The sequence below is a fragment of the Halomonas qinghailakensis genome (genome assembly GCF_025820815.1).
Taxonomy (GTDB): domain Bacteria; phylum Pseudomonadota; class Gammaproteobacteria; order Pseudomonadales; family Halomonadaceae; genus Vreelandella; species Vreelandella qaidamensis.
This window is the reverse complement of sequence record NZ_CP096973.1, coordinates 1,896,003-1,953,673: the sequence shown is the minus strand read 5'-3', so window position 1 is coordinate 1,953,673 and position 57,671 is coordinate 1,896,003. Positions and strand designations below refer to the sequence as shown.

General features: G+C 53.0%; 58 protein-coding genes (2 of these 58 cut by a window edge). 26 read left to right on the top strand and 32 right to left on the bottom strand.

The features are described 5' to 3' along the window. Positions 1–13, bottom strand: the start of a protein-coding gene (locus M0220_RS09240; protein WP_030071071.1) for an ATP-binding protein. The gene continues 1,673 nt to the left of window position 1, outside the view; only the first 13 of its 1,686 coding nucleotides appear in the window; it begins with the start codon at positions 11–13; the stop codon falls past the left edge of the window. 208 nt (positions 14–221) lie between these two features. On the opposite strand from M0220_RS09240, the gene M0220_RS09235 reads away from it, so the two are divergent. Continuing rightward, a complete protein-coding gene (locus M0220_RS09235; protein WP_084180392.1) occupies positions 222–962 on the top strand; it encodes a DUF481 domain-containing protein in 741 nt (246 codons plus the stop codon). Positions 963–1,299: 337 nt separating this feature from the next. Next, the gene (locus tag M0220_RS09230) at positions 1,300–2,853 is read left to right on the top strand and encodes a BCCT family transporter (protein WP_264017443.1); all 1,554 of its coding nucleotides are present in this window, start codon (positions 1,300–1,302) and stop codon (positions 2,851–2,853) included. A gap of 18 nt (positions 2,854–2,871) precedes the next feature. Here M0220_RS09230 and M0220_RS09225 read toward each other — a convergent pair whose 3' ends face one another. Together M0220_RS09225 and folK are read right to left on the bottom strand one after the other, a co-directional pair. After that, positions 2,872–3,693 carry a flagellin N-terminal helical domain-containing protein gene (locus M0220_RS09225; protein ID WP_318784681.1) on the bottom strand — a complete coding sequence of 274 codons (822 nt, stop codon included), beginning with the start codon at positions 3,691–3,693 and terminating at the stop codon, positions 2,872–2,874. A 78-nt stretch (positions 3,694–3,771) separates the two neighbouring features. Continuing rightward, a complete protein-coding gene (folK, locus tag M0220_RS09220) occupies positions 3,772–4,218 on the bottom strand; it encodes a 2-amino-4-hydroxy-6-hydroxymethyldihydropteridine diphosphokinase (protein WP_264017441.1) in 447 nt (148 codons plus the stop codon). 203 nt (positions 4,219–4,421) lie between these two features. Between folK and M0220_RS09215 the strand changes: the two genes are divergently transcribed. Continuing rightward, complete coding sequence (locus M0220_RS09215; protein ID WP_030071081.1) at positions 4,422–5,168, top strand: SDR family oxidoreductase; 747 nt, start codon at positions 4,422–4,424, stop codon at positions 5,166–5,168. Between the two features lie 91 nt (positions 5,169–5,259). On the opposite strand, the gene ybiO is transcribed toward M0220_RS09215, so the two are convergent. The 5 genes from ybiO to trhO form a co-directional block, all read right to left on the bottom strand. Then, positions 5,260–7,650, bottom strand: coding sequence for a mechanosensitive channel protein (ybiO, locus tag M0220_RS09210; RefSeq protein ID WP_264017439.1), 2,391 nt, complete (start codon positions 7,648–7,650; stop codon positions 5,260–5,262). A gap of 248 nt (positions 7,651–7,898) precedes the next feature. Next, positions 7,899–8,330 (bottom strand): YqaA family protein, encoded by a 432-nt coding sequence (locus tag M0220_RS09205; protein WP_264017438.1) that lies wholly within the window; start codon positions 8,328–8,330, stop codon positions 7,899–7,901. Between the two features lie 46 nt (positions 8,331–8,376). Next, positions 8,377–9,198 (bottom strand): IclR family transcriptional regulator, encoded by an 822-nt coding sequence (locus tag M0220_RS09200; RefSeq protein WP_264017437.1) that lies wholly within the window; start codon positions 9,196–9,198, stop codon positions 8,377–8,379. A 117-nt stretch (positions 9,199–9,315) separates the two neighbouring features. Continuing rightward, complete coding sequence (locus M0220_RS09195; RefSeq protein ID WP_264017436.1) at positions 9,316–10,122, bottom strand: enoyl-CoA hydratase; 807 nt, start codon at positions 10,120–10,122, stop codon at positions 9,316–9,318. Positions 10,123–10,228: 106 nt separating this feature from the next. Then, positions 10,229–11,188 (bottom strand): oxygen-dependent tRNA uridine(34) hydroxylase TrhO, encoded by a 960-nt coding sequence (gene trhO, locus M0220_RS09190; protein ID WP_030071091.1) that lies wholly within the window; start codon positions 11,186–11,188, stop codon positions 10,229–10,231. A gap of 224 nt (positions 11,189–11,412) precedes the next feature. On the opposite strand from trhO, the gene M0220_RS09185 reads away from it, so the two are divergent. After that, positions 11,413–12,102 carry a pirin family protein gene (locus M0220_RS09185; RefSeq protein WP_264017435.1) on the top strand — a complete coding sequence of 230 codons (690 nt, stop codon included), beginning with the start codon at positions 11,413–11,415 and terminating at the stop codon, positions 12,100–12,102. 87 nt (positions 12,103–12,189) lie between these two features. On the opposite strand, the gene serA is transcribed toward M0220_RS09185, so the two are convergent. Beyond that, entirely contained in the window at positions 12,190–13,434 is a 1,245-nt protein-coding gene (gene serA / locus M0220_RS09180; protein ID WP_264017434.1) for a phosphoglycerate dehydrogenase, read from the bottom strand. 283 nt (positions 13,435–13,717) lie between these two features. On the opposite strand from serA, the gene M0220_RS09175 reads away from it, so the two are divergent. Genes M0220_RS09175 through M0220_RS09155 form a run of 5 tightly spaced genes read left to right on the top strand, consistent with a single transcriptional unit; the run spans position 13,718 to position 18,361 of the window. Further along, positions 13,718–14,014, top strand: coding sequence for an exodeoxyribonuclease VII small subunit (locus M0220_RS09175; RefSeq protein WP_264017433.1), 297 nt, complete (start codon positions 13,718–13,720; stop codon positions 14,012–14,014). Then, complete coding sequence (gene ispA / locus M0220_RS09170) at positions 14,008–14,904, top strand: (2E,6E)-farnesyl diphosphate synthase (protein WP_264017432.1); 897 nt, start codon at positions 14,008–14,010, stop codon at positions 14,902–14,904. The genes M0220_RS09175 and ispA overlap by 7 nt, the downstream gene beginning before the upstream one ends. Positions 14,905–14,939: 35 nt before the next feature. Beyond that, the gene (gene dxs / locus M0220_RS09165) at positions 14,940–16,865 is read left to right on the top strand and encodes a 1-deoxy-D-xylulose-5-phosphate synthase (RefSeq protein WP_264017431.1); all 1,926 of its coding nucleotides are present in this window, start codon (positions 14,940–14,942) and stop codon (positions 16,863–16,865) included. Positions 16,866–16,914: 49 nt separating this feature from the next. Further along, the gene (djlA, locus tag M0220_RS09160) at positions 16,915–17,676 is read left to right on the top strand and encodes a co-chaperone DjlA (protein ID WP_030071103.1); all 762 of its coding nucleotides are present in this window, start codon (positions 16,915–16,917) and stop codon (positions 17,674–17,676) included. Positions 17,677–17,734: 58 nt separating this feature from the next. Continuing rightward, the gene (locus M0220_RS09155) at positions 17,735–18,361 is read left to right on the top strand and encodes a glutathione S-transferase family protein (protein ID WP_264017430.1); all 627 of its coding nucleotides are present in this window, start codon (positions 17,735–17,737) and stop codon (positions 18,359–18,361) included. Here M0220_RS09155 and trhA read toward each other — a convergent pair. Both trhA and ribA read right to left on the bottom strand, forming a co-directional pair. Beyond that, positions 18,358–19,056, bottom strand: coding sequence for a PAQR family membrane homeostasis protein TrhA (gene trhA / locus M0220_RS09150; protein ID WP_264017429.1), 699 nt, complete (start codon positions 19,054–19,056; stop codon positions 18,358–18,360). The two genes, M0220_RS09155 and trhA, sit on opposite strands and share 4 nt — an antisense overlap. A 35-nt stretch (positions 19,057–19,091) precedes the next feature. Next, entirely contained in the window at positions 19,092–19,727 is a 636-nt protein-coding gene (gene ribA / locus M0220_RS09145) for a GTP cyclohydrolase II (protein ID WP_030071109.1), read from the bottom strand. Positions 19,728–19,961: 234 nt separating this feature from the next. Between ribA and hemE the strand changes: the two genes are divergently transcribed. The 8 genes from hemE to M0220_RS09105 all read left to right on the top strand — a co-directional run bounded on the left by hemE (position 19,962) and on the right by M0220_RS09105 (position 28,087). Next, complete coding sequence (hemE, locus tag M0220_RS09140; RefSeq protein WP_264017427.1) at positions 19,962–21,074, top strand: uroporphyrinogen decarboxylase; 1,113 nt, start codon at positions 19,962–19,964, stop codon at positions 21,072–21,074. Next, entirely contained in the window at positions 21,074–21,934 is an 861-nt protein-coding gene (gene speE, locus M0220_RS09135; RefSeq protein WP_009723178.1) for a polyamine aminopropyltransferase, read from the top strand. The genes hemE and speE overlap by 1 nt, the downstream gene beginning before the upstream one ends. Positions 21,935–22,041: 107 nt before the next feature. Continuing rightward, a complete protein-coding gene (locus tag M0220_RS09130) occupies positions 22,042–23,052 on the top strand; it encodes an amino acid ABC transporter substrate-binding protein (RefSeq protein WP_030071112.1) in 1,011 nt (336 codons plus the stop codon). Positions 23,053–23,345: 293 nt separating this feature from the next. Then, the gene (locus M0220_RS09125) at positions 23,346–24,371 is read left to right on the top strand and encodes an amino acid ABC transporter substrate-binding protein (protein ID WP_264017426.1); all 1,026 of its coding nucleotides are present in this window, start codon (positions 23,346–23,348) and stop codon (positions 24,369–24,371) included. A 91-nt stretch (positions 24,372–24,462) separates the two neighbouring features. Then, positions 24,463–25,653 (top strand): amino acid ABC transporter permease, encoded by a 1,191-nt coding sequence (locus M0220_RS09120; RefSeq protein WP_030071114.1) that lies wholly within the window; start codon positions 24,463–24,465, stop codon positions 25,651–25,653. Positions 25,654–25,674: 21 nt separating this feature from the next. Next, complete coding sequence (locus M0220_RS09115; RefSeq protein ID WP_264017424.1) at positions 25,675–26,775, top strand: amino acid ABC transporter permease; 1,101 nt, start codon at positions 25,675–25,677, stop codon at positions 26,773–26,775. An 85-nt stretch (positions 26,776–26,860) separates the two neighbouring features. After that, complete coding sequence (locus M0220_RS09110; protein ID WP_009723183.1) at positions 26,861–27,589, top strand: amino acid ABC transporter ATP-binding protein; 729 nt, start codon at positions 26,861–26,863, stop codon at positions 27,587–27,589. 102 nt (positions 27,590–27,691) lie between these two features. After that, complete coding sequence (locus M0220_RS09105; protein ID WP_264017423.1) at positions 27,692–28,087, top strand: RidA family protein; 396 nt, start codon at positions 27,692–27,694, stop codon at positions 28,085–28,087. Here M0220_RS09105 and M0220_RS09100 read toward each other — a convergent pair. After that, complete coding sequence (locus M0220_RS09100; RefSeq protein ID WP_264017422.1) at positions 28,084–28,677, bottom strand: histidine phosphatase family protein; 594 nt, start codon at positions 28,675–28,677, stop codon at positions 28,084–28,086. The genes M0220_RS09105 and M0220_RS09100 overlap by 4 nt on opposite strands. Positions 28,678–28,779: 102 nt before the next feature. Between M0220_RS09100 and M0220_RS09095 the strand changes: the two genes are divergently transcribed. The 3 genes from M0220_RS09095 to M0220_RS09085 all read left to right on the top strand — a co-directional run bounded on the left by M0220_RS09095 (position 28,780) and on the right by M0220_RS09085 (position 33,326). After that, positions 28,780–29,211 (top strand): host attachment protein, encoded by a 432-nt coding sequence (locus tag M0220_RS09095; protein ID WP_030071122.1) that lies wholly within the window; start codon positions 28,780–28,782, stop codon positions 29,209–29,211. 118 nt (positions 29,212–29,329) lie between these two features. Continuing rightward, positions 29,330–31,201: a methyl-accepting chemotaxis protein gene (locus tag M0220_RS09090; RefSeq protein WP_030071125.1), complete on the top strand. Its 1,872-nt coding sequence runs from the start codon at positions 29,330–29,332 to the stop codon at positions 31,199–31,201. A 10-nt stretch (positions 31,202–31,211) separates the two neighbouring features. Beyond that, the gene (locus M0220_RS09085; RefSeq protein ID WP_264017420.1) at positions 31,212–33,326 is read left to right on the top strand and encodes a methyl-accepting chemotaxis protein; all 2,115 of its coding nucleotides are present in this window, start codon (positions 31,212–31,214) and stop codon (positions 33,324–33,326) included. Positions 33,327–33,396: 70 nt separating this feature from the next. On the opposite strand, the gene M0220_RS09080 is transcribed toward M0220_RS09085, so the two are convergent. Then, positions 33,397–34,323 carry a LysR family transcriptional regulator gene (locus tag M0220_RS09080; protein ID WP_030071129.1) on the bottom strand — a complete coding sequence of 309 codons (927 nt, stop codon included), beginning with the start codon at positions 34,321–34,323 and terminating at the stop codon, positions 33,397–33,399. Between the two features lie 184 nt (positions 34,324–34,507). Between M0220_RS09080 and M0220_RS09075 the strand changes: the two genes are divergently transcribed. Beyond that, entirely contained in the window at positions 34,508–35,284 is a 777-nt protein-coding gene (locus M0220_RS09075) for a ferredoxin--NADP reductase (RefSeq protein WP_030071131.1), read from the top strand. A 120-nt stretch (positions 35,285–35,404) separates the two neighbouring features. On the opposite strand, the gene glnK is transcribed toward M0220_RS09075, so the two are convergent. From glnK to M0220_RS09055, 4 genes are all read right to left on the bottom strand, one after another. Then, complete coding sequence (gene glnK, locus M0220_RS09070; RefSeq protein WP_009098335.1) at positions 35,405–35,743, bottom strand: P-II family nitrogen regulator; 339 nt, start codon at positions 35,741–35,743, stop codon at positions 35,405–35,407. A 327-nt stretch (positions 35,744–36,070) separates the two neighbouring features. Further along, positions 36,071–36,895, bottom strand: coding sequence for a DUF3800 domain-containing protein (locus M0220_RS09065; protein ID WP_264017419.1), 825 nt, complete (start codon positions 36,893–36,895; stop codon positions 36,071–36,073). Positions 36,896–37,159: 264 nt separating this feature from the next. Next, entirely contained in the window at positions 37,160–38,407 is a 1,248-nt protein-coding gene (locus M0220_RS09060; protein WP_030071135.1) for an ammonium transporter, read from the bottom strand. Positions 38,408–38,466: 59 nt separating this feature from the next. Beyond that, positions 38,467–38,805: a P-II family nitrogen regulator gene (locus M0220_RS09055; protein ID WP_007112359.1), complete on the bottom strand. Its 339-nt coding sequence runs from the start codon at positions 38,803–38,805 to the stop codon at positions 38,467–38,469. A 347-nt stretch (positions 38,806–39,152) separates the two neighbouring features. Between M0220_RS09055 and M0220_RS09050 the strand changes: the two genes are divergently transcribed. Beyond that, positions 39,153–39,509, top strand: coding sequence for an accessory factor UbiK family protein (locus M0220_RS09050; RefSeq protein ID WP_030071140.1), 357 nt, complete (start codon positions 39,153–39,155; stop codon positions 39,507–39,509). Positions 39,510–39,739: 230 nt separating this feature from the next. Here the strand turns inward: M0220_RS09050 and M0220_RS09045 are convergent, their stop codons facing one another. Further along, on the bottom strand, positions 39,740–42,778 hold the full coding sequence (locus M0220_RS09045) for an efflux RND transporter permease subunit (protein ID WP_030071142.1): 3,039 nt from the start codon (positions 42,776–42,778) through the stop codon (positions 39,740–39,742). Position 42,779: 1 nt separating this feature from the next. Beyond that, a complete protein-coding gene (locus M0220_RS09040) occupies positions 42,780–43,877 on the bottom strand; it encodes an efflux RND transporter periplasmic adaptor subunit (protein ID WP_264017416.1) in 1,098 nt (365 codons plus the stop codon). A gap of 150 nt (positions 43,878–44,027) precedes the next feature. Between M0220_RS09040 and M0220_RS09035 the strand changes: the two genes are divergently transcribed. Next, positions 44,028–44,660 (top strand): TetR family transcriptional regulator, encoded by a 633-nt coding sequence (locus M0220_RS09035; RefSeq protein WP_264017414.1) that lies wholly within the window; start codon positions 44,028–44,030, stop codon positions 44,658–44,660. Positions 44,661–44,732: 72 nt separating this feature from the next. Here the strand turns inward: M0220_RS09035 and M0220_RS09030 are convergent, their stop codons facing one another. Then, complete coding sequence (locus M0220_RS09030) at positions 44,733–45,182, bottom strand: GNAT family N-acetyltransferase (RefSeq protein ID WP_030071148.1); 450 nt, start codon at positions 45,180–45,182, stop codon at positions 44,733–44,735. 456 nt (positions 45,183–45,638) lie between these two features. On the opposite strand from M0220_RS09030, the gene pcsA reads away from it, so the two are divergent. Further along, complete coding sequence (gene pcsA, locus M0220_RS09025; RefSeq protein WP_030071149.1) at positions 45,639–46,301, top strand: phosphatidylcholine synthase; 663 nt, start codon at positions 45,639–45,641, stop codon at positions 46,299–46,301. A gap of 21 nt (positions 46,302–46,322) precedes the next feature. On the opposite strand, the gene M0220_RS09020 is transcribed toward pcsA, so the two are convergent. Further along, positions 46,323–47,765, bottom strand: coding sequence for an aminotransferase-like domain-containing protein (locus tag M0220_RS09020; RefSeq protein WP_264017413.1), 1,443 nt, complete (start codon positions 47,763–47,765; stop codon positions 46,323–46,325). Positions 47,766–47,967: 202 nt separating this feature from the next. Between M0220_RS09020 and M0220_RS09015 the strand changes: the two genes are divergently transcribed. After that, positions 47,968–48,168, top strand: a complete 201-nt coding sequence (locus M0220_RS09015; RefSeq protein ID WP_264017412.1) for a DUF1127 domain-containing protein — start codon at positions 47,968–47,970, stop codon at positions 48,166–48,168. Positions 48,169–48,198: 30 nt separating this feature from the next. Here M0220_RS09015 and M0220_RS09010 read toward each other — a convergent pair whose 3' ends face one another. Both M0220_RS09010 and M0220_RS09005 read right to left on the bottom strand, forming a co-directional pair. Continuing rightward, positions 48,199–49,566 (bottom strand): aspartate aminotransferase family protein, encoded by a 1,368-nt coding sequence (locus M0220_RS09010; RefSeq protein ID WP_318784680.1) that lies wholly within the window; start codon positions 49,564–49,566, stop codon positions 48,199–48,201. Between the two features lie 148 nt (positions 49,567–49,714). After that, positions 49,715–50,017 carry an antibiotic biosynthesis monooxygenase family protein gene (locus tag M0220_RS09005; protein ID WP_030071158.1) on the bottom strand — a complete coding sequence of 101 codons (303 nt, stop codon included), beginning with the start codon at positions 50,015–50,017 and terminating at the stop codon, positions 49,715–49,717. Between the two features lie 112 nt (positions 50,018–50,129). On the opposite strand from M0220_RS09005, the gene M0220_RS09000 reads away from it, so the two are divergent. After that, positions 50,130–51,788 carry an FAD-binding domain-containing protein gene (locus tag M0220_RS09000; RefSeq protein WP_264017411.1) on the top strand — a complete coding sequence of 553 codons (1,659 nt, stop codon included), beginning with the start codon at positions 50,130–50,132 and terminating at the stop codon, positions 51,786–51,788. Between the two features lie 59 nt (positions 51,789–51,847). On the opposite strand, the gene M0220_RS08995 is transcribed toward M0220_RS09000, so the two are convergent. The 9 genes from M0220_RS08995 to ileS form a co-directional block, all read right to left on the bottom strand. After that, positions 51,848–52,870, bottom strand: coding sequence for a tryptophan--tRNA ligase (locus M0220_RS08995; protein WP_030071162.1), 1,023 nt, complete (start codon positions 52,868–52,870; stop codon positions 51,848–51,850). Positions 52,871–52,919: 49 nt separating this feature from the next. After that, positions 52,920–53,438, bottom strand: coding sequence for a pilus assembly PilX family protein (locus M0220_RS08990; RefSeq protein WP_264017410.1), 519 nt, complete (start codon positions 53,436–53,438; stop codon positions 52,920–52,922). A 31-nt stretch (positions 53,439–53,469) separates the two neighbouring features. Next, entirely contained in the window at positions 53,470–53,946 is a 477-nt protein-coding gene (locus M0220_RS08985) for a PilW family protein (protein WP_030071166.1), read from the bottom strand. Positions 53,947–53,959: 13 nt separating this feature from the next. Next, a complete protein-coding gene (locus M0220_RS08980; protein ID WP_030071167.1) occupies positions 53,960–54,367 on the bottom strand; it encodes a type IV pilus modification PilV family protein in 408 nt (135 codons plus the stop codon). Continuing rightward, positions 54,368–54,784, bottom strand: coding sequence for a type IV pilin protein (locus M0220_RS08975; protein WP_269556844.1), 417 nt, complete (start codon positions 54,782–54,784; stop codon positions 54,368–54,370). Between the two features lie 63 nt (positions 54,785–54,847). Continuing rightward, a complete protein-coding gene (gene ispH / locus M0220_RS08970; protein WP_030071170.1) occupies positions 54,848–55,837 on the bottom strand; it encodes a 4-hydroxy-3-methylbut-2-enyl diphosphate reductase in 990 nt (329 codons plus the stop codon). Between the two features lie 54 nt (positions 55,838–55,891). Then, complete coding sequence (gene fkpB / locus M0220_RS08965; protein WP_009097963.1) at positions 55,892–56,335, bottom strand: FKBP-type peptidyl-prolyl cis-trans isomerase; 444 nt, start codon at positions 56,333–56,335, stop codon at positions 55,892–55,894. A gap of 69 nt (positions 56,336–56,404) precedes the next feature. Further along, complete coding sequence (gene lspA / locus M0220_RS08960) at positions 56,405–56,938, bottom strand: signal peptidase II (RefSeq protein WP_030071174.1); 534 nt, start codon at positions 56,936–56,938, stop codon at positions 56,405–56,407. Continuing rightward, on the bottom strand, positions 56,931–57,671 hold the 3' end of the coding sequence (ileS, locus tag M0220_RS08955) for an isoleucine--tRNA ligase (RefSeq protein ID WP_264019187.1). Its footprint extends 2,091 nt past the window's final position; the window shows 741 of its 2,832 coding nt (coding positions 2,092–2,832); the start codon falls outside the window, past its right edge; its stop codon occupies positions 56,931–56,933. Before ileS ends, lspA begins: the two co-directional genes overlap by 8 nt.

The window sequence follows — 57,671 nt, the reverse complement described above, 5'->3', positions numbered from 1 at the left end:
GTGGGGCGGTCATAAAGGAACTCACTAGGCGCGACAGCGTCATTATGGCATGCAGCGCCAAGTGGCGTTAGCCACTGTACTTTTTCGCCTGCTTACTTATTTAGCAGTCACTGAATTTATTTTTATCGATATACTCTCAACGTTTAAAGCGTGCATGACGAACTATCATCCTGCAACATCCTGCCTCTCACAATGACCAATACTCACGGAGGAGTTACGTGTTGAGTTTACTACGGCTTGTCTTGGCTAGCTTGTCGCTGTGGGCAACGTCCGCCACCGCTTATCCATTTTACGCTCCGCCACCGCCACAAGATGATACGCCTGTATTCAGTGGTGATGCCGAGCTTGGCTTTACCCATCTTTCAGGCAATACCAATAGCCAAACGCTAATTGGCAAAACGCGGCTGACGTGGCTAACGGGAGATTTCACCCATTCGTTGCGCGGTGAAGTTCGCAATGTAAGCAAAAATGGAGAAACCAGTGCAGAACAATATTTGGTGGCAGGCCGAGAGCGTTTTGACTTTAGTGGGCCTCACTACTTGTTTGGCTTTGCCCGCTGGGAAAAAGACCGTTTTGCTGGCTACGATCAGCAGCTTTCCGCCATTGGTGGTTATGGCCGCCAGTTGCTAACCGGTGAACGGCATTCGCTGTCGTTGGAAGCGGGGCCTGGGTACCGAAATGATCGGCTACGCGATGCCGATAATGAACGACTGGCCGTTGCATATACGGCTTTTGACTATCGATTTGGGTTTTCAGATTATGCTGATATTGCTCAGGAAATGTCGCTGGAATATACCCGCAAGAATACCACTGCACGTTCATTGACATCACTAACGGCTAGGCTTAACTCACGGCTTTCGTTGCGCCTTTCCCATGAAATCAAACATAACTCGCAGCCGCCTGAAGATGCCAGCGAACGCACCGACAACACCACCAGCGCCTCATTGCTCTACCACTGGTGACACGCCATTACTTCCTCAGCAAAACTCTAATTTATTATCAATAAAAATCAAATAGTTAGCATATTTTTTTTAACTAATTAAGGCAATTACTCACCTGTTCACAATGGTGCATCACTAACGCTTTTCGCACCATTTCCATGCATTTTTCTTTTTATCATTAGACCTTGGTCTAAATTGACGCTATACTATGGCCAGTTTCCTGTCCTCGCGCCATTCATTGAATGGCGCTTTTTTTTGTTTCAAAAATGCGCGTGGTGAGGCGTTTAGCCTGCTCACGCACGGTTTTGTTAAGCTCTTTGCTCCGCCTCCTTACTACCCATCAAAATAGGTGTTCTTAATGAACCAACCTGCCCACAATAGCGAGGGTCCTTCACGGTTTTCCCTTGGTGACCCCATCGTGCTGGTGCTCAGCATCGGCTTCATCGTTGCGTTTCTCGCGCTCTCCTTATACGACGTCGACCTAGTCGCAGACTCAATTAGTACGGGCTTTGCCTGGACGGCCCTAGTCCTTGGCAGCTACTTTCAACTACTACTTTTATTAACTTTTTTCATTGCTATTGGAGTGGCCATTTCGCCCGCGTCAAAGGCTAAAATCGGCAATCTCGACGCACCAGAAATGAGCACATTTAAGTGGCTTTCGATCATTCTTTGTACATTATTAGCAGGTGGTGGCGTATTTTTTGCCGCCGGAGAGCCGGTCTATCATTTTGTGGTAACGCCTCCCGCCTTTGATACTGAACCGGGCACTGCTGATGCTGTTTCAAGCGCCCTTGCCCAATCGTTCATGCACTGGGGCTTTTTAGCCTGGGCTGTACTGGGCTCGCTAACGGCGGTGGTGCTTGCTCATGCCCACTATGTAAAAGGCCAGCCTCTGCAGCCACGCACGCTGCTCTACCCCGTATTTGGCGAGCGCCTCATGCGCGGCCCGCTTGGTGGCGTGGTAGATGCCTGCTGCGTGATTGCGTTGGTAGCCGGTACGGTCGGCCCCATCGGGTTTCTGGCCACCCAGGTCAGCTTTGGCTTACACGAACTGTTCGGCTTACCCGAAGGCTATCCAGGACAGCTAATTATTCTTGCGGTATTGGGTTGTATTTACGTGCTCTCCTCCATGAGTGGTGTACATAAAGGCATCCAGTTGCTCAGCCGTTTTAATGTGCTACTGGCCCTCGCTATCGGCGCGGTGATTATTGTATTTGGCCCTACGCTGTTTTTGGTTAACACCTATGTGTCTAGCATGGGCGCTTACGTGAGCGAGTTCTTCACCATGGCCACCATGACTGCGGATACCGCACCCGATTGGTGGATGCAGTGGTGGACAGTGTTTTTCTTTGCTTGGTTTATTGGCTATGCACCGCTGATGGCGATTTTCGTGGCGCGTATTTCACGCGGGCGTAGTATTCGCGAAATGATTCTTGCCGTGGCGATACTCGCCCCTATTGCGACTACAATATGGTTTACCCTGCTGGGCGGATCGGGCATTTATTATCAGCTCACGGGCGTAATTGATCTGACCGAGGCGCTGAATAACTTCCAGTTTGATGTAGCGACGCTCACCGTGGCCCAAGCCCTGCCCGGCGGCACATGGATGGCGCTGGCGATTCTATTACTAACCACCATTTTTGTCGCCACTACCGGCGATTCTATGAGCTACGCCATTGCCGTTGTGGGTGCCGGCCATGATGATCCTAACCCTTACGTGCGTGCCTTTTGGGGGATTGCCATGGCGCTAATGGCGGCGATGCTGCTGTATATGGGGGCCGGTCAAATTGGCGCGTTGCAGCAGTTTATTGTAATTACGGCGATTCCTGTTTCACTCATCTTGCTACCATCACTGTGGAATGGCCCACAAGCGGCCTACGCCATGGCGCGTGAACAAGGCATTATCGAATAACCGTCGATAGCTCTTTTATCATAACCCTTCCAGCAGTCGTAGAAGCATCTGCGGCTGCTGGTTAGCCTGTGCCAAAATAGCGATACCGGCCTGTTGCAGAATTTGCGCGCGAATTAGGTTAGAGACTTCTTTGGCATAGTCAGCATCTTGAATGCGTGACTGAGCGGCAGACGTATTAATAATGTTGGTATTGAGTCCATCAATCACACTCTCGAAGCGATTTTGCACCGCGCCTAAATAACTCCGCTGGCGATCCACCTGTTTGATCGCGTCATCCATTGCCTTTAGCGGGCCGTCGGTTGCGCTGCCACCGTCTAACACGCTAAACCCTTCCAGCCCCAGTGCCTGTCTATTCATGGCTGCAAAGCGCACCGCAATGCTATCGCCATCGTTAGCACCCACCTGAATATTGACCGCCTTGGTACTATCAAAAAAACCAATGCCGTTGAAGTTGCTCTGCTCGGCAATACGATCAATCTCTTCTAAACGCTGATCAATTTCGTCTTGAATGGAAACAAGATCCTCGGAAGCATTAGTACCATTAGCTGCTTGTACACTCAGTTCACGGATACGCTGTAAATTATCGTTGATTTGGTTGAGCGAGCCTTCCGCTGTTTGCACCATGGAAATACCATCATTGGTATTGCGAATGGCTTGGTTCATACCACGAATTTGCGCCCCCATGCGGTTGGCAATCGCCAGGCCAGCAGGGTCATCTTTGGCACTATTGATACGCAGCCCAGAAGAGAGACGCTCCATGGCAGTGAGCATGGCCTGCTGGCTGCCACGCAGATTGTTCTGCACGACAAGAGACATCAAATTCGTATTTAGGCTGAGCAACACGCGTCTCCGAAGAAGGCTAGCCTCGCCATGTCAACAGTGGCGGCTATAGACCTATTATCGGCAGCTAGACGAAAATCATGAATGTGCTCGTTGCTTTAGGCTGCGACCACTAGCAGCAAGAACGTCATCTACCGGACGACGCACATAGCTGTGTTGATAGTAACCGTCATCGATGACCTCCCCATCCCATGCCACGATATCTAAATCCATCGTTCTCGGCCCTGATTTGATGGGGCCACGCACCCGTCCCAGTCGGTTTTCTACCTCTTTTAAGTAAGCGCGAAAGGCATCGTGGTCCAGAGAAGTACGCACAAGTAGCGCCGAGTTCAGGAAGTCCGGCTGATGCTGGTAACCCACTGGCGCCGTGCGGATCGCCTCTGAACGTGCGATAAGCTCGCATTCACTGCTCAAGATGGACAACGCTTCATTAAAGTGGCGCTCTGGTTCAATGTTAGTGCCCAGAGAGATTAAGCATTCATGGTGGGCCGTATTGGTGGGCGTGTGTAACGGCATTCGTGGCATAGCTGCATCCTAATCTAGGGGGCATAGCGCAAAGCGCATAAGGCAATAACTGACTCTGAATCATTTAAGGTGACTGATAAGATTAGCTGGCCTGCTAATTTGTTCAAGCCCTGTACAAGTTATTGACAAACGCTACGCTCACGCAGAAAGTTCTACTTAACGCGCGATACGATGAACCATGACTCCACCTTGGGGAACTTTGAATGAGCACACCTGCAGCACTCGTTACTGGCGGCGCAACGCGCCTAGGCCGCTATTTCGCTGAAGCCCTTGCAGATAAAGGCTATGATATTGCCTTACACGTCAACAGCTCACGTGATGAAGCCGAAGTCGTTGCCAAGACGATTCGCGCCAAGGGTCAGCGCTGTGAAATAGTCCCATGCAATTTCTTGAGCGATTCGCCTCAAGCACTTATTACCACTGCCAAACAGCACTTCCCGAACCTTAGTGTGCTGCTTAATAGCGCCTCTGCCTATGAACCTTCGCCCATAGCAGAGACCGATATAGCCATGCTGGAAACCCAATTTAGGGTCAACATGTTTACGCCTTTGTTACTGACGCGGTACTTTTCAGAAGCCGTAGAAAATGGGCAAGTCATCAACATTATTGATAATAAAGTGGCTTATCACCAATACCCCTATGCGGCGTATTTACTGTCCAAAAAGAGTCTTGCCGAGATGACACGCATGGCGGCATTAGAATTTGCACCTCGTCTGCGTATTAACGGTATTGCCCCCGGCGTGGTGCTGCCCGCCTCTCAACGCACCAGCGACTATATTCAATGGCGTATTGAAGGTATTCCGGTTAAGCACCAGGGCAACCCAGCCCACCTTGTACAAGCCTTGCACTATTTATTAGACAATGATTTTGTTGCTGGACAAATTCTGTTTGTTGACGGCGGCGAATCAATCAACCTTGAAGGGCGTCATTCCGAAAATTATCTAGGTTGATAGCCACACGCCCAAAAAATTAGGGCTGCCCGCAGGCAGCCCTAGTATCAACGCTCTCATCGCGTCTTCAGTGATGACACGCCGTTACGACTTAAACATCGTCAACGTCATCATGATCAGGCTTCAGATGGTCAGGCTCACTGGTAGCCTGAGTTGACTGACCTGACTGTCCTGTTGACGGTTCGCTTCCCTCACGGATTGGCGATGTTTCTACCTTTTTCCGTTCAGCGGTGGAATCCAACACGCGCACATTAGCGGGTGGTGTTTTCCCCCCTTTCGTTTCACCGAAATAGAGCGTGGTATGCGGGAACGGTATCTCGATACCGGCCGCATCAAAACGCAGTTTCACTAAACGATTGTAGGCACGGCCTACTCCCCACTGATCGCCCGGCGTGGTTTTGATCACCACACGAATATTGACAGAACTATCAGCCAGTGCGGTAACGCCTGCAACGGTCAGATCGGCCAACAGCTTATGGCCATGCTCTTCGCTGGCTTGCAGATCTTCAAACGCCAGCTGCAGCTGCTCAATTGCTTCGTCAATGCTTTCGTTATAGCCAATACCGTATTCACCAACGTGATTACCGTACTCACGCATATAGTTAGACACAGTATCAACACTGGAGAACGGCACGATATGGTAAGTGCCCGACAGATCGCGAATACCCACTGAGCGAATACTGAGTCGCTCAGCGGTACCTGTGACACCGCCAACGGTCACTACATCGCCAGTATTCATGGCGTTTTCTACCTGAATGAAAACACCGGTAATAACGTCCTGCACTAGTTTTTGGGCACCAAAACCAATGGCAAGGCCTAGCACACCTGCACCGGCAATCAATGGCCCGATATTAATACCGATTTCCGATAGCACGATCATGCCGGTAATCGTCACCATGGCAATAGCCAAGGCATTACGGAACAAACTTAGCAGTGTTTTAGCACGCGCTGAGGGTTCGCCGTGGCCGGTTTCGGGGTTGAGTTTGTGCTCAATCAAACTTGCCAAGCCTAACCAGATACCTAGCGAAACAATTAAGATAACCGCCACGCTGATCAATTTACCAACGAGGTTAGCGCCACGTTCTGAGGCGTACCAAGAGGCTAGGTCGAACGCTCCCCAGGCATCTAGCACCACCATAATAACGGCCACCACAATGACCGTACGCAGCACACGCAGCGCATTCGGTACATAACTATTTAAGCGCACTTCTAACAGGGGCAACTTGCGGCGCAGGTCATCGGATAGCTGAATACGACGGCCAATCGTTTGCGTAAGAAACGCCGAGACTAAAAGACCGATAACCACGGCAGCAAGTGTTTTCAAGGTGGCAAACAGGACAAACGGCAGTGCATCGCCAGGGCGTATCAGTGTCAGTACGAACACCATCAAGAAGTAGAACAGCGCAAACAAATGCCAAGTGCGAGCAAATAACTGTAGTGAGACCCGGCTAGCAGTTAATGTGGAGCGCCCAGCCATTAGGTTCAGGTTGTCACGCAGGCGCAACCGATTTTTAAGCACGACCACCACGGCATAAATGAACGCCAACAGCATGATAAAGGTGCCAACTGCTTGGCCGAGGGTGGCTGCGATATAGAAATTAACTAGCGGTACAACCACCATTAAACCATAACCAACCATGCCAATTAAGCGCGCCAGCCAGCGGTTCCAGTAGGAGGCTTCTTGCGCTGAAATTGGTAGCAGCCGCAGCCCTTCATAGCGTGAAGAGAACAGCATACGCACACCGGCCTTCAGCAGCTCAATAACCAAGAAGGCATTGAGGAATAACGAAGCGCGGGTGGAAAGCTCACCGGTTTCACCCACCGCAAACGCTGCTACTAAGTTACCGCCAACGTAGGCGAAAGCTACTAGTAAAACGTCGACTACCGCGGCAATGGCAACACACAGCACTAACCGCAGCACAGGTGTTAAGCCACTGCCTTGCTGAGACCAACCACTTATCTTAGTAAATAATGATTTCGCCAAACGACGGAAAAGTATAAATATTGCGAAGGTCGCAACGATCACAATACCTAAGTTAATCGCAGCACTAACGAACGCGGCCATGTCGAACGTGCTAGTACCTTGACCAGTAAACAGGCCACCGATAACGGCCACTGCCTGCTCTATCTGCCCGCCAACATCACCGACCACGCGGCTGGTCAGCTCAGCAAGCTGGCGAGGCAGCGATACATCTTCAGGGGCAATATCGCTCCCCTGTGCAGCAGCTTGAGGTGACAGCTCGCTGGTCAACTCATTGGGTAACCCGGATGCTTGATTTCGCAACAGCTCAATCAGCTCTTGGCGCGCCTGATCATCCTCTAGCAGATCGGCCAGTGCCGAATAAGAGGGCTTTTCTTCTGCGTTAGCGGTGTCTTCGCTTCCTGCACTTAGCGTAGTTTGAGCCAACGCAGGCGTTGTCAGAAAGGCAAATAGCATCACTAACCAGACGCCTAGCCAGGGGAATAAACGTAATGGCGTCACACCTAAACCTCCCTTTGGGTGAGTCTTTTACTCAATATCATTACTAACTCGTCTTATGCGCATCATCGTTTTATGCACATCATTCGTTTATGCACATCATAGTGCACCCTATTCACATTGCACTCCACGTGGGTGCAAGAGTTGTATAAAGATAAACAGGGTAACATGAGAAAAAGAGCGTGGCTCGCCACTCGCTTTGTCAACACCAGTAACATTAATGTTACTTAAGCTTGCCTTTTCATTTAGACCTAACCACAAAGCGGCGCCAGCCATTGGTGGGCTAACGCCAACAGCAGCCCATAGCGTGCCCCCTTGGCGACCACAATCCAAAGTAACGCACGCCACCAGGGCAATCTAAAAACGCCTGCGAGCACAGTGAGGGGGTCACCAAGAACGGGTGCCCAGGAAAGCAGTAAGCTGACTTCGCCGAAACGTTTGTACCAATGCTCTGCCCGCGCTAAGCCAGCCGGCGACGCTGGGAACCAGCGGCGATGTTGAAACTGGCGAGCATAACGCCCCAGCGTCACATTGATCATACTGCCTAGTGTGTTACCAGCGGTGGCGACAAGCCAAAGTCCGAGCGCTGGCTCACCTAAGCACCACAACCGAGCCAGCCACACTTCTGAGCCACCCGGTAGCAGGGTGGCGCTAGCCAGCGCCACCCAGAACAGGCTAAACATAATAAGAGCCGCCTTTATCAGTCATCACTGATGAGCAAAGCACTGCTTATTGGGGCAGTTGGCCACCTAGTTGTAAGGTGATTTCGTTAGCGATTGTGCGCACTAATGCACCCAGCGCTAGCAAGCGCTCTTCAGGAATGCGTGCCATGGGGCCAGACACGGAAATGGCCGCTAGCGGCGTACCGTGTTCATCGTGAATACAGGCAGCAACGCAGTGTAAGCCCACCGCATGCTCCTCACGGTCACAGGCAAACCCCTGAGTGCGAATAGCCGCCATTTCGGCCAATAGTTCATCGGATTGATGCAGGGTATTTTCAGTCACCCGGGCAAGGTCATAACCTTTAAGTAGACGGGCACGCTCGTCTTCGCTCATCCAGGCCAGTAAGGCTTTACCCACCCCGGAGGCATGCAGCGGCGCCCGAGAGCCTAAACGAGTAATCATACGCATCATCTGCGGCGACTCATGCTGGGCAAGAAATACCGCCGTCGCACCATCCCGAATGCCCAAGTTTGCCGTTTCGCCCGTTTCTGCGGTTAAACGGCGCAAAAAAGGCCTGCTTTGGGTGACGACATCGCGTGCTTCTAAAAAGCTGTTACCAATACGGAAGGTTTTAACATCAATACGCCAAAGCCCCTGCTCACTCTCTTGAGTTACAAACCCCTGGCTCTGTAGCGCCTGCAACAAGCGGTGAGTGGTGGAGGGTGCCAAATCAGCCATTTCCGCTAACTCTGACAGGGCTAACCCTAATGGGCTGGCCGACAAATACTCTAACAGCGTGAGGCCTCGCACTAATGATTGGCTGTGCCCACCACTCGCCTTGGTGGCCCCTGCCGGACGTCCGACTGACCTGCGCTTAACATCACTCACCTTACTTTCTCCTGAAGGCGCCTCTCCTGAAGGCATAAAGTGAGTGAGGATAACGCGCCAGCGGGGCCGCTGTCGCGTTTACGGAAACAAATTCCACCAATGATAGCGCAGAGCTTATTAGCGATGACGCCACTGGGGTGGGCGCTTTTCGATAAAGGCATAGATTCCTTCGGCCACATCGTCTGCCAGCATATTGCACGCCATGGTTTCGCCAGCAAAAGCGTAGGCTTCCTCTAACGGCATAGCTAGCTGACGGGCGAACATCGCCTTCCCAGTGCGTACCGCCACTGCGCTTTTGGCACAAATACTCGCAGTAAGCGCTTCCACGGTACGATCAAGCTCGCCCTCTTCGGCAACGCGATTTATAAGTCCCCAGTCCGCGGCCTGGGAGGCACTGATAAACTCCCCAGTCAGGAGCATTTCCATGGCTCGCTTTCGCGATACATTGCGCGACAGCGCTACTGCAGGTGTCGAACAGAAAAGCCCCACATTAATCCCTGACACGGCAAATCGGGCACTGCTAGCCGCTACAGCCAAATCGCAGCTAGCGACGAGCTGGCAGCCAGCGGCTGTCGCAATGCCCTGAACTTTAGCAATCACAGGAACAGGCAAGTTAACAATGGCCTGCATCACCGCGCCGCAGCGAGCAAACAGCGCCTGGTAGTAGGCTTTTTCAGGGTTTGCACGCATCTGCTTTAAATCATGCCCTGCGCAAAATGCCTTGCCGTTCGCGGCCAACACCACGCAGCGCACCTGCTCATCCTGGGCAATGTCATCTAACGCACCTTGCAGCGCCGCCAACATCTCCTCAGAAAGTGCATTAAAGCGTTCAGGCTGGTTTAACGTAAGGGTCGTTACCCCTTGATAGTCAGTGCGTTGCAGCAGATCTGAAGACGCCAGTGGCGTATCTGAAGAGGCAGACATAGAAAGCTCCTAGACAGTCGAGTGTTGCTCAGTCTAGCGCGTACAAAAGCTAATGTTGGCGAGATACGACCAAAGAGGCCTCCTGAAAAGCAGGAGGCCTTGTGAGTTACGTGTTTGCGCGGCTGCCTTTGCGATGGTTATAGCCTAGAGGATGAGGTTCGCCACGGGCCTTAGCCAGTTCGATTTGGCGTTGACGCTCGCGGGCGGCAGCACGGGTTTTCTCGGGGAGGGTGTCGATGCAGTGAGGGCAGCTGATGCCCGGCTCGTAGGCCGACGACTGCATATCATCAAGCGAGATGGGCATACGGCAAGCGTGGCACTGCTCATGTTCACCTTCGCTGAGGTCGTGGCGCACGGTGACCCGGTTATCAAACACGAAACACTCACCGCGCCATAGCGACTGCTCTTCCGGCACTTTTTCGAGGTAGTTCAGCACGCCACCTTTTAGGTGATAGACCTCTTCAAAGCCCTCTTTCAGCATAAAGCTGGAAGCCTTTTCACAGCGGATACCGCCGGTGCAGAACATGGCGACTTTCTTGTGCTGTTCCGGGTTGTAGTGCTCGCGCACGTATTCAGGAAACTCACGGAAGGTAGTCGTTTTCGGGTCAATTGCCCGCTCAAAGCTACCAATCGCCACCTCGTAATCGTTACGAGTGTCAATGACCAGCACCTCCGGGTCAGAGATCACGGCGTTCCAATCTTCTGGTTCAACGTAGGTACCCACGGTATCGTTGGGGTCAATATCTGGCACGCCCAGGGTGACGATCTCTTTCTTCAACTTCACCTTCGTGCGGTAGAACGGCGTTTCGTCGCAGTAGGACTCTTTGTGGTCGATATCGCTTAAGCGAGGATCGGCGGTCAGCCAGGCCAGCAGGGCGTCAATGCCATCGCGGGTGCCGGCTACGGTACCGTTTATGCCTTCTTTAGCCAGCAGCAGTGTGCCCTTAACATCGTTATCGACCATCACTTGACGCAGCGGCTCACGCAGCGCTTCGAAGTCGTTCAGCGTAACAAATTTATACAGCGCCGCGACCACAATGGGCGGCATTTGGGTGGTTTCCGTCATGGAATACTCCTGGTAGTCGCCCTCGCAAAGGGCGGACCGGGTAAATAAACGCGCATAGTTTAGCAAACAATTTAGGCAACGTGCTGCTCTGCTTGCTGATAGCTAGGGGCTTGATGGTCATTCATCGATTTATTCGATCTGACCGTCTAAAAAGCTTCACCCCACGCGCTAAGCAAGCGGGCGTATATTGAGACCATTCCTTTATAATATTTTCGGAGTACATCATGCACATCCGCCGTTCTAACGAGCGCGGTTATGCCGACCACGGCTGGCTGCGTTCATACCATACTTTCTCGTTCGCCAATTATAGGGACCCTAACTATATGGGGTTCCGAGCGCTGCGGGTGATCAACGAAGACCGGGTAACGCCGGGTAACGGTTTTGGCGCCCATCCTCACCGGGATATGGAAATTATCTCCTATGTGCTGGAAGGGGAAATGGAGCATCGCGACAATATGGGTAACGGCGAAGTCATGCGGCCAGGCGATGTACAGCGCATGTCCGCAGGTACTGGCGTGCTGCATAGCGAGTTTAACCACTCAAAAGAGAACGGCCTGCACTTCCTGCAAATCTGGATTGAGCCTGCCAAGCGCGGCATTGCCCCTAGTTATGAGCAGAAAGCCTTTCCAGCCACTGAACGCCAAGGACAGTGGCGCCTAGTGGTTTCTCAACAGGGTCGCGAAGGGTCGGTAAGCGTTAACCAGGACGTTAACCTTTACGCGGGGTTGTTCGACGCGGGCGAACAAGTGGATGCCCCCGCTACGCGCTATGCGTGGTTGCATGTGGTGAAAGGCACGGTAGATATTAACGGTGAAACGCTAAGCACTGGTGACGCTGCTGCGTTTCAACCGGGTGAAACGTTCAGCGTGACCGGCAAGCAGCCCGCCGAAGTGCTGCTGTTTGACTTAGCTTAAGCCAGCCACTGAAGCGCAAAACGCCCTAAGTAAAGTAAAACGGCCCCAAGAAGGGGCCGCTTTAGACGGTTACGCTGACAGCAGCATCTAGCTGTTATGCGCCGAGTACAGCACGCGAATTTTTAGCGTGTGATCTACTTGTTTCAACGCTTCTAGGGCTTGAGGGCCATAGGCCTTATCAACATCAATGACCACGTAGCCCACTTTATCGTTGGTTTGCAGGTACTGGCCTGAAATATTGATGCCATTTTCAGACAATACGCGGTTAATCTGCGATAGCACGCCGGGCACGTTGTCATGAATATGCAGCAAGCGATGCTTATCCGGGTGAGCAGGCAGCGCAACTTCTGGGAAGTTAACAGAAGTAACCGTGGTGCCGTTGTCTGAATAGGTGATGAGCTTTTCAGCCACTTCAATACCGATGTTCTCCTGAGCTTCCAGGGTAGAACCACCGATATGCGGTGTCAGAATCACATTTTCCAGGCCGCGCAGCGGGCTCTGGAACTCTTCATCATTGCCTTTCGGCTCTACTGGGAAAACATCAATCGCAGCGCCATTCAGCTTGCCTGCTTTAATCGCGTCTGCCAGTGGCTCAATCTCAACAACGCTACCACGTGCGGCATTAATCAAGATCGCGCCCTGCTTCATCGCCGCAATCTCTTTCTCGCCAATCATCCAGCGGGTGGACTGCAAGTCAGGCACATGCAAGCTGACCACGTCTGAGCGCTGTAGCAGCTGTTCAAGACTCGCTACCTGACTGGCATTACCCATGCCAAGCTTAGTGATCACATCATAGAAAATGACATTAAAGCCGAGCGATTCAGCCAATACTGAGAGCTGCGCGCCAATGCTACCGTAGCCTACGATCCCCAGGGTTTTGCCCCGCGCCTCGTGAGAGTTTTTCGCCGATTTCAGCCAGCCGCCTTGATGGGCGCGAGCGTTCTTTTCGGGAATACCCCGCAGCAACATAATGGCTTCTGCCAGCACCAGCTCTGCAACCGAACGAGTATTCGAGTACGGCGCGTTAAATACCGCGATGCCACGCTTAAGGGCTGCCGTCAAATCAACCTGGTTTGTTCCGATACAGAAACAGCCAACGCCCACCAGCTTTTCTGCCGCTTCAAATACGCGCTCATTGAGCTGCGTACGTGAGCGAATGCCGATAAAGTGAACATCGCGAATCTTTTCGATCAGCGACGCCTCATCTAGCGAGGTCGGCAGGTGCTCGATGTTTTCGTAACCTGCGTTGTGAAAATTGTCCACCGCGCTTTGGTGGACGCCCTCGAGCAGCAGGATCTTGATCTTGCTCTTGTCCAGGGACGTTTTGGCCATGGCTGAATCAACCTCTATGGTCGGCGGCATGCGCCGTGTATCGGTTCACGGAAGGCCCATATAGTAGCACAGCCACGACCGCTCTCGGCGTCTTGAGATGATGAAAAGTGTGCGTTTACAAGATGAACTAGCCGCAAGTAGAAGAATTGACCAAGGTTGAGGGCAGACGCCACCCCCTTAGCTCGGTGTATACTGGGCGTTTATTTTTTGATAACCCGGCTATAGCCACGTTCGCCGCCCTTAATCAGCATCAGGGCACCAGCAAAATAGTAGGCCTTACCCAATGAGCGATAACACTCTACCTGCGCAAGATTTCGCTGCAACGGTTTCACAACTTGAAACCATTGTGGAACGCCTTGAGTCCGGCGAACTCTCATTGGAGGACGCACTGACCGCCTTTGAACGGGGTGTGCGTCTCACTCGTGACGCTCAACAGCGTCTCGATAACGCCGAACTAAAAGTACGCGCATTAAGTGAAGACCGCGAGGGTAAGCTTGACGTTACCGCTTTTGCGGCAGGACCAGAGACGGACGACGCCACTGATCTTGGCAACGACAGCGAGGAAACGCCGCCATGGTAACGACTGCTAATGCTTCTCAACTGGCGGCGCTGCGCCACACGAGTAACGCACGGGTTGACGCCACACTCTCAGCATTGTTTGACACCCACCCAGCCGTTGCGCCGCGCCTTGAAGCCGCGATGCGTCACGGCCTACTGGTAGGTGGCAAACGTTTGCGGCCACTGCTGGTTTACCTAGCTGGTAACGCACTAGGGGCGCGTGAAGATGCCTTGGACGCCCCCGCCGCTGCAATTGAGCTGATCCATGCGTACTCATTGATTCATGATGACCTACCCGCCATGGACGATGATGACCTGCGGCGCGGCCAGCCTACGGTGCATAAAGCCTTTGATGAGGCCACCGCGATTTTAGCGGGAGACGCGCTACAGGCACTGGCCTTTGAAGTGCTCGCCAGCCAACCCTATCCACGGCTTGGCAGCATGGTAACCACGCTGGCCGTGGCCTCAGGCCGGGCAGGGATGGTCGCAGGCCAAGCGCTAGACTTAGCCGCCGTAGGCGGCCACCCGGATGTGGACGCACTGGCCCATATGCATGCCCATAAGACCGGCGCGCTGATTGTGGCCGCAGTGCGTTTAGGCGGGTTGGTGGCGGTGGATGAAAATGACCCGCGGCTTGCTGCGCTAATTCGCTACGGCCGCGCCATTGGTCTAGCCTTCCAGATTCATGATGATGTCCTGGACGTGACGGGAGATACCGTCACGCTGGGCAAAATCTCTGGTGCTGATGCTGCACGTGCCAAGCCGACTTACCCCAGCTTACTGGGACTTGCCGGCGCACAGCACAAAGCAACTACGCTGATTGAAGAGGCCATTGCCGCCCTCGCCCCGCTTGGCGAGCAAGCCGCACCGCTGGCCGACCTTGCCCACTATATGATCGAGCGCGACCACTGAACAATGTCCATGAAACAAGCAACGTCCATGAAAACATGCCTATGAAGCTGTTCGACGAGATTCCCCGCGAGCGCCCCACGACACCGCTGCTCGACTCTTTTGACCACCCTGCTGCGCTGCGGGCCATGAATGCTAAGCAGCTTGCCCAGTTGGCTGATGAACTACGCGCCTATTTGCTCTATAGCGTGGGAGTGACTGGCGGTCATTTCGGTGCAGGCCTGGGCGTTGTGGAGCTCACCGTAGCGCTTCATCACGCCTTTCATACGCCCAAAGACCGCTTGGTATGGGATGTGGGCCACCAGGCTTACCCACATAAGATTTTGACCGGACGGCGTGACGCAATGCTTAGCATTCGCCAACATAGTGGCTTAGCAGCCTTTCCACGCCGCGCAGAATCCGAGTACGACACCTTTGGTGTCGGCCACTCTAGCACGTCGATTTCAGCGGCTCTGGGGATGGCGCTCGCCGCCCAGGCACAAAACGACCCGCGTCGCGTGTGTGCGATTATCGGAGACGGTGCACTCACCGCGGGCATGGCCTTTGAAGCGCTGGCCCACGCAGGCCACGTTAACGCCAATATGCTAGTGGTGCTGAACGACAACGAGATGTCGATTTCGGAAAACGTTGGCGGCATCGCCACCTATCTAGCCCGTGTGCTGTCTAGCAAGCCTTTCCTTAAAATGCGCGAAGAAGGCAAAAAAGTGCTTTCTCATCTGCCTGGCGCACTCGAACTTGCCAAGCGCACCGAAGAGCACATGAAGGGTATGGTGAGCCCTGCCACGCTGTTTGAAGAGATGGGCTTCAACTATATCGGCCCCATTGATGGCCACGACCTAGAAGCGTTGACTGAAACGCTGTGCAATCTGCGCGACCAAGATGGCCCACAGTTTCTGCATATCAAAACGGTCAAAGGCAAAGGCTTTCTGCCCGCCGAGGCCGACCAGATTGGCTATCACGCTATTACCAAACTGGAAAAGCCAAGCGCCACAGCCAATGCGCCACTGATGAAGCCAGCGGCTGCGCCGAAAGCGGCGGCTAAGAAAAAGTACTGCAACGTGTTCGGCGACTGGCTGTGCGATATGGCAGCCACCGATTCACGGCTGATGGGAATTACCCCCGCCATGGGAGAAGGCTCGGATTTAATTCGCTTCTCCCAGCAGTATCCTGAGCGCTATTTTGATGTCGCCATTGCTGAGCAACATGCCGTAACGCTTGCTGCAGGTATGGCTTGTGAAAATATGAAGCCTGTCGTGGCGATTTACTCAACGTTTTTACAGCGCGGCTACGACCAACTTATTCACGATGTAGCCGTCCAGAACCTTGACGTAACATTTGCGATTGACCGCGCTGGCCTTGTGGGTGAAGACGGGCCAACCCACCACGGCAGTATGGATTTATCGTTTTTACGCTGCATCCCCGGCATGGTGATTTTAGCCCCTGCGGATGAAGCAGAATGCCGTGCCATGCTGAGCGCTGCCTACCATCATCCTGGTCCTGCTGCAGTTCGCTACCCACGCGGCACAGGCCCCGGCGTAGCTATTCCTGACCACTTAGAGTCGCTGCCCATTGGCCAGGCACAGGTGCGCCGCGATGCGGGCAATGACGGTGTACGCATTGCCTTGCTGGCATTTGGTAGCGTCAACAGCGCTGCTGCAGAAGTCGCTGAAAAGCTCGACGCCACACATATCAATATGCGCTCTATCAAGCCACTGGATCGAGACACCGTGCTCCATGCCGCCGATGAACATGAGCTGCTGGTCACTCTAGAAGAGAATGTGATCGCCGGGGGGGCAGGTAGCGCCGTAAACGAGCTGCTGCACGCAGAAGGCGTACAAATCGAAGTGCTAAATTTAGGCCTGCCTGACACCTTTGTTGAACACGGCACCCCCACAGAGTTGCTACGCGACTGCGGCCTAGATGCCGACGGTATCGAGCGTGCCATTCGTGCCCGTCTTCCGTAACGTTTAACGCTTTGACAGTACTTTTAACTTTTTAACAGTTGAGAACACTATGCTATTTCTGATTATCGTGTTTGGCCTGATTGGCCTTGCTGTCGGAGGTCCCATTGGCCTGCTGATTGGCGGTGGATTGGGCTGGTGGTTAGCACGGCGGATTAGCCGCCGACTGAATGCGGCGCGCATGCAGATTCAAGAGGGTTTTTTAGAATCGATCTTCTCGGTAATGGGTTGCTTATGCCAAGCCGATGGCAAAGTCACTGATGGCGAGCTGGGCGTGGCTGAAAAGCTATTCGACCAAATGCACCTTCAAGGCGAGCAGCGTGCCAGGGCACGGGCAGCCTTTGAGCGCGGGCGGGCCGATGATTTCAATCTTGAAGCAGAATTGGCCAGCGTCAATCGCCTAACCCAGCGCCAGCCGATTTTACGGCAGGTGTTTTTGCAGGTTCAGTTAACCGCCATCGCGGCTGACGGCGTGCTTCACCCTGCAGAGCACGAGATGATTCTACGTGTAGCCCGCGGGGTTGGTTGTAGCGACGCTGAAGTACAGCAAATCGAAGCCATGCTTCACGGTGCCGCCGCGAATTCGCAAGGTTCCAGTGAAGAGGCATTGAAAGACGCCTACCGTGTACTTGGGGTGAATGAAGACGCCAGCGACGCAGAAATCAAAAAAGCGTACCGTCGTCTGATGAGCCAAAATCACCCCGACAAATTGGCTGGCAAAGGGCTGCCTGAAAGCATGCGTGAAGTGGCACAGGCGCGCACCAGCGAAATTGGCAACGCTTACGAACGTATCCGTAGCGCCCGTGGCCAATAGACAGGTTTCTAAGCACTCGCTACAGTAAAACCCCACCGCGCTGCTTAGGAGCCGCCGTATGATAATCCACTACAGTTTTCCAAATTCCCGCTCGGTGCGGGTTGCATGGACACTTGAAGAGCTTGGCCTGGACTACCACTGCCAGCACGTAGCACTAGATAAAGGCGAGGGGCAAACCGCTGAGCACCTAGCTCGCCATCCAGATGGTAAGGTGCCAGTGATGGAAGATGGCGCGCTAACGCTGTTTGAGTCGGTGCCTATCTGTCGTTATCTTGCCGAGCAATACGGTGATGGCAGCCTTCTGCCAGAAAGCGCCGCTGAGCGAGCGCAGGTCGATCAGTGGCTAAGCTTTATCGTCACTGAAGTCGAGCAGCCGCTATGGCTACAGGCCAAGCATAAATTCGCTTTACCCCAAGATAAGCGCGTACCTTCAGTATTGCCTACCGCCGCTTGGGAATTTCAGCGGGCACTGCTAGCGCTGGAGCGCCGTTATCAGGGCCAGGAAACGTTAGTCGGCGAGACGTTCACCTTGGCAGACATCTTCCTTACCCATACGTTAACGTGGGCAGCCAGCATGAAACACCGCCTGCCTGAACCTCTGGCTGCCTACCGCGCACGCCACGCTGACCGTCCTGCGCTAGCCCGTGCCATGGCTAAAGAGCAAGCAGCCGCTGAAGAGCGTTAAGTAACCGCCTGGTGGGGCAGCACAGCGCTATAAACGGCGATGTAGTGGCAGACACTTCCAGCCATTACAAATAGATGCCAAATAGCGTGGTTGTAGGGAATGGCACGCACAGCGTAGAAGATAACCCCCAGCGTGTAGATGATCCCCCCTGTAGCAAGTAGAGCGATGCCGGTCACCGATAAGCTGGCCGCCATCTCTCTTGAGGCCAACACAATCATCCAGCCCATGAGGAGATAGATCGCCACGCGTAGCACCGAAAAACGCTGTGGCCATAGCAATAGGAAGCCAATCCCTACTAGCGCTAGCGACCACACGGCGATAAATAAGACCCAGCCCGTGGTGCCGCGCATATTAACGAGCAGAAAAGGCGTATAAGTGCCCGCGATAAGTAAATAAATCGCACAGTGGTCAAGCAACTGAAAGCGTCGCTTCCAGCGCCGATGGGAAATACCGTGATAGAAGGTCGACGCGGTATAAAGCAGCACTAGCGTGGTGCCATAGAGGCTCAGACTGGCAATTTTCCATGGGTCGACATGGGCCGCTAAACTCGCCACCACCAGCAACACCACCATGCCCACTAGGCTGAGCACAGCACCCACGCCATGGGTAACACTGTGCCACCACTCTTCGATACTGCTGAATTCGCCCTGCTTGCCGGGCAGTGCATCAGGTTGTTGTTGATCGACAGCTTTCATTTTGGGGAACCCCTAAAAACCTCTTCCCCTCACTATCACCCTTTACGTTCAATATCGACATCGCTGGCCTGGGTAAAATCGTCCAACGCCATCATATGGCCAAGCTTGCCAGCTTTTGTCGAAAGGTAATGTTCATTATGAGGGTTTAGGCCAGTGGTGATCGGCAGGCGCTCAACCACATTCACGCCGTCGCGGGTTAAGGCATCTACCTTACGCGGGTTATTGGTCATTAGCTTTAATGCCGTGATACCCAAGTGGTTGAGCATCGGCACACACAGGTCATAGCGTCGCATGTCAGCCCCGAAACCAAGTTGCTCGTTGGCCTCGACCGTATCGGCACCTTGGTCTTGCAGGTGATAAGCGCGAATTTTATTTAGCAGCCCGATACCTCGCCCTTCCTGACGCAGGTAAAACAGCACGCCACGCCCCTCTTCGGCAATACGCTTAAGTGCTTCTTGCAACTGATAACCACAGTCGCAGCGCATCGAGAACAGCGCATCGCCCGTTAAGCACTCGGAATGTACGCGCCCCAACACTGGCTCGCCGCCGCTCACATCGCCTAGTGTTAAGGCGATATGGTCTTTACCCGTGGCTTCGTCTTCGAAACCATGCATGGTGAATGTGGCCCAAGGCGTGGGCAGCCGGGAAGCGGCAATGAAGCGAATGGTCACAGGTTACCTCGTTGATTAACCAAACCAGCTAACCACACCGGTGTTGGCAAAATAAGAAAACAGTTTACCAGGAAGCAGCGACGGCCTCACGGTATCAACAGGGTGCGTCGATTTTTCTTAGCGGGAGAGCCGCTATGCGCCCTCTCTTTAAGTACTAGTCTTTAAGTACTAGTCCTATCTTCAAGTACAATGACTCCCTTACAATGCGGGCAAATTTCTCAAGAGCAAGTATTTATGACCACCACACCATTGCAAAATGATCGTTTTCTTCGCGCATTAGCCCGTCAGCCCGTTGACCGCACACCGGTATGGATGATGCGCCAAGCGGGTCGTTACCTGCCAGAGTATCGCGCTAGCCGTGCCGATGCTGGCAGTTTTATGGACCTGTGCCGTAATCATGACCTGGCTTGTGAAGTTACCCTGCAGCCGCTGGAGCGCTACCCGCTCGACGCCGCAATTCTCTTTTCGGATATTCTAACAATCCCTGACGCTATGGGCTTGGGGCTCTACTTCGAAACCGGTGAAGGCCCTAAATTCAGAAAAACTGTGCGCACCCCAGAAGAGGTAGCGGCGTTAACCGTTCCCAACGCCGAGCGCGACTTGGATTACGTGATGCGCGCAGTATCAACTATCCGCCGCGAGCTGAACGGCCGCATGCCACTGATTGGTTTTTCGGGCAGTCCCTGGACGCTTGCCACTTATATGGTAGAAGGCGGTTCCAGCAAAGATTTCCGCCATCTAAAAACCATGCTTTACGACACGCCAGACACCATGCACCAACTGTTGGACACTCTGGCTCAGTCGGTCACGGACTACCTTAATGCGCAAATTCGCGCTGGCGCTCAAGCGGTACAGATTTTTGATACCTGGGGTGGCGCGCTCTCAACTCCCGCCTACCTAGAATTTTCGCTGCGCTACATGGAGCAAATTGTCTCTGGCCTGATCCGTGAACATGAGGGACGCCGCGTGCCGGTTATTCTGTTCACCAAAAACGGCGGCCAGTGGCTGGAGCATATTGCCTGCGCCGGTGCCGATGCGCTGGGTATTGATTGGTCTACAGAGCTTTCCGACGCTCGTGCGCGGGTGGGCCATAAAGTGGCATTGCAAGGCAACCTTGATCCGAATGTGCTGTTCGCCCGGCCTTCTGCTATTCGCGCAGAAGTCGCCCGCGTGCTGGAAAGCTACGGCCACGGCCCCGGCCACGTGTTTAACCTAGGCCATGGTATCAGCCAGTTTACTAACCCTGATCACGTCACCGCCTTTATGGAGGCGCTGCATGATTTAAGCCCGCAGTATCATCAAAGCATTCCGACCCAGACAGATAACACGCGCCCAGGAGCAAAGTAATGAGCGATTTACGCGACGATCAGTGGTTTACCGAAGTCTTTGATAGCCACGGCAGCGCTTTCTCGCTGAAAGTCACTGAGAAGTTGTTAGATGTTCAAAGCCCTTATCAGCATTTGGAAGTGTATACCACAGAGACCTACGGCAACCTGATGGTGCTTGATGGCTGCGTGATGCTGACCGATCGCGACAACTTCCTCTATCACGAGATGATCGCCCACCCGGCACTGTTCACCCATCAAGACCCCAAGCGCGTGGTGATTATTGGCGGCGGCGACTGCGGCACGTTGAAAGAAGTGTTACGTCACCCTGGCGTTGAAAAAGTGACCCAAATCGATATCGATGAAGAAGTCACTAAAGCTGCCGAGCGCTTTTTCCCAGCGCTGGTAGAAGCTAACGGTGACCCGCGTGCCGAGCTGCTGTTTGCTGATGGTGTGAAGTGGGTAGACGACGCTGCCGATGAGAGCATCGACGTGCTGATTATCGACTCTACCGACCCCGTCGGCCCCGCCGAAGGGCTGTTTAAAACCGACTTTCTAAAGCGCTGCCACCGTATTTTAAAAAATGGCGGTGTCATGGTGCAGCAGAGCGAATCGCCGCTTTACCATAGCGGCTCTATCATCCGTGAACTGCGTAACGATATGCGTGAAGCGGGCTTTGATAGCGTGGCAACGCTGCCCTTCCCACAGCCAGTGTATCCGTCTGGCTGGTGGAGCGTCACGCTGGCCGGTAAAGCTACCAGCGTTGAAAGCTTCCGCGAACAGGCTGCCGCTGAACACGAAATGCCGCTACAGTACTACACAGGTGATGCTCACCGTGGTGCACTATCGCTACCGCCTTTTATGCGTAAAGCCTTCGCATAACGCTGCGTCTGCGAATAGCCAAAAGGCCGAGCATTGCTCGGCCTTTTTTTATGGGCTTACGTTTTTGAGCTTACGTTTACTTGCCCTTTCACGTTAAGGAATAACAAATGAAAACCGTTCGTTGGTTGGGAGTAGGAATTGGTGCTTTAGTACCTGCGCTGGCTATGGCCAGCACGCTGGAAACTGTCCAAGAGCGCGATAGCGTGCGCTGTGGCGTTAACGCTGCCCAGCCAGGCTTTTCGTCATTAGATGACAATGACCAGTACCGAGGCCTGGATACCGATGTGTGCCGTGCCATTGCTGCTGCTGCGCTTGGCGACGCGTCAAAAGTAGATTTCGTGCCACTCGACTCAGTAGAGCGTTTCACCGCACTGCAGTCTGGCGAAGTCGATGTCCTATCACGCACCACTACCTGGACATCAAGCCGTGACACGACGATGGGTATGAACTTTACCGGCGTGAGTTACTACGACGGCCAGGCCTTTATGGTCGCCAGCGATCTTGGCGTGCAAAGCGCTAAAGAACTCGATGGCGCGGCAGTTTGCACCCAGTCCGGCACCACTAGCGAACTCAATCTTTCTGACTACTTCCGCGTCAACGACATGACCTATGATACCGTCGTATTTGATGCACCAGAGCAGTCGATTGCAGGCTTTGAAGCAGGCCGTTGCGATGTTTTAAGCTCTGATGCCTCCCAGCTTTATGCTCAGCGGATGCAGCTTGCTGACCCCGACATGGCGGTAGTACTCCCTGAAATCATCTCGAAAGAACCACTCGGCCCAGCCGTCCGTCAAAATGACGACCAATGGTTCAATCTTGTGAAGTGGTCACTGTTTGCCATGCTAAACGCGGAAGAGCTTGGCGTCACGCAAGCTAATGTGGATGAGCAACTCACCTCGGAAAATCCTGATGTCATGCGCCTGCTTGGTCAAGATGGTGACTTTGGTGAATCAATGGGCGTCAACACCGATTGGGCCTACCAAATCATCAAGCAGGTGGGTAACTACGCTGATATCTATGACCGCAATGTCGGTGCCAACTCAGACTTCAAGATTGCCAGAGGCTTAAATGCTTTGTGGAAAGAGGGTGGGATTCAGTATGCACCGCCGATTCGTTAAGCCTGCGTGTCCTTCAAGCCTATGAATCTGCCGCACTGTATTCTTAGCATTGAGTTCTTAACAGTAAAACACACGAATTCAAGTTAACTGCAGCCTTAGCGACTACGCACCAAAATGAAGCAATCGCTAGTCGCTAAGGTCTCTTTTTGCACCAATACTTTCGTATACAGCGCGTATTTTGCGTTGAAAAGCGCTGAATTTGACGACATATCCTTTCTGGCACCTTCCTTGCTAGCTTTTAGTGTCATGCATCTGCATGCATAACGACATTAAAACGAGTAAGGGAAACGACCATGATGAATAAGAAGCACTTGGTACTGCTGGCTTCCGCTGGCGCAATTACGTTAGCCGGTGTTGCAACCGCCCACGCTGATACACTGGAAGATACACTTGAGCGCGGCGCTGTACAGTGTGGCGTCAGCGACGGCCTGCCAGGTTTCTCCGCCCCAGACGATGAAGGTAATTGGCAAGGGCTTGACGTTGACGTATGCCGTGCCGTTGCAGCAGCCGTTCTTGGCGACGCAGATGCAGTTAACTATATTTCCCTAAACGCCGTAGAGCGCTTTACGGCTCTGCAGTCTGGCGAAGTCGATGTACTGTCACGCAACACCACCTGGACCACCACCCGTGACACCACGCTAGGCCTCAACTTCACTGGCGTTAACTTCTATGATGGCCAAGGCTTTATGGTCTCCCGCGACTTGGGTATTTCCAGCGCGTCTGAACTGGACGGTGCCGCTATTTGTATTCAGTCTGGCACCACGACTGAGTTGAACCTAGCAGACTACTTCCGTGCCAACGGCATGGAATTTGACCCCATCGTTTTCGATACCTCTGAACAAACCGTTGGCGGCTTCCAGGCTGGCCGCTGCGACGTTCTCACCTCCGATACTTCCCAGCTAGCCGCACTGCGTATTCAGCTAGATGACCCGTCTGGCGCGATGATTCTGCCAGACGTTATCTCCAAAGAGCCGCTAGGCCCTGTGGTGCGTCAAGGCGACGATGTATGGTTTAACATCGTGAAGTGGTCGTTATTCGCCATGCTTAACGGCGAAGAGTATGGCGTCACCAGCGAAAATGCCGAAGAGATGCTCAGCTCTGAGAATCCTGATGTTGCCCGCCTGCTTGGCCAAGATGGCAACTACGGAGAAGGTATGGGCTTAGAAGCCGATTGGGCTTACAACATCCTGAGCCAAGTTGGTAACTACGGCGAAAGCTTTGAGCGCAATGTAGGTATGGGCTCTCCGCTTGAGATTGAACGTGGTGTTAACGCACTGTGGAACCAAGGTGGCTTCCAGTACGCACCGCCGATTCGCTAAGCGTCTCGTTTGACCCCGGCCCGCCACCCCATTCTTCCAAGGGCATCGGCGGGCCATTTGATTGACCGTCCGTATCGCGGAGACGCCTTCCATGTCCGTAAGTCCTAACACTCGTCCCGCTGGCCACAAGCCGCCGTTTTGGCGAGATCGCGCCAAACGTGCGCTTATTTTCCAGCTACTCCTCGTCGCCGCTGTGGCAGCCTTTCTGCTCTACATTGTCGGTAATGTCCAAGACAACTTATCCGCACGTGGCATCACCACCGGGTTTGGTTTCTTAGGCAACACCGCAGGCTTTGGGATTGTACAGAGTCTGATCGACTACTCCTCTCAGAGCACTTATGGCCGCACTTTCCTAGTTGGCTTGCTGAATACACTGTTAGTCGGTGGACTAGGGGTACTAGCCGCTACGATCATCGGCTTTATTGTGGGTATTGCTCGCCTGTCACCTAACTGGCTGCTGGCGCGTTTAGCCACCGCCTATATCGAAACCTTCCGTAATATTCCGCTGCTACTGCAAATCTTCTTCTGGTACTTTGCCGTGCTACGCACGTTGCCGAGCGCCAGAGATAGCATGGCATTCGGCGAAGCAATTTTTCTTAACGTGCGCGGGCTGTATTTACCCCAACCCTTGTTTGAATCTGGCTTTGGCTTAATTCCTCTGACCTTCCTCGTCGCCATCATTGCCAGTATTGCGCTGGTGGTATGGAATAAACGCCGCCATGAAGCCACAGGTAAACGTCTGCCGGCTTACTGGATCTCGTTTGTACTTATTTTTGGTTTACCGCTGTTAGTACTCGTCGCTACCGGTGTGCCGGTGACCTGGGAAATGCCGGAACTACGCGGCTTTAATTTCCGGGGCGGTATTACCGTTATTCCTGAGTTCCTCGCGCTTTGGCTGGCACTGTCGATTTATACCGCCTCATTTATTGCTGAAATTGTTCGCTCAGGTATTCAGGCAATCTCGCACGGACAAACGGAAGCTGCCCAGGCGCTCAGCCTGCCACGTAACCTAGTACTCCGTTTGGTGGTGATCCCGCAGGCGCTGCGCGTCATTATTCCGCCGTTGACCAGCCAGTACCTGAACTTGATCAAGAACTCGTCGCTGGCCACCGCCATCGGTTATCCAGACCTTGTCTCGGTGTTTGCAGGCACCACGCTGAACCAGACCGGCCAAGCTATTGAAGTCATTGCAATGACCATGGCGGTCTACCTAACCATCAGCCTGCTGGTGTCCATGTTTATGAACTGGTTCAACGCCCGAGTGGCACTGGTTGAACGCTAGGCCGACGGTGAGGATGTTTACATGATCCATAATCAAACAATCATTAAAGAGCGGCCAGCCCCCAGTAGCTCTGTAGGGGCGGTTGCCTGGCTACGTGCCAATCTGTTCAATGGCCCGATCAATACCATCTTTACCCTAATCGGGCTTTACATACTGTATTTGCTGGTAGTTCCCACCGTTCAATGGGCGTTTATCAATGCTGACTGGATAGGCACTACCCGGGATGACTGCTCTAGAGAAGGAGCGTGCTGGGTCTTCATTAACGCCCGCTTTACCCAGTTCATTTATGGTTTGTATCCCCGTGAGGAAATTTGGCGCGCCAACATTGTCTTTGCGGGTTTCTTTACGCTAATAGCATGGCTTGCAATACCTCGCCTGCCTTTCAAGCGCTGGGTGGCGGTATTCGCTCTTGTCGGTTTCCCCATTGTTGCTTATGTGCTGCTACACGGCGGCTACTTTGACATGCCGCGCGTGCCTACGCATCGCTGGGGCGGCTTAATGCTGACCCTGCTGCTAGCGACGGTCGGCATGGTGGGCGCGCTGCCAATCGGTATTGTACTGGCGCTGGGACGACGCTCTAACATGCCCATTGTCAAAAGCTTCTGCGTCGTATTTATCGAGTTCTGGCGCGGTGTGCCACTGATTACCGTACTGTTCATGGCCTCGGTAATGTTGCCGCTTTTCCTACCCTCTGATATGAGCGTCGACCGACTGGTACGGGCGCTGATTGGCTTAACACTGTTCCAAAGCGCTTACATGGCCGAGGTTATTCGTGGGGGGTTGCAGGCCATCCCAAAAGGCCAGGAAGAAGCGGCGGCTGCGCTAGGCATGACCTACTGGAAGCGGATGGGACTGATTGTGCTTCCTCAGGCGCTGAAAATGATGATTCCCGGCATCGTGAACACCTTCATTTCGCTGTTTAAAGACACCACCCTGGTCATGATCATCGGGCTATTTGACCTATTGGGGATCGTGCAAGCGGCGCTGGCCGACTCACGCTGGCTTGGCTTCTCGCTGGAAGGCTATGTGTTTGCCGCATTCATGTTCTGGATCTTCTGTTTCAGCATGTCGCGCTATAGCCAGTATTTAGAACGCAAGCTGCACACCGGCCATAAGCGCTAACGCCGCTTTTATTAACGATTTTTAGCAGGATAAAGACATGACTCAAGCAGCCACCAACATCTCTGGTACTCGTACTTCTGACCTGATGGTTGAAATGCGCGGCGTTAACAAATGGTACGGCGATTTCCACGTGCTGCGCGATATCGATCTGGAAGTAAAGCGCGGTGAGCGTATTGTTATTTGCGGGCCCTCAGGCTCGGGCAAATCTACGTTGATTCGCTGTATCAACCACCTAGAAGAGCATCAGCAAGGCGATATCGTGGTAGGCGGTGTACCGCTTACCCAAGACGTTAAGCGTATTGAGCAAATCCGCCGTAGCGTGGGCATGGTATTCCAGCACTTTAATCTCTTCCCCCACTTAACGGTGCTGGAAAACTGCTGTATTGCACCCATGTGGGTGCAAAAAAAGCCGCGCCGCGAGGCAGAAGAAATGGCCATGCAGTACTTAGAGCGGGTACGTATTGCCGAGCAGGCACTTAAGTACCCAGGTCAGCTTTCCGGCGGCCAGCAGCAGCGGGTAGCCATAGCCCGTTCGCTGTGCATGCACCCTGATGTCATGCTGTTCGATGAACCCACCTCGGCCCTTGACCCAGAAATGATCAAGGAAGTACTCGACGTTATGGTTGAACTGGCCAATGAAGGCATGACCATGCTGTGTGTGACCCATGAAATGGGCTTTGCCAAAACCGTCGCTGACCGGGTGATTTTTATGGACCAAGGGCAAATCATCGAAGAAAACGCCCCTGAGCCGTTCTTCAATAACCCGCAGTCAGAACGTACCCAGCTCTTCTTAAGCCAGATTCTAGGGCACTAAGTAAAGCGACTGATAAGACGATGGGCCTCAGCGTAGGCCCATTTTTATCTTTAGTTTATCGCTAGCGACGCCGACTCACCGGCACAAGAGAGACCTTTCAAAATGGAAAAGTTATTTATTGATCGTGCGCCACAGCCGATTGCCCCCTTTTCGCACGCTTGCCGAGTGGGCGATTTAGTATTTATTACCGGCCAAATGCCCACCGTACCTGAAACCAACGAAATGCTGCTGGGGACATTTACCGAACAAACCCACCGCGTGATGCAAAACCTAGCGATCGTGTTAGAAGAAGTGGGCAGCGACTTTGAATATGTCGTGCAGTCACGGGTCTTTATTACCAACATGGGCCATTTTGACGAGGTTAATCGCGTGTACGCCAGCTACTTCAAGCAACCTCTGCCAACCCGCACCTGTATTGGGGTGACAGGCCTTGCCGGTGGTGCCGATGTCGAAGTAGATATGATTGCTTGGATCCCTCCCGCGCCAAAAACCGACTAATCACCCAGCAGGGTAATACTGGCAGGCTGCAGGGCTAACTGTTCACGGTGTTGCGCCAGCGGCCTATCGGCGAGCGCCGTGAGTAGTATTTGTAACGGGTCGCCATGACTAACCACTAGCACTGTTTCGCCTTCACAGCGGCATTCTAGCTCATTAATCACTGCGCACATCCTCGCAGCCACCTTGCTAACTGGCTCCACCTGGTGCTGTTGATGCTCAGCATCCTCGGCGTCTAGCGCCCATACATCAGGATAATAGCGATCCGCTTGGCCATCGAATTCACCGAAGTAGCGTTCACGCAGACGCTCCTCTTTTTCCAGCGTTAAATCAAACACACTGGCGACTCTTTCAGCAGTTTGTGTGGTCCGCAGAAAGTCCGAGTGCACCACCTTGGTAGGCGTCGGCCACCGCCACTGCTGAGCAACAGCCAATAGTTGCTTTTCCCCCAAAGGTGACAAGCCAAAATCGTATAGACCACGCTCAGGTGAACTAATAATGAGCCCCCGTTCATTCGCTTGGCTGTGACCATGACGCATCAAAAGATAACGGTTTCGCCAAAAGCAAAGTGGCTTAGAAGATTCTGCCGACATTTTTTCCCTTATTAATTTTTTCCCTGAATCATGGATGTTTGACCAAATGCCAAACGCTTGCCATGGTTAGAGAGTAACTAACGACAAGGAGGACGTACGACGATGACCACCTATATTGTGGTAGCTGACGCCGCTCGTGCACGCATTTTTACTCGTGATGCATTACAACTTGCTGAACATGAAAGCCTTGTACACGCAGCAGGCAGGCTGCATGAAGGCGACTTAATTACTGACCGCCGCGGTGCCGATGTCCATGAATCCACGTCAACGTCGTCGCGCTCATCAGGAGAGGAAGGCGCTGCCTCACACCATGAAAATGAGCTGTTTGCCAAGGAAGTTGCCAAGCGCTTATATGGGGCACGGGTCGATAACAGCATGGAAAAACTCATCATGGTTGCGCCGCCTAAATTTCTTGGTTTGCTGCGTGAAAAACTCGACAACACCACCCAAAAGCTGGTCATTCATACGCTTTCAAAGGATTTGAGCAAAGCCTCTCTTGCCGATATTCAACATGCCGTAAGCGACTTACGCTAACGTTTTCACCGTCACTCGTTCTTTTTCTGAATAGGATGCTTTTCAACTAAATTTCAGCTAAAGAAGTTGTCGCTCTCGCCGATAGTCGTCTGATCCCCTGACGAAGTTGAGAGCGACCATGTTTTCCTCCCTACGCGCACGCATTTTATTAGCCGCCCTGACCGCTATTGTGTTAGCTCTGATTATTAACGGCATCGCTAGCTACACCACTGTAAAATTCCATAACACTCAGCAAGTAAGCAGAAACCTCAATGCTGTTGTCGATGGTAACACCCAAGCAATTAATGAGTGGTTTAACGCCCGTTATACAATGCTGGCTAGCATGGAAGATGCGGCAAGCAGTAGCGACCCTCTTGTCGCTCTGCGCCAGCTGGCTAACTCTGGCAACTTTTTAACCTCTTATCTGGCCTATCCTTCCACATCTGACGCGGTTTTCTCTGACGGCTGGCAACCACCTAGTGATTACGACCCACGCCAACGGCCGTGGTACGAGGCTGCTGCAAAAGCACAAGACACCATTATCACAGCCCCTTATGTGGACGCTCAAACCGGTGGATTAGTCGTTACCTTTGCTCGCCCTTTTTATCGTAATGGTCAGCTCGCTGCTGTCATTGGTGCTGATATTACAATAGAAGACGTTATTGAAATTGTCGCCAGCATTGCCCCGACACCTTCAAGCTTTGGCTTTTTGACGACGGAAGATGGCACGCTTGTAGCGCATCCTGACGCTCAACTAACGCTTGAGCCCTCTTCAGTATTGAGCAGCGATCTTACCAACGACAGTCTGGCTCAGATTATCCAAGCCGAAGAGCCCCAAGCGCTTGAACTACAAGACAGTGCCAAGCTGCTAATGGGAAGTACCGTTGGCGGCAGCAGTGGCTGGCAGCTGGTGGTAGCGCTTGATGAATACGAAGCGACCGCTGGTCTGCGTGCCATCGCGACAACCTCGATCATTACCCTGCTCGTCGTCGCCGCCATTACCGCAGTGGTATTTAGCCTACTACTTTCCCTACTGCTTCGCCGCTTGCTAGGCGTGCGTAATGCAATGGATAACATTGCTTCCGGAGAAGGTGATTTAACCCAGCGCCTGCCGGAAGAAGGCAACGATGAAGTGACCCAAATTGCCAGCGCTTTCAACAGCTTTGTTGGCAAAATGGAAGCCGTATTGATTGATGTACGCACAAGCAGTGAAGCTGTTCACCATGCGGCTAATGAAATTGCCATGGGCGGTCAGGATTTATCGCGCCGCACCGATAACGCTGCGTCTAGCCTGCAGCAAACGTCTGCATCGGTTGAGCAAATCACCAGCACGGTTCAGCACACCGCTGCCTCTGCGCAGGAAGCCAACCAACTTTCCAATGAGGCGTCAAACGTCGCGAAAGAAGGTGGTCAAGTGGTGGCAAATGTCGTTACCACGATGGAAGACATTACCCATGCTTCCGATAAAATTGGCGACATTGTCACATTAATGAACAGCATTTCGTTTCAAACCAACCTGTTGGCACTTAACGCTTCGGTAGAAGCTGCCCGAGCAGGTGAACATGGCCGAGGTTTTGCAGTCGTTGCTGATGAAGTACGTAAGCTAGCAGGGCGCAGTAGCGAAGCAGCCAATGATATCCAAAAACTGATTGAGGATTCGCAAACCAAAGTCAATAAAGGCACCTCGCTGGTGCGCAACGCAGGTGCAACGATGCAGGATATCGTGGCCCATATTACCCGCGTGACGGAGGTACTTGCCGAAATTAACGCGGCCACCAGCGAGCAAAGCGATGGCATTAACCAAGTCAACATTGCGGTTGCCGAGCTTGATCGTATGACCCAAGAAAACGCTGCAATGGTGGAAGAGTCCACGACCGCTGCCGAACAGCTAAAAGAGCAAGCTGAGCATCTCTCGGGGACGATCAGCAGCTTTAAGCTGTCGCATGCCACTACACCGGCTCTCCAGGTGCCCTATCAAGCGTCTGCCAGCCAACATCGCCATATTGCCTAAGGAATATGCTATGCATTTTCGCTCGTTACGCTCTTTTGTCGTGGCACTGGCAGGCCCCTGCCTGCTAGCCATTGTGGCTGCACTGGTGGTGTATAACCTGATCGCCGCCACTCATACCCAGCAAACCGTGGATGAGCATACCAGTGAACTCATGAACAGCGCGCTGGATGCCCGCTTAAATGCGATTGCCGATGCCGAGGGACGACGCATTCAACGCGAGCTGGATAAAGCGATGACGCTAGCCAAGCAGCTCGCCACGACCAACGCGTTAATGGGCGTAGAAGACGCAGAAGGCCAGCGTGCGCTGTACTTAAGCCGCCGACAGCTCTCCAACTTAGTACGGCAAACAGTTGCTGATAACCCTGAACTTTTGGATGCCTATATTGGCTGGGAACCCAATGCCTTTGGAGACGACGCACGCTACGCGGGTGACGAGCGCTACGGTCATGACGGCAGCGGCCGCTTTATGCCCTGGTGGTACCGCACGGAAGAGGGTGAGTTAGCCATACTCCCGTTAGGTGACGACATGGAAAGCGAGACGCGTCTGGCCAGCGGCGTGCGTGAAGGAGAGTACTACCTGTGTCCGCGTGAAACCTTGACCGCCTGTATTATTGACCCGGCAGCGTACGACTTTGGCGGCGAGACCCAGCTAGTCACCTCGTTCAACGCACCGATCTTGGTGGATGGCGAATTTCGCGGAATCGCAGGGGTTGATTTAGCGCTTAACTTTATTCAAACCCTGTTAAGCGATGCTAATCAAGCGCTTTACAATGGCGCAGGACGGATGACACTAGTGGCAGGGCGTGGCGGTTTAGTTGCCGATACCGCTAACCAGGACTCCCTGGGGGCACACGCTAGCGACTCCCTAAATGCCACTCTGTTGGCAGGTATTGAACAAGCCGCTACTCAGGGGAGTCTCCACAGCAGCATGGCGGACGGTATGCTTCAGCGCTATCAGCCAATTACCCTTGGCGACACTGATCAGCCCTGGGTGCTGGTACTACAGCTGCCTGAATCAGTGGTATTGGCCGAGCTAAACGCCTTGCAAGATGTGCTCAGTGAACAGCGTCAACAAAACACCCTGGGCATGACACTGGTGGGGCTGCTGTTGGCAGCCATTGGTGTTGCCGCACTGTGGTGGATTGGTGGACGCATCGCACGTCCCCTTAAGCGCTTGGCTAATCGTATGGAAGAGATCGCTACGGGACATGGCGACCTGACCCAACGTTTGCCGGTTCATGGCCGCGATGAAAGTGCAGCTGTAGCAACACAGTTCAATGCCTTCGCAGAGAAAATCCAAGCCATTTTGCTGGATGTCCGACGCAGCAGCGAAGCAGTCAACCACGCGGCCAATGAGATTACCCAAGGGGGGCACGACCTTTCACGGCGTACCGAACAGGCCGCCGCCAGCCTGCAACAGACATCTTCTGCCATGGAAGAGATCAGCAGTACCGTTGGTCACACCACCCACGCTTCTCAGGAGGCCAGCGGGCTCTCACAAACCGCCTCTGAATTAGCAGCCCGAACAGATAGTGCATTTGAGCAGGTGGTCGCTACGATGACCGATATTCGCACTAATTCTGATGAAATTCAGAGTATTGTCAGCGTTATTGATGGCATCGCTTTCCAAACCAATCTGCTAGCGCTAAACGCCTCTGTAGAAGCAGCTCGTGCTGGGGAGCATGGCCGTGGGTTTGCCGTCGTGGCGGATGAAGTCAGGCAACTGGCCTCTCGCAGCAGTGATGCCGCCAAAGACATCCGTCAACGCATCAATGCCTCGGCAGGTAAGGTAGAAAGCGGCACTCAAATGGTGCGCGACGCAGAAGCAGCGATGCATGAGTTAGCCCAAAGCGTAACGCGAGTGACCCAAATGCTTGGCGATATCAGCACGGCAGCGAGGGAACAAAATGATGGCATCAGCCAGGTAAGCATTGCCGTCACCGACCTTGATCAGATGACCCAGCAAAACGCGGCTCTGGTGGAAGAGTCCACCACTGCTGCCGAACAGCTAAAAGATCAGGCTGAGCGGCTCGATGCATTGGTAGGCGGCTTCATACTCGAAACGAATAGTAGTCGCCAGGATCAACCCACCCTGCCTGCGCCAACGCCTGCTCGACAGTACTAATCAACCCCAACGAGGGATAGTAAAACAGATCCATTAGGCCACGTTGATATTAAGCGGTATAACACCTGGCCTAGGGGATCGGCGGTAAAGGGATGTCATCACTGCGCTTGGCACCCGCCGTCATCTCACGGCAAAGCCGCAAGAACTCGCGCACACCGGTGGTGAGATACTTGTGACGGTGCCAAATAAAGGTGAACTGACGTTTTAAGTCTAACTCCGGTGTTGGCAGCGGCACTAAGCTGCCACGCCGGAAAGCATCACGCAGCGCGAGCCTGGAAACGCAGCCAATGCCCAGGCCCGACTCTACCGCCCGCTTAATGCCCTCGGTATGTTCAAGCTCCAGCAGGGTATTAAACCGGCTACGCCGATGCCGCGCGGCATGCTCAAGGGTCATGCGAGTGCCAGAACCCTCCTCGCGCATTATCCAATCTTCTCGCAGCAGTTGTTCCAACTCCAAGTGTTCACGCCCTGCCAACGGATGGCGCGGTGAGCAAAACACACACAGCTCATCCTCTACCCAGGGCTGGCTGATAATCATATCGTCGTCGCACTGGCCTTCAATCAACCCTAAATCAAGCGAGTGCTGGCGCACACTCTCAATAATGTGGCGCGTATTACGCACCGCTAAGCGCACCCGACTACCGGGATAGCGCTGCATAAAATCACTAATCAATAAAGTCGCTAAATAATTACCTATAGTCAGCGTTGCCCCCACCTCCAACGCGCCCACCCCTTGCTGGCCTCGCAACAACTCTTCCACTTCTTCCGCCCTATCCAGCAAGGCAACCGCTTTAGGCAACAGCTGAAAGCCCAACGCATTGAGTTTTAGACGCTTGCCAATGCGGTCAAGCAGTTGGCAGTCAAATTGACGCTCAAGCTCCGCCAGCGCTGTGCTGGTGGCAGATTGAGACATAGCAAGGGCACGCGCCGCCTGAGAAACACTTTCGTGTTGGGCGACGGCTACAAAGACTTCTAACTGGCGCAAGGTGTAATGCATAGCAGCGACCTATCTTGATTCGGCATTTATATCTATTTTTTAGATAAGGGTTATCAGTATAATTTGCTTAACAGATAACCCTCTCTTTATTTATAATCATAGGCAACATATTTAGCCATTTTTTATACTTTTTTAGAATATGGCAGACGAGGCTTACGCCACTCTGCCCATTGGAGGAGTCAGCATGAGCAAGTTTGCCTTGGAAGAAGTTCTCAGCGTTCACCACTGGAACGACACTCTGTTCAGCTTTCGCACTACCCGTGAACGCAGTTTGCGCTTCAAAAACGGCCAGTTTGTTATGATCGGCTTGGAAGTCAACGGTAAACCGTTGATGCGTGCTTACTCCATTGCCAGCCCCAATTACGAAGACCATCTAGAATTTTTCAGCATCAAAGTACCCGATGGCCCGCTTACCTCGCGTTTGCAGCATCTAAAAGTTGGCGACCAAATTATGGTCAGCCGTAAGCCTACCGGCACGCTGGTATGCGATGACCTGCTACCGGGCCGCAACCTTTATATGCTTTCCACCGGCACAGGCCTCGCACCATTTATGAGTCTGATCCAAGACCCTGAAGTGTACGAGCGCTTTGAAAAAGTGGTGCTGATACATGGCGTGCGCGAAGTGTCTGAGCTGGCTTACGCCGACTTCATTACCAAAGAGCTACCTGCGCACGAATATCTAGGCGATGACATTGCCGAGAAACTGGTGTACTACCCCACGGTTACCCGTGAAGAGTTTCACACCATGGGGCGCCTGACCGACCACATTCGCAGCGGCAAGCTGTTTGAAGATACCGGTCTTCCGCCGATTGACCCACGCCAAGACCGCGCGATGATTTGCGGTAGCCCCGCCATGCTCGACGACACTAGCGCACTGCTAGACGAGCTGGGCTTGAATATTTCCCCGCGCATGGGCGAGCCGGGCGACTACGTGATTGAGCGCGCCTTTGTTGAAAAGTAAGCAGTAACAAGCAAGAAATTGGCGGCTAGGTAAGCGACCGCCAACTAATAACAACGCCCCGCTAAACAACACCATTTAGCGGGGCGTTTTGGTAACGTTAGGCAGCTAGGCCTGTCGCGGTTAAACCGCGTCTTTACCGGTTTCACCAGTACGAATACGGATTACCTGCTCCAGTGGCATTACAAAGATTTTACCGTCACCGATCTTACCGGTGTTTGCCACTTGAGTGATGGCATCAATCACCTGCTCGGCCATATCGTCATCAACGGCTACTTCTAATTTCACCTTGGGCAGAAAATCCACCACGTACTCTGCACCACGGTATAGCTCAGTATGGCCTTTCTGACGGCCAAAGCCCTTCACTTCCGTTACCGTAATGCCCTGCACGCCGATATCAGAGAGCGATTCGCGTACGTCATCAAGCTTAAACGGCTTGATAATGGCTGAGATCAATTTCATTGCGACATCCTCTAGCTTGGTGGCCTTTTATCAAAGGGTGGCGGGACACTGCTGTTAGCCAAGCCCGTTAGCGTTAAGCATACACCGCTACCGGCAGAGAATAAAAAAAGCGTTTAGAGGCCGCCTCACTCCTACCCTAGTGAGTACTACACACTTGCTGTTTTTATGTAGTGGTTTTTTCTTGGCTAGTAGCCACTCGGTCCGGAGTTTTTCGAAAGTTTCATCGTTCACACTCTGAATTCCTGTTGCCACTAGGTATCGACCCTGCCTATACTTTGGGCCAAGTGGATTGGGGGTGCCCGGTCGGCGTTATAGCCTCGGTGAGTTTCATCGGGGCTTTTCGCTGTCTAGGGGCGGGTAAATCATTAAGCCCCAATCTTCATACCCCTGGCCAACGCCATTTCTTCCTCCCTCACAGTAAAATTTATCTTTGAGAGCATCAAAAGCCCTATTGGATTGTTCTGGTCGCAGTAGGCTCAGGCCTATTGGTCGAGCCACTAAGTCGGCTAACTGCAGTCCGGATGACATTACTTTTTTATCTGCAAACAGCACATCAAATGGCAGCACAATATTTCTGGCATTATCACGATCGCAAATACGCCTAAACTCAAGCTCCAATTCATCATCTTCTTTAGGTCCGCGGCGCTCAACCACTACATGGGTTAATGACGTCTGCTCGTTCTTCTCTTCCAGAAAATCGTAAAGCGTTTCTAGGCAAAACCCAAGAGCAATGTGGTAAGGGTTGGTGTTGGCAATATCCTGTTTTTTTAAGCGCCGCTTATCTATCACGCAGCTGATCAGAATAAAGTTACTGCGTTCAATAATATTTGTTAGCTCATTGAGAAAATGGTGTTTCTGTTCTCGACTGCGAAATATAGTGAACTGTCCTTTTTCCTTGCGTATTTCGCTTTCGTGCAGCACTACTTGATCATGCCCAAAGTGATGAAACTTAAATTTTTCCAGTGCTGAAACTACCTGCTCACTGTAGTGACGTTTATGGAATACACACAACGCCAATACAAATAGCGGATACTGCGGATCAATGGTCTCCATACCATGGTCGCCGCTCTCATCCACATACACAATGTACTTGCTAAAAGGGCTATCAGGCTCAGCCTGAGCAAATAGTGACAACTGTTGTTTATCTGACATCGCTCAGCTCTCGGCCTTTTGAGTTAACACTATTTTTGTGGGGCACCCATGTTCGTCAGCATAACTAAACCGACTAGGCGAGGTACATAGCGCTAATTTTAAAAATCAGGCTTTAAGGCCAGGTCTTCATAATCAAGTTTCAAGAACTACCTATCCATAACTACCTATCCATAACTATCTTTCTAGAACTATCTTTCTAGAACTAAAAAGGCCTCCCGATAGGGAGGCCGAAAGAACACGCCAGCTCACTTCATTAGCGCAGGCTTATTTCTTAACGCTAAACTCAGGGTAGGCTTCAAGACCACACTCGGCGATATCGACACCTTCATACTCTTCTTCTTCGCTAACGCGAATTCCCATGATGGCTTTCAATACCAGCCAGACCACAAGACTTGCCACGAATACCCAGCCAAAGATACCGACGATACCAATCAGCTGTGCACCGAAAGAAGCATCACCATTGGTCAGCGGCACTGCTAATACACCCCAGATACCCACAACACCGTGTACCGAGATTGCACCCACTGGATCATCAAGTTTCAGCTTGTCCAACGTGACAATAGAGGCGACGACGATCACACCACCCACAGCACCAATCACAGCAGCGCCCAGTGCAGAAGGAGACAGCGGATCAGCGGTAATCGCCACTAGACCTGCTAACGCGCCGTTCAGTGCCATAGTAAGATCAGCTTTACGGAACCACAGCTTGGCAAGAATCAGTGCCGCTAGAACGCCACCCGCAGCGGCTGCGTTGGTGTTCACAAATACTTGAGCAACGTTGTTGGCAGAGCTGATATCAGACATTTTCAGCTCAGAGCCACCGTTGAAACCGAACCAGCCCATCCACAGAATGAAGGTACCCAGGGTCGCCAGCGGCATATTTGCACCTGGAATCGCATGGATAGAACCGTCTTTACCGTACTTACCTTTACGTGGGCCAAGCACTAAGACACCAGCTAAGGCAGCGGCTGCACCAGCTAAGTGAACAATGCCGGAACCCGCATAGTCAGAGTAACCCACTTCAGACAACCAGCCGCCGCCCCATGTCCAGTAACCAGATACTGGGTAGATAAAAGCTGTCATCACCACGGCGAAGGCCAGGAATGCCCACAGTTTCATACGCTCGGCAACCGCACCCGACACAATCGACATGGCGGTTGCGACAAACACTACCTGGAAGAAAAAGTCAGAGCGCATGGAGTAATAAGGTGCATCGTCACCACCAGCCGTCACCGCATCAACGCTATTTTCAGTGCCAATCAGGAAGCCAAGGTTAGGTAAGAAGCCTCCCGCGCTGCTGGAATACATGATGTAGTAACCCACCAGTAAGTACATGGTGCAGGCAATCGCAAACAGCGCGATATTTTTGGTCAAAATCTCGGCGGTATTTTTTGAACGCACCAAACCCGCTTCAAGCATCGAGAAGCCAGCGGCCATCCACATTACGAGCACGCCGCAAATTAAGAAGTAAAACGTATCGAGCGCATAGCTCAAATCAGCTAACTCATTCATGAGGTGTTCCCCGTTGTACTAAGAGAAGTTATACGTAAAAACAGTCCGGAAAGTGTTGATCACACAGCGTCTGCGCCGCGCTCACCGGTACGAATACGGATCACATCTTCTAATGGCGTTACAAACACCTTGCCGTCGCCAATTTTGCCACTGTTAGCTGCGCTGCAAATGGCGTCGAGAACGCTCTCCAAGCGCGCATCATCGACAGCAACCTCTACTTTTACTTTAGGTAGGAAATCGACCACATACTCCGCGCCACGGTAAAGCTCGGTATGCCCTTTTTGACGGCCAAAGCCTTTGACTTCAGTAACCGTAATGCCCTGAACGCCGTTATCGGCGAGCGCTTCACGAACGTCGTCAAGCTTGAATGGCTTGATGATAGCGGTGATGAGTTTCATCCCGGATCTCCCCTGCTGGATTAGGTAGCGGCAGCGCCGCCCGAGTTAAGTACTTACCTCGTCAATGCGCATACCGTGCCACTCAATTTTTTTTGCTTAAAAGTCAGCAGGTTGTTTCACATAATTTAAGATTATCTAACAGGGAGTCAGGCATAGCAGCATTTGCCATTAGCTGCTTGCACCATAAAAGAACATTAACAAAAGCGAGACGCTTCATTTCGATGCAGCAAACCAATTGCGAAAGGACTGAAGCTAAATTGCAAACGACGCATGCGTATTGGCGACGGGTTGCGTATCCTTATTAATAAGCAGTGCACATTTATGCGTGGACATTTAAGGAGAGAGCGATGGCGCCTCAAGATCGCATTAGCCGTTTAGCCCAGCAAATCGGGGATCGTCTGCAAAACGCATCCCAAGCCCCAGAAGACATTCAAAAGGGCGTACAGCAGGTGGTACGCGGTGCCTTTGACCGGCTGGAACTGGTGTCACGGGAAGACTTTGATATTTTGATGGATGTACTACAGCGCACGCGCTCACGCGTTGAAGCGCTGGAGCGGCAGGTAGCCAGCCTTGAGGCAGCAGTGGAAGCCTCTACGTCTACAAGCAACACCCCTGTTGAAGCAGAAGCACCACCAGCGCCCGTTCAACCACAAGGTACTAGTGCTAACAGTACTGAGCCGCCTAAAACGGATACTCCAAAGTAAGCAACATCCGTTTGCCAGCGGTGAGAGATACCAGCTGCTGGCTTCTTTATCTATTTAGCCACCATCACCATCACTCACAGTCGAAATGATGGTGACGGTGCGTCTATACGCCAATGTTGAGCACCAATAAAGGGCAGCCAAACGAAGCAGCCGCACATTGTTGCATCCAATCGCGAAGCAACTGCACCACGCTGCCCTCACCGTTTGGCGCCAGCGATTGATAAGGGCGCTCAGTGAATCTTGATCTGGTAAAGCACGCAGTAGATCACCGGTAGTACGATAAGGGTGAGTAGCGTGGCGACACCGAGACCACCAATCAGCGCGACCGCCATGCTGGCGAAGAATGCATCACTAATCAGCGGGATCAGCCCTAGCATGGTAGTCAGCGCAGCCATGGAAACGGGCCGGACACGACTAATGGCAGCGCGTACTACAGCGTGATAGCGATCTTTGTGCAGTGGTAGCTGCACATTGATCTCTTCTACCAGCACAATGGCATTCTTGATCACCATCCCAATCAAACTCAGTGTGCCCAGCAACGCCATAAACGAGAACGGCATCCCAGTTATCAGAAGTGCAGCGACTACCCCGACAATGGTCAGCGGTACCAAAAACCAGATCGCCAGCGGCTGACGGAAGTTGTTAAACAACACCACCGTGATGATAAACATCATTACCAAGCCAAGTGGCAGTGAGGAAAATAGACCGCTCTGTGCTTCACCAGCAGTCTCAAATTCACCGCCCCACTCAAGTCGGTAACCGGGTGGCAGGTCAAGCGCCTCTACTTGCGGTCGAACCTGAGCCAATACACTAGCCGCAGTCACGCCACTGAGCGGGTCGGGTTCACCATATACTGCTAGCATGCGTTCGCGGTCACGGCGCATCATCAATGGGTCAGCCACCTGGGTCGTCACATCGCGCATCACTTGGTCTGCAGTGATGTAGCGCCCCTGTTCAGCGCTCCATACGTTAAGTGATCCGACGTTATCGATATCATTGCGCTGCTCGGGTATGGCCCTGGCAACAATCGGGATAAGGTCACTGCCGTCACGATAAATGCCCACCTGACTACCACTGGTACTTAGCGCCAGTGTGGCCGCCAGATTCTCACGGGTAACGCCCAGCCGTCGCGCTGTGTCTTCGGCAAAAATTGGCACCACGGCCTGAACACGGTTACGCCAGCTAGTGCGTACGCTGACCATATTGGACGTATCACTAAACAGGGCTGCAACTTGTTCACCTAGCTGGCGTAAGACAGCAGGATCGCTGCCGTATAGCCTTGCTTCAATTTTCGCTTTCGGAGCAGGGCCAACTTCCAACGGGGCAATTTTATAGTCGATATCACTGTGATCACGTTCAAGCACCGCTTCAACATCCGCCATGCGCGCTTGCTGCGTGACCTTGTCATCAGTTTCAATTATTAGCTGCGAATAGCTGGCATAACGGTCTTCCGGCGCATAGGTTAGGGTAAAGCGCTGGGCACCGCCGCCAATAACGGTGGTAAGGTGGCGTACACCGTCCATGTCCATGACCACGTCTTCAAGTTCAGCGACCCGCCGTTCAGTTTCCAGAATATCGGTGCCTTCTGGTGTGCGGTAATCGACAAAGAAGAGAGGCGTATTCGAGGCAGGGAAGAAGGCATTCTTGACGGAACCAAAACCGACAACCGCGCCTGCCAGTATTACCAATACCAGCCCAATCGTCAGCCAACGCAGCCGGATACCCGCCACAATCACACGGCTAAATACGCGGTACACCACGCCTGTATAGGGGTCTTCGTCTGTGCTGCTAGGGGCGACATTGCGAAACAGCAGCTTGAAATAGAAAGGCGTGAGCGTCAGCGCTGTTAGCCAACTTAACAGCAATGAATACAGCAACACATAGAACAGCGAGCCGATAAATTCACCGGTGGTATCCGGCGACAACCCAATTGGTGCAAACGCCGCCACTGCAATCAGCGTGGCTGCCAGCAGCGGCCAAGCGTTTTGCTTAACCACCTGATGTGCCGACTCACGAATACTTTGGCCGCGCTTAAGGCCTACTAGCATGCCTTCGGTAACCACAATGGCATTATCGACCAGCATACCCAAGGCGATAATCAGCGCACCCAGGGAGATTTTCTCCAGTTGCAAGCCGTGGATACGCATCAACATAAAAGTGCCAATAATGGTGATCAGCAGAATAAAGCCCATCAGTAGACCGCTGCGCCAGCCCATAAACAGCATTAGCACTACAATAACGATGGACACCGCCTGAAGCAGGCTGATTAGAAAACCGGATACCGCGTCATCTACCACGCTCGGCTGGTCATAGACCACATTAAGCTCCATACCCAACGGCGAACGTGCCTCCAGTTCCTCTAGCCGTTGATCTAAGCGGGCACCTACTTCGACCACGTTAACGCCACTTTCAAACGAGATGCCTAGGGAAATGGCCGGCCGCCCCATATCGCGATAGAGCAGTTGTGGTTGCTCGGCTAAGCCACGGGAAACCTCCGCGATATCGCTCAACCTCACTAACTCACCGTTGCCTTCACTGACGATGAGCGCACGTAAATCATCAATATTGGCAGAACTACCCGACGGCGTTACCCGGAAACGCTGGCCTCCCTGCTTTAAGTGTCCCGAATCGACTACCGCATTTTGCGTATCAAGCAGTTGTTGGAGTGAACTTAGAGGGATGTTCAACGCACGTAGCCGCTCTCGGTCAACTTCTATGAAAATGCGCTCTTCCCTGACCCCCGCCAGCGACACCTTTTCAACCCCCTCCACCAAGGCGAGTTCACGCTTAAGAAACTCGGCATGACCTTTTAAGTCAGGCATGGCGTAGCCATCCCCGGTCAGGTTAATCATCAGACCGAAAACATCGCCAAAATCGTCATTAACACGAGACTGACTCGCGCCTGGCGGCAAGGCAGCTTGAGCATCGCCCACTTTGCGGCGTAGGGAATCCCAAAGCTGTTGCAGCTCATCGTTTTGAACCGTGCTTTGCAGTTCAACGGTGATCTGCGAAAACCCATCAGAACTCACCGAACTGATGCGTTTGATCGAGGGCATTTCTTGAATGGCTTCTTCCAGCGTTGAAGTAACTTCCTGCTCTACTTCTTCTGGTGTAGCGCCAGGGTACTGGGTAGTGACCAGCGCATTGCGAATGGTAAATTCAGGAAACTCAAGCTGCCCCATACCCGTGAAAGCCAGCGACCCACCTACGAGTAGCACCACGGTCATTAAATAACTAGCGGCCCGGTGGCGTAAGAAGTAATCAACCATCTTATAGCCCCTGTTCCTTGACCCATGGCGTTACCCGCACTTCCGTACTAACGCGATGGGCTCCCGCCGCCACCACACGATCATTCGCGTCCAGCTCACCACTCACCTCTAGTCCCTTAGATGTCAAACGCCCCACCTCAACTGGCACTGCCTCTAAACGGTCAGGTGATTGAAAACGCCACACCACCGCCTGCTCTGGACTATCAGCGAGATAGCTAATGGCCTCAGGCGGCAAATGCCACACGGCATTGTCGGACGCTGGTAACAGCTGGCCTAAATCAAGCCGTACGGTGGCGCTCATACCATCGAGCAGCGTGATATCGTCTGGCTGCGGCAGCCGGAGTGTTACCTCATACGCAAGGCTTTGGGCACTGGCTTGAGTGGTGTACGACGCTAGTTGCGCAAGATAAGGTTTTTCGCTGTTGCCAAACCGCACTTCAAAGGCCATCGCCGTTTCAAAGGGTGAAACACTGTCACTGCGTGGTATTTGCTGAACAATTTGCTGTGGTAAATGAAAGACCACATCAAGCTGCCCTGGCTGCTGAATCACCGCCACCGTTTCTTGCACTTGAACGATCTGCCGGTTATCTACGGGCACCTGAGCAATCACGCCATCATAAGGAGCGCGTAGCTGGGTGTTTTCTAGCTGTTCTTCAGCTTGCTCAAAAGTCGCCCGAGCAGCACGCCATTCCGCCTCTGACTCATCAAACCGAGCCTGGCTGATCGCACCGCGCTCTAAGGTGTAACGCATACGCTCGCGGGTTGCTTGCGCCAACTCTAACCGCGAACGGGCGCTGTCCAACTCGCTGCGCACGTTACGATCATCAATACGGGCGATGAGAGTGCCTTCCGTTACCTGCTGGCCTGGGCTCACGTTAACCTCTAAGAGCTCGCCCGCCATGCGAAACGACAGATTGCTGCGTGTAGTGGCTTCAACCCGCGCAGGAAACTGGCGCTGCAGCGCTGCGCCAGACGCTTCCAGTGTGATCAATTTCACCGGCCGGGGAGGTTGTTCATTCTGATCCTCGGCATCAGCGGCACCCGCCACCAGCAGCAGGACCAGCAACGCTGGAAGTAATCGAATCACAGTGTTACGCACAGCGGACTCCTCGGCGGTGTTATTAATACGCAGTCAGGGGAAATTTCACTGACATTCATGAATGTCAGTTAACGTGTATACTAATAGCCTACTGGCGACTTTGCCATTCAGTAATGCCAAAATATGGGCACTTTTTTGTTAGGAGCTGCTATGTCACGCCGCAAAGCTGAGGCTGAACGCACCCGCGAGGCCATACTTGATGCCGCAGAAACTCAGTTTCTCGCCCAAGGCGTGTCGCGCACTACCCTGGCCCATATTGCGGCGGCAGCGGGGGTTACCCGCGGTGCGATTTATTGGCATTTTGAGGATAAAGCGGCCGTATTTAATGCCCTGCTTGAGCGTGTTCGCGTGCCGCTTGATGAGATCGTCGATGAAACAGTGCTTCGTTTAGGCAATGCTCCGACTCAGTGTTTACAGGGAATTGCCCACAGTGCACTCCGCGCTATTTGCTATAACCTTCCGCTGCAGCGCGCCGCGACCATTGTGCTGCACCGCTGCGAAAAGTTAGAAGATGACCATCCGCGTATCAGTATGATTACCCAACTATCAGAGCATTCAAAAGCGCAGGTAGAACAGCTCTTCGAACAGGCTAAGCTAAGCGGCCAATTACGCCAGGGCCTTAGCCCTTCAAGTGCCCGCCTTCAGTTTCACAGCTTTTTAATCGGCGTTTGCTTTGACTGGCTGCAAGACCCACAACAGTTTGAATTGGCAGACGAATACGAGAGCATGGTCGACACCTTAATGCGAGGGTTGATGGTGGACCATGCAAAACATCACGTCTAAGCCCGCTTCTTGTACCGGTTCAGCACATTATCTCGCATAGCAGCGGGCATAGAGCAGCGGGCATGGTCTTGGTTAGTTGATATCTAATAAGTAGCCATAAAATGCTGTGTTCCGCTGCCACCCTAACGACTCATAAAGCTGCTGGGCACGCTCGTTTTCCACCTGAGTCATAAGAATCAAACGCGCGACGCCATGCTCACGCGCCAGCTGGGTAGCCGCTTCCATTAATGCTCTGCCCGTGCCTTTCTCGCGACTCTCCGGCACTACAAAAAGATCGTTTAGCGTCCAACGGGCGTTTAAGCCTACTGTAGAAACCCCAGGATAAAGTTGTACGAAGCCGGTAAGGGCACCGTCACTCGTTTCGCTCACCAAGATACGTGAGTCCGCCTGCCGAAAACGCTGCTGCAAAAAGTCACGTGCCGCACCGCTATCGCTCGGCTGCTGATAGAACTGCCGATAGCCCTCCAGTAACTCGGTTAAGGTATCAAGGTCGTTAATAGTCGCTGCGCGAATTGTAATCATGCTGCCGCCTCCTAGACGTATTCCTTAGCATCTTAGTCGTAAGCTACCTTCATCCCAACGCAGTTGCTCTTGATCAAGTCAAACTGACCTCCAGTAAACAACGTATCGGCAATGAAAGACAGTCGGTGCCGCAGCATACCTGTCTTAAAAAGACAGCTAATCAGTACAACGAATCCGGCTTCCATCGGCTGACAACCAACGGCTATTTGAAAAGCACTGAGTAGAAAGTTATCAGTTAAGCTTGAATTAGCGCACCCTTCTCAACAAATGCGCTATATCTAGATGAGCGGTCTGCGTATTCGCGCAGTGCTTTCTTGTAGTAGGGTATGTTTTTTACACACTCATCTATCTATCCATCAAACAGCAAGGGGACAACACGTTCCCAATGGGGTCAACGTGGTTCAATCGCTCTCTTCGCACACAGAATCCCGCGCTTCAAGATGGAAGGCTTGGAGCGTGCACATCTTCACCGCCAGCGGCGTACTGCTCGGCACAATGGCGCTACTTTCACTGATCGACAATAACCCAGTCGCCTGCTTACTCTGGCTAGGTGCAGCAATGATGGTCGATGGTTTCGATGGCACCCTGGCGCGTAAGTATGAAGTAAAAACCGTTCTGCCCCACTTCGATGGTTCGACGCTTGATATGGTCATCGATTATCTAACCTGGGCGTTTATTCCCGCTCTGTTTATTTATTTCTTTATTGAGTTGCCGCCCAATTTCGAATTGCTGTCAGTGTTCATCATTCTGTTGTCATCGATGTTCTGTTTCTGCAATGTCGATATGAAAAGCCAAGATAATTATTTTGTTGGCTTTCCTGCCGCCTGGAACATCGCCGCAGCCTATTTTTATATTCTCGATTTACCGCCCTTCATCACCTTTGCGTCTATCGTTTTTCTAGCCATTCTTACCGTGACTAAGATGAAGTTTCTTCATCCATTTCGTGTTCGTCAGTTCATGCCGCTCAATATCGCCATCACGCTGTTATGGTGCGCATGTACAACGTCACTGGTGCTCTCCAGCCCCGACCATACCGCCTGGGCACTATGGGGATGGGGCATTGCATCCGTTTACTTCATCGGTATGTGCGTCTGGCGTACCGCTCAAGAGGCGTTTTGATATAGCGATAGCAACCAATGCTTACTTCAGCGCCACCTCATACCGCTGTGCCTCCTCCACCATCTCGGTGGCAAGCTCCCCCACGGTGCGCACGGCATCTTCAATGGCCGGTGTTAACGTAAATGCATAGTTAAGACGTAAACACTGGCGAAACTTGCCAGAGGCTGAAAATAGCGAGCCAGGTGCCACATGGATAGCCCGCTGAGCCAAGCGCTCATTAAGGCGCACACAATCCACCAAGGCGGGTAACTCCACCCATAGCAAAAAACTGCCTTGCGGATAGCTGATGCCTGAACCTTTAGGGAAATAGCGCTGCACCCAGTTAATCATGACGTCCCGTTGGCGCTGATATTGGCGAGTGGCATAGCGAAGGTGACGCTCGTAGTGGCCTTTGGCAACAAACTCGGCTACCGCCAGCTGCGGTAATGTGGCTGAGGCACCGGTAGAGACATACTTCATATGCAGTGCCTTGTCCCGATAACACCCCGGCGCCAGCCAGCCCACCCGCAGCCCAGGCCCCACCGTTTTGGAAAAACCGCTGCATAACAACACCCGCCCATCATCGTCGAAAGACTTCACTGTCAACGGCCTTGGGTGGGTATAGGCGAGATCACCGTAGATATCGTCTTCAATAATGGCCACGTCGAAGCGTTGGGCAAGTTGAAACAGCGCCTTTTTGCGCGCCTCGCTCATGGTGTAGCCCAGCGGATTGTTATACGTCGGAGTGACCTGTATGGCACGGATCGGCCACTGTTCCAGCGCCATTTCCAATGCTTCCAAACTGATACCGGTTTGCGGATCAGTAGGAATCTCTAACGCTTTTAGGCCATTGGCTTTTAGGATCTGCATGGTGCCGTAAAAGCTGGGCGAGTCCACAGCCACCACATCGCCAGGCTGAGTGAGGGTGCGCAGCGCTATCGACAATGCCTCCTGACAGCCGGTGGTGATCATAATGTCATCTGGATGCAGCAAACAACCGGAGGCAATGGCCAAGCGCGCTACCTGCTGACGCAGCTCGGGGCTACCACTTAGTTTGTCGTAGTTAAAGCCATTCAGATCGTGCTTACGATGCAGCCCCGACAGTATTTTCGACAACGGCTTAAGCGTTTCGTAAGCCAGATTCGGCACACCGCGCCCAAGCAACAGCCGACTATTGTCACGCTGTGTAGCGACCAGCTCTAGTACTTGATCCCATTGGGAGACATCCAGTGGGCACTGCGCAGGACGAGAGACAGAAGGCAGCACCGCAGGCACTCTGCTTGGAAGTACAAAGTAGCCCGATTTCGGCCGTGATTCGATCAGCGACACATCCAACAGTTGCCGATAAGCTTCCTGAGCGGTCGAGATACTGACATTAAACTCCTGACATACCACTCGAATAGAAGGCAAGCGATCACCCACGTGGTAAATACCGTGCTCAATTCGCTCCCGCAAAATGCCAGCAACCTCCTCGTAGCGAGTCATACTCTTACCTTCTGTTTTTTAAAAACAGCCTCCAATACAGCGTTAAATATAAGCTTCTAAGCAATACAGATTCCTGCATTAGCAAGCATACAGAGGTATAGCACAGGTCATCTGTATCTTAAAAATAGAAAAGTCTATATCTGTATTGCTCTAACGCGGCTGCGTAATCTGGTTGAGCACATTGCCATCCAGGAGAACCGCTATGTCACGCTTCAGCCTCACCCAGATTCGCTGTCAGTTACGCCACTATCATCAGCACCGTCGCAGCCGCCGCCAGTTACTAACCCTCGATGACCGACTGCTGGAAGATATTGGAATCACTCGTAGCCAGGCGCAAAAAGAGGGGCATAAGCCATTTTGGCGGCACTCGCCAATTAACAGGGGGCTGTATGAACATCGCTGAGCATGATCTTTTTATATCGCGCTAACGGGGCTATGCCAGCGAATCTAGAGCGGTGGCCACTGCATCAAACAGCCGCTCTAATTCAGCTTCCGTGGTACCAAAGGGAGGGCCGAACTGCAGCGTGTCACCACCATAGCGCACGTAAAACCCAGCTTCCCACAAGGCTAAATGGGCATCTCGGGGGCGAATGGTTGGGTCGCTATGACGGGGCTCCAATTGAATTGCGCCCGCTAAGCCATAGTTGCGAATATCAACAATATGGTTACGGCCTTTTAGAGCATGAAGCTTTTGTTCAAACGTAGGCGCTATCGCGCTGACCTGGGCCGGGAAGTTTTCGCGCTCCATTATTTCAAGCGCCGCTAAGCCAGCCGCGCAAGCGACAGGGTGGGCGCTGTAGGTGTAACCGTGGGGAAATTCAATGGCGTGTGGGGCGCCGCCAGCGTGCATAAAAGTGTCGAAAATGTCGCTGGAGGCAATCACTGCCCCCATAGGAACCGCACCGTTAGTGATTTGCTTGGCGACGTTCATAATATCCGGCGTAACGCCAAACGCTTCGGCACCAGTGGTCGCACCGCTACGGCCAAAGGCGGTAATAACTTCATCAAATATCAGCAGAATATCGTGGGCGGTACAGATCTCGCGCAGCCTATCCAGATAGCCTTTGGGCGGCACAATTACCCCTGCAGAACCAGACATCGGCTCAACAATCACCGCCGCAATAGTCGAGGCATCGTGCAGGGCAATTTGATCAAGCAGCGCATCGGCAAGTTCGGCACCGGTTTCTGCTTGGCCCCGGGTAAACGCATGGCCCGCTTGCAGGGTGTGCGGAAGATGCGTGACATCCATCAGCTGGCCGTAATGCTTGCGGTTGCCACCAATACCGCCCAGGCTGGTACCACCAATATTCACCCCGTGATAGCCCTTGGCTCGGCCAATCATACGGGTTTTCTCAGGCTTACCTTTTAACCGCCAGTAGGCCTTGGCCATTTTGACCGAGGTATCGGCAGCTTCTGAGCCAGAGTTAGTGAAGAACACATGATCCAAGCCTGCAGGAGTAAGGCTGGCGATTTTTTCCGCTAACTTAAACCCCAGCGGATGGCCAATTTGGAAGCTTGGCGCAAAATCGAGCGTGCCCAGCTGAGCCGCCACGGCCTGTTGAATCTCTTCACGGTTATGGCCCGCGCCGCAGGTCCATAAGCCAGAGAGTGAATCGAATAGCTTACGGCCCTGGTCGTCAATGTAGTAGCGCCCTTCTGCGCCAGCGATAACCCGCGGATTGGCGTGAAAATCACGGTTTGCGCTAAACGGCATCCAAAAGTGTTGATTAAGCGCGCTAGGGGAAGCGCGCTCCTCATCAATAAACGCTTGGGGAGTGGTGGTGTTTTTTAGGCCAAACATGCTGTTCAGCTCCATCGCTATGAGACATGGCCTCAGCATGCGCCACCGAACACGTTTATAAAATTACGATTTTCTTTTGCTCACGTTAGAAAATTTATACGTAATAGGCACCACCGCACAGCCGCCCTGCCAAACGGTGGCTCATTACTTATAGTACGACGTCATACCCTTCAAACTTGGGCGGGCCAAGGTAGATACCTTCCGGCGCTTTGGCATTGGCGTGGGCTTTGCGAAACGCTTCTGACTTGGTCCAGGCGCGAAAGGCATCTTCCGACTCCCATACGCTGTGGGAGATAAACACGGTATGGTCTTCCTGGCTTTCACCCTGCAGCATTTGGAACTGCTTAAAGCCCGGCACTTCATCAAGATGAGAATCACGGTTACGCCATACGTCCAAAAAATCCTCTTCACGGCCTGGGGCTATCCGAAAACGGTTCATCGCAATATACATCGTCACTCTCCTATTAAGCTGATCCAGTTCTGCTGGATTAGTTACGTCAACGTCACCCTGATGGTAACGTCATGGTTTACCGGCGAATAGCGCTCAACCATCAGGATACGGCATGGCTAAGGCACCCATCCAGGTCGTTTGGTTCAAACGCGATTTACGCATTCATGATCATGCGCCGCTTACCAATGCGGCCGCAGCTGGCCCGGTGCTGCCGCTCTTCGCCATTGAGCCTGACCAATGGCAAGCAGCGGATAGCGCGTTACGCCATTGGCAGTTTGCTGCAGATTCGCTTGTCGACCTCTCCAACGCTTTAGCAAAACTGGGCCTACCGCTATGTATCTGGCAAGGCGATATTGTCGGTTTGCTGAAGGCACTAAAAGCATACTACGGCCACATTGCCCTTCACTCTCACCAGGAAACTGGCAACGCCTGGAGTTTTGAACGAGATAAACGAGTGCATGCTTGGTGCCAAACCAACGGCATCACTTGGCAGGAAACCCGCCAACAGGGCGTGGTACGCGGGCTCAGCAGCCGCACGGGGCACCAAACCCGCTGGGAAAGCCACTGGGAATCGCTAATGTCGGCACCGACCTACCTTGCACCGCAAAGCGCCCAAACAGCCCCAGGCTGGGAAATCTTTCATCACCTTGACGTTGAGCAGCTACACACCCTGACGCTGGGGTTTGATACCACGCCGTGCCCCCAACGCCAGCGTGGCGGGCGCAGTGAAGGCCGCGCGCTGTGGCGCAGCTTTGTGCAAGCACGCGGGCGGCGTTATCGCGGCTCGCTGTCTAAACCGCTGTTGGCCTGGGAGTTTGGCTCACGGCTTTCACCTCACTTGGCCTGGGGCACGCTTTCCATGCGTGAAGTGGTCCAGTCGCTACGTCGTCAGCGGGAAAAACACAGCGATGACACGGCGTGGTCACGCTCGCTGCGCGCCTTCACTTCACGCCTTTACTGGCACTGCCACTTTATCCAAAAGCTAGAGAGCGAACCCAGCATTGAGAACCAAACGCTGCACCCGGCGCTGCGCGGCTTAAGAGAGCGTGACCCCACCCACCCTACTCTTATCGCTTGGAAACGTGGCCAAACCGGGGTGCCACTGGTAGATGCCTGTATGCGCAGTTTGATCGCGACTGGCTGGCTTAACTTTCGCATGCGCGCCATGCTAATTTCCCACGCCACGTTTGGCCTTGGGCTGCACTGGCGGGAACCGGCGCTGCACCTAGCGCGGCTGTTTACTGACTTCGAGCCGGGCATTCACTACCCCCAGGTGCAGATGCAAGCAGGAGCCACCGGCACTAATGCGCTGCGGGTATATAACCCAATTAAACAGGCGGAAGATAACGACCCCACTGGCGAGTTCGTCGCTCGCTGGGTACCAGAGCTAAAAAGACTACCGTTAGAGTGGCGTGCGAGGCCCTGGGCACTACCCGAAAGCCTGTGCCAGCGATTTGGTTTTCAGCCAGGCGAGCATTATCCGCTGCCCAACGATTTTGAAACCGAAGCGCGGCACTGGAAGAAAATGCTGTATGAGCTAAGACGCACGCCAGAAGCCAGAGAGTCCAGCCGAGCCATTGTGGATAAGCTCGCTAGCCAGCGGCGACCCAACAAGCGTACTAACACTAGAAAGCCCGTTAATCGCAAACAGCTTTCACTATTTGATAACGAGCTATTTGATAACGAGCTATTTAGTAACGATATGCTTGCCGACAATGAAGCCACGCACGGTGAAACAGCGCCGTTAGAGGGAAACAAACCTTCCAAATAGCCCCTTACCATAGCCCCTTACCAATGGCAGGGGCTATTTTTAACCGTCAGCGCAGCAAGTTAAATAAAACGCCCTAAGCCCACCGCAGAACGCAACCGATCCATAGTCACCGCCGCTTCTTCCCTAGCGCGTTCAGCACCTTTTTGTAGAACTGCTTCAATATACGCAGGGTCTTCCATCAATGCAGTGTAACGCTCGCGGGGTGCGCTTAAGTGCGCGTTTAAGTAGTCAAACACGTGGTTTTTAGCATCACCCCAACCGATACCTGCCGCATATTGCTCACGTAGCGCTGCGGCTTCTGCATTGCTGGCAAACGCTGCGTAAATTTGGAACAGCGTGCAGGTATCCGGGTCTTTAGGCTCACCGGGTTCCAGTGAGTTGGTTTTGATTTTACGCACCAACTTTTGCAGCTTCTTCTCGCTAGAGAAAAGCGGGATCGTATTGTTATAGCTTTTGGACATCTTACGACCGTCCAGTCCTTTCAATACCTCCCCTTTTTCATCCACAACGGCTTCAGGCTGAACAAAATATTGGCCTTTAAACAGGTGGTTGAAACGGCCGGCGATATCACGCGCCATTTCAATGTGCTGAATCTGGTCGCGCCCTACCGGCACTTTATTGGCGTTAAACATTAAGATGTCGGCAGCCATTAACACCGGATAGCCGAACAAGCCCATTGTGATACCTTTATCAGGGTCCTGGTCGCCGGCTTCTTCGTTTTCTGCAACCGCCGCTTTGTAAGCATGAGCGCGGTTCATCAGCCCCTTGGCGCACACGCACGACAGCATCCACATCAGTTCGGGAATTTCTAAGATATCCGACTGGCGATAGAAAATGGCGTTATCGGTATCTAACCCTAACGCAAGCCACGTAGCGGCGATTTCCAGCCGCGACTCCTGCACACGCTTAGGATCTTGGCACTTGATCAGCGCGTGATAGTCAGCAAGGAAGTAAAACGACTGTACGTTGGGGTCTTGGCTTGCCTCAATGGCAGGCTTAATAGCACCCACATAGTTACCAAGATGTGGCGTTCCGGTCGTGGTAATCCCGGTCAGCACACGGGTTTTAGCTGTCTGACTCATAGTGTGGATCCAGCTGAATAAAGGTCAAAAAAGGTAAGTCATTGTACACTTAATGCCAAACCACCGTCGCCTTTGTCTGCTGGCTTACCTCCCCTTCCTTCACGTTGATAAAGACAGGTAAGCTCTGTGCCAGCAGCGTTTCGCCATCAGTACTATCCACAGCAATCACCGCCCCGAGTGCCATCACCCACGGTTGACCATCGCGTTCAATCGGGATAAATAAGCAGCTATTGTGCTCGCAGGAACTGCTAAGCACCGTGGCTAACGGGTGCGCCACTAACTCTTCCCAGCTAATGATGTCCTCCCACCGATTAGGATGTTCACTGTCGATAGCAAGCACGTCCTCTCCCCACACCAGCTCACTAAAAGAAGCCACCGCCTGGGCAGCCGCTATTTCAGCACGCATTTGCGCTAACGTCGCAGCGCGGTAGTTACTTGCTAAACGCTCCTCTACCAGAGCGGATTGCACACTGATCGCGCCGACGACCACGGCGCTAGCCAGTAACCCCATGACCACGACTAACGCAACTCCTTGCTCCTGATGTCGATGTCGATGTCGATGTCGCATATCGCCTCCTTGCGAGTACTTATTGGCAAGCTTAAAGCCCCGCCTGTAGCGCAGCCGCGCGATGGGTAACGTAAAAATCAACCGCAGCCCCCTGACGACCCAGCGGCAGCGACACCATGCTGACGCCTTTGCCGACTGGCGTTCCAAGCGGCTCGTCTCTTTCACAGCCAACGCCTGCTGCATCGTCCGACGTTGTATAGTCAAAAGTGACCAATGGCTGAGACTCCCGCATATCTTGAACCGTGCAGCGGCAGTGGGCATCAACCACCACACACTGCAGACGAAAAAAAGGCGCTCCGTTTTCATCGGTAGCGCCTTGTCTGCGTAATGTGTCAGCAACGGTTGTCGCCACATAAAGAAGCGCTTCCTGATGGCGACCCAGCTGATCTACCTGCTTAAACGTATGAAAGGTGCTTAAGAAAAGCTGGCCTGCGCCAAGAACCACCACCACGCCAATGGCCATAGCAACTAATAGCTCTGGTAAGGTAAAACCGCGCTGCTCATCCATGGCAGGCCCACCGTTACGGTTGGTTGGGAAGTTGGAACACATAGTTGAAACTATCGTGGGGTTCGTTCGGCTCAGTACGTAGGCGCACCACCACATCAAACTGGCAGCCTTGTCGGTCGATACGGCTCTCTTGCCCCTGAGTATGGCTAAGCACTGCTAGTGGGTCCGTAAACCAGTGGCTAAGCCAAGCAGATTCAATCGTCGCTAACGGAATACTATTGCAGCGTTGGTGCGCAGCAAGCGCTGCCCATAGTCGCTCTTGGGCATCTACCGCAGCAACGTTCGCCAGCGACTGCGTATAGCCAGCGCTAGCACTTTGCAGGGCTTTTACCTGCATAGCCGCCACGCCCATCAGCCCAAACGCTAATATCACCAGCGCAATCAGCGCTTCAACCAGCGAAAGGCCACGTTGCCTGGGCATTTACCAGCACGCCTCAGGCAGGCGCTCGCCCCGTGCATTAAAATGAATATCGCTGTTACAGCCATCGGCTTGGGTTGTTGTAGCCGTCAGTAAAAAGCCACCGTCGTCTTCACTGCCATCAGAAGACGTAATGGTGTAGTTGCCATCGGGAGAGGCAGGCGTAAATGTGCAGTCGGTGTAAGCGTATTGGCGTGAATAGCAGCGCTCAAGCTCAGAAGCGGCCTGCAACAACCCTGCATGCGCGTCGGTGCGCAGCGAACGCTCTACGTAACGGGTGTAACTTGGGTAGGCAATACCCGCCACTATTCCAATAATCGCGACGGTAATTAGCATTTCTACTAGCGTAAAACCGTGCTGGCGAGCCTCCTGGCAGCTAGCACGGTACAGACAAGCACGACGAAAAAGGCATAAAGGCACTGAGCGTGCTCCTGTATCAGTTGGCCCATACGCGAAGTATGTCGCAAACCGATACACTTTGCATCAGTCGCTTACAATCACTTGCTCACGCAGCTCTTTCGGCATCGAAAAGGTGATATTTTCCTCGCGCCCCTGAAGCTCAATAGGCACCGCTGCTCCTAACGCTTGCAGCTTATCAATCACGCCTTTTACCAATACTTCTGGCGCACTGGCACCCGCAGTGACCCCAATACGGCTTACATTTTCAAGCCACGCGGGCTCAATTTGGTCGGCATTGTCGATTAAGTAAGCGGGCGTACCCATCCGCTCGGAAAGCTCACGTAGGCGGTTAGAGTTGGAGCTATTAGGGCTGCCAACAACCAGCACCAAGTCGCTATCTGCGGCCAACTCCCGTACTGCATCCTGGCGATTTTGAGTGGCATAGCAAATGTCGTCTTTGCGCGGCCCCTGGATCTCTGGGAATTTTTCACGCAGTGCGTCAATCACCTTAGCCGTGTCGTCCATCGAGAGCGTGGTTTGGGTCACAAACGCCAGCGCTGCGGGGTTATTAACCACCAGCTTCGCCACGTCCTGTTCATCCTCGACCAGATATATCTGGCCGCCGTGAGAGGTATCATAACGCCCCATGGTGCCTTCGACTTCCGGGTGGCCTTCATGGCCGATCAAAATGCACTCCTGACCACGCTTAGCGTAGCGCAGCACTTCCATATGCACTTTGGTCACCAGCGGGCAGGTCGCATCGAAGACTTTAAGGCCGCGCTGCTCGGCGTCCTGCTGCACCGCTCGGGAAACACCGTGAGCCGAGAAGATCACGATGACGTCATCGGGCACTTCATGGAGTTCTTCCACAAATACCGCGCCCCGTTCACGCAATGTTTCCACCACAAAGCGGTTATGAACCACCTCGTGGCGCACATAAATTGGCGGACCGAAGACATCTAGCGCACGGTTAACAATGTCGATCGCGCGATCGACACCCGCACAAAAACCACGCGGGTTCGCTAGCTTGATCTGTACCGGCTGTGTTGGCTGAGATGACTCTGATGACTGCATAAAAGCGCCTTGATGCTATTGCATCGCCTGTTAAATGAAAACGAGTGCTTAAAATCAGTGCTTGGTGATTGGTGTCACGTTCAATACGTCAACTTCAAACGTTAGCGTACGGCCCGCCAGTGGGTGATTAAAATCGACTTCCACACGGTCACCGTCAATGGTTTTGACCACACCAGGCAATTCCGTTCCCGCCTTATCGGCAAATGACATCACCATACCAATTTCCGGCTCTTCATCACCAAAATCAGCGCGTTTGAGGGTTTGGATATTTTGCGGGTTATGCTGCCCAAACGAGTGCTCAGGGGTAATCTGAAAAGACCCGCTCTGGCCAGCAGCCATACCTTTAATAGGGTGTTCAAAGCCAGGCGGCAAATTGCCATCGCCATATTGAAAGGTAGCAGGCGTTTTCTCTTTAGTGGAATCAACTACCGTGCCGTCTTCTAGCTTCAGCGTAAAGTGCAGGGTAATTTCCATACCGTCATCGATTAGGTAGTCCATAACGTTCCTCGCAATCGTATGCAAATAGTCATGTGGGCAGTGTATCACTGCCCTTTCATCGTGGAGCCGTTACGCGGCTTTTTTGCGACGCCGATCACCCATTATCGACTCCCAAATTAACCCTACCGCTCCTAAGGTAATGCCGATATCGGCAATATTAAAGGCGGGGTAATACCAGCCAGCAGCGTGGAACGATAAGAAGTCCACCACGTAGCCATGGACTAAACGGTCATACAGGTTACCCAGGGCACCGCCAATAATTAGCGGCAACGCCACAGCCAGCAGCTTTTCATCCGCTCTAACGCGGGCAAGCCAGATGGTTAAGCCAATGCTGGCACCAATGGCCACAATGGCAAAAAACCAGCGCTGCCAGCCAGGGTGGTCCGCTAAAAAGCTAAACGCCGCGCCAGTGTTGTGCAGCAGCGTAAGGTTGAAAAACGGCAGCACTTCAACGGGCTGGGCATAATTCAAAAAGTGGCTGGCCATGTACTTGGTCAGCAAATCCAACACGATGACCGCCACCGCCAGCCACAGCCAGCGCAGCGGCCGCCGCATGGGCGGCCGCTGGTGTGGATCGTTGGTGGTTAACGCAGGATTAGGCATAGTGACGAATCTCGCCGCTTCCTTCGGGAAGATTGCTAATACAGCGGCCACACAAATCTGGGTGCTCAGCATGAGTGCCAACATCGGCACGGTGGTGCCAGCAGCGCTCGCACTTCTGGTGCTCGCTTGCACTAACGGCCACTTTCAAGCCGTCAAGCTCGGTGCTTTCGGCGTTGGCAGCATCCGCTAGCGGTGCCAGATGTACTTCACTGGTGAGAATAACGAAGCGCAGCTCATCGCCCAACTTGGCAAGCGTAGCGTTCAGCTCATCGCTAACGTAAAGCGTCACTTCCGCCGCCAAACTACCTTTGATGACTTTGGCATTACGCGCGTCTTCCAGGCACTTGTTCACCGAGTGCTTCACTTCAAGCACCTGCTCCCAGAAGGCACGGCCCATCGCGGCATCATCTGCCAAGGTGCCAAGTTCGGTGTAGTAGGTTTCCAGCAGCACACTGTCGCCACGCTCGCCGGGAATATGCTCGTAAATCTCCTCGGCAGTGAACGACAGAATCGGTGCGACCCAGCGGCTGAGCGCTTCAACCACATGATAAAGCGCAGTTTGCGCGCTGCGGCGGGCCAATGAATCTGTTTGGGTGGTGTACTGGCGGTCTTTGATAACATCCAGGTAGAAACCGCCCAATTCCCGTGCGCAGAAGCCGTGCACCTGCTGGTACACATCCAGGAAACGGTACTCTTCATAGGCTTTTTCGATGCGCCCTTGCAGCTGTGCCGC

Coding starts and splice junctions, on each gene's coding strand:
- M0220_RS09185 (WP_264017435.1), top strand. CDS start 11,413: ATGCACATCCGCCGTTCTAACGAGCGCGGTTATGCCGACCACGGCTGG.
- glnK (WP_009098335.1), bottom strand. CDS start 35,743: ATGAAATTGATCTCAGCCATTATCAAGCCGTTTAAGCTTGATGACGTA.
- trhA (WP_264017429.1), bottom strand. CDS start 19,056: ATGAAAGCTGTCGATCAACAACAACCTGATGCACTGCCCGGCAAGCAG.
- M0220_RS09060 (WP_030071135.1), bottom strand. CDS start 38,407: ATGAATGAGTTAGCTGATTTGAGCTATGCGCTCGATACGTTTTACTTC.
- M0220_RS08980 (WP_030071167.1), bottom strand. CDS start 54,367: ATGCCCAGGCAACGTGGCCTTTCGCTGGTTGAAGCGCTGATTGCGCTG.
- M0220_RS09080 (WP_030071129.1), bottom strand. CDS start 34,323: ATGCATTACACCTTGCGCCAGTTAGAAGTCTTTGTAGCCGTCGCCCAA.
- M0220_RS09105 (WP_264017423.1), top strand. CDS start 27,692: ATGGAAAAGTTATTTATTGATCGTGCGCCACAGCCGATTGCCCCCTTT.
- fkpB (WP_009097963.1), bottom strand. CDS start 56,335: ATGGACTACCTAATCGATGACGGTATGGAAATTACCCTGCACTTTACG.
- M0220_RS09015 (WP_264017412.1), top strand. CDS start 47,968: ATGTCACGCTTCAGCCTCACCCAGATTCGCTGTCAGTTACGCCACTAT.
- M0220_RS09120 (WP_030071114.1), top strand. CDS start 24,463: ATGTCCGTAAGTCCTAACACTCGTCCCGCTGGCCACAAGCCGCCGTTT.
- M0220_RS09050 (WP_030071140.1), top strand. CDS start 39,153: ATGGCGCCTCAAGATCGCATTAGCCGTTTAGCCCAGCAAATCGGGGAT.
- M0220_RS08990 (WP_264017410.1), bottom strand. CDS start 53,438: ATGCGACATCGACATCGACATCGACATCAGGAGCAAGGAGTTGCGTTA.
- M0220_RS09005 (WP_030071158.1), bottom strand. CDS start 50,017: ATGTATATTGCGATGAACCGTTTTCGGATAGCCCCAGGCCGTGAAGAG.
- M0220_RS09175 (WP_264017433.1), top strand. CDS start 13,718: ATGAGCGATAACACTCTACCTGCGCAAGATTTCGCTGCAACGGTTTCA.
- lspA (WP_030071174.1), bottom strand. CDS start 56,938: ATGCCTAATCCTGCGTTAACCACCAACGATCCACACCAGCGGCCGCCC.
- M0220_RS09055 (WP_007112359.1), bottom strand. CDS start 38,805: ATGAAACTCATCACCGCTATCATCAAGCCATTCAAGCTTGACGACGTT.
- M0220_RS09125 (WP_264017426.1), top strand. CDS start 23,346: ATGATGAATAAGAAGCACTTGGTACTGCTGGCTTCCGCTGGCGCAATT.
- M0220_RS09065 (WP_264017419.1), bottom strand. CDS start 36,895: ATGTCAGATAAACAACAGTTGTCACTATTTGCTCAGGCTGAGCCTGAT.
- M0220_RS09195 (WP_264017436.1), bottom strand. CDS start 10,122: ATGTCTGCCTCTTCAGATACGCCACTGGCGTCTTCAGATCTGCTGCAA.
- hemE (WP_264017427.1), top strand. CDS start 19,962: ATGACCACCACACCATTGCAAAATGATCGTTTTCTTCGCGCATTAGCC.
- M0220_RS08985 (WP_030071166.1), bottom strand. CDS start 53,946: ATGGATGAGCAGCGCGGTTTTACCTTACCAGAGCTATTAGTTGCTATG.
- trhO (WP_030071091.1), bottom strand. CDS start 11,188: ATGACGGAAACCACCCAAATGCCGCCCATTGTGGTCGCGGCGCTGTAT.
- M0220_RS09000 (WP_264017411.1), top strand. CDS start 50,130: ATGGCTAAGGCACCCATCCAGGTCGTTTGGTTCAAACGCGATTTACGC.
- M0220_RS09085 (WP_264017420.1), top strand. CDS start 31,212: ATGCATTTTCGCTCGTTACGCTCTTTTGTCGTGGCACTGGCAGGCCCC.
- speE (WP_009723178.1), top strand. CDS start 21,074: ATGAGCGATTTACGCGACGATCAGTGGTTTACCGAAGTCTTTGATAGC.
- M0220_RS09205 (WP_264017438.1), bottom strand. CDS start 8,330: ATGTTTAGCCTGTTCTGGGTGGCGCTGGCTAGCGCCACCCTGCTACCG.
- M0220_RS09095 (WP_030071122.1), top strand. CDS start 28,780: ATGACCACCTATATTGTGGTAGCTGACGCCGCTCGTGCACGCATTTTT.
- ispH (WP_030071170.1), bottom strand. CDS start 55,837: ATGCAGTCATCAGAGTCATCTCAGCCAACACAGCCGGTACAGATCAAG.
- djlA (WP_030071103.1), top strand. CDS start 16,915: ATGCTATTTCTGATTATCGTGTTTGGCCTGATTGGCCTTGCTGTCGGA.
- serA (WP_264017434.1), bottom strand. CDS start 13,434: ATGGCCAAAACGTCCCTGGACAAGAGCAAGATCAAGATCCTGCTGCTC.
- M0220_RS09115 (WP_264017424.1), top strand. CDS start 25,675: ATGATCCATAATCAAACAATCATTAAAGAGCGGCCAGCCCCCAGTAGC.
- M0220_RS09030 (WP_030071148.1), bottom strand. CDS start 45,182: ATGATTACAATTCGCGCAGCGACTATTAACGACCTTGATACCTTAACC.
- M0220_RS09010 (WP_318784680.1), bottom strand. CDS start 49,566: ATGTTTGGCCTAAAAAACACCACCACTCCCCAAGCGTTTATTGATGAG.
- M0220_RS09045 (WP_030071142.1), bottom strand. CDS start 42,778: ATGGTTGATTACTTCTTACGCCACCGGGCCGCTAGTTATTTAATGACC.
- M0220_RS09130 (WP_030071112.1), top strand. CDS start 22,042: ATGAAAACCGTTCGTTGGTTGGGAGTAGGAATTGGTGCTTTAGTACCT.
- M0220_RS09155 (WP_264017430.1), top strand. CDS start 17,735: ATGATAATCCACTACAGTTTTCCAAATTCCCGCTCGGTGCGGGTTGCA.
- M0220_RS09100 (WP_264017422.1), bottom strand. CDS start 28,677: ATGTCGGCAGAATCTTCTAAGCCACTTTGCTTTTGGCGAAACCGTTAT.
- M0220_RS09020 (WP_264017413.1), bottom strand. CDS start 47,765: ATGACTCGCTACGAGGAGGTTGCTGGCATTTTGCGGGAGCGAATTGAG.
- M0220_RS09035 (WP_264017414.1), top strand. CDS start 44,028: ATGTCACGCCGCAAAGCTGAGGCTGAACGCACCCGCGAGGCCATACTT.
- M0220_RS09230 (WP_264017443.1), top strand. CDS start 1,300: ATGAACCAACCTGCCCACAATAGCGAGGGTCCTTCACGGTTTTCCCTT.
- M0220_RS09215 (WP_030071081.1), top strand. CDS start 4,422: ATGAGCACACCTGCAGCACTCGTTACTGGCGGCGCAACGCGCCTAGGC.
- ispA (WP_264017432.1), top strand. CDS start 14,008: ATGGTAACGACTGCTAATGCTTCTCAACTGGCGGCGCTGCGCCACACG.
- dxs (WP_264017431.1), top strand. CDS start 14,940: ATGCCTATGAAGCTGTTCGACGAGATTCCCCGCGAGCGCCCCACGACA.
- M0220_RS09075 (WP_030071131.1), top strand. CDS start 34,508: ATGAGCAAGTTTGCCTTGGAAGAAGTTCTCAGCGTTCACCACTGGAAC.
- M0220_RS09090 (WP_030071125.1), top strand. CDS start 29,330: ATGTTTTCCTCCCTACGCGCACGCATTTTATTAGCCGCCCTGACCGCT.
- folK (WP_264017441.1), bottom strand. CDS start 4,218: ATGCCACGAATGCCGTTACACACGCCCACCAATACGGCCCACCATGAA.
- M0220_RS08995 (WP_030071162.1), bottom strand. CDS start 52,870: ATGAGTCAGACAGCTAAAACCCGTGTGCTGACCGGGATTACCACGACC.
- M0220_RS09110 (WP_009723183.1), top strand. CDS start 26,861: ATGGTTGAAATGCGCGGCGTTAACAAATGGTACGGCGATTTCCACGTG.